Origin of the sequence: Mammaliicoccus fleurettii, from assembly GCF_002018435.1 — a bacterium.
Taxonomy (GTDB): domain Bacteria; phylum Bacillota; class Bacilli; order Staphylococcales; family Staphylococcaceae; genus Mammaliicoccus; species Mammaliicoccus fleurettii.
Window position 1 is genome coordinate 173,014 of record NZ_MWJM01000003.1, and the last position, 57,671, is coordinate 230,684.

The window sequence follows — 57,671 nt, forward strand, 5'->3', positions numbered from 1 at the left end:
AATATACAGTAGAAAAAATGAAAAAAGAAAAGTTATTAATTCCAATTGATCAAAAGAAATTACCAAATATGAAAAATTTAGATAAAGAATTTATGAATATGCCTTTTGATCGAGGAAATCAATATTCAATTCCATACTTTTGGGGAACAGTTGGTATATTGTATAATCCTGAAAAAACAAAAGGAATGAATTTCAATTCATGGAATAGTCTTTGGGATAAGCGACTGAAAGATGATGTATTAATTGTTGATGGATCTCGTGAAGGAATTGGATTTTCTCTAAATAGTATGCATGAAAGCTTAAATGAAACAAATGAACAAAAACTTAAAAAAGCTCAAGACAAATTAATTAAATTATCACCAAATGTAAGAGGGGTTGTTGGTGATGAAATTAATACAATGATGGTTCAGAATGAATCTGACGTTGCTGTGGTTTGGAGTGGTATGGCTGCAGATATAATGTCAGAAAATGATCAATTAGACTTCGTAGTACCAAAAGAAGGTTCAAATTTATGGTTTGATAATCTCGTAATACCAAAAACAGCACAAAATGTTGAAGGTGCACATAAATTTATTAATTTCTTATTAGAAGAAGAAAATGGTAAACAAAATGCAGAGTGGGTAGGATATGCTACACCAAATAAAGCTTCATATAATCTATTAGATAAAAATGTTAGAGAAGATGAACGATTTTATCCAGATTCAACAGTTAGAAGTAAACTTGAAGTATATGAAGATTTAGGTAAAGAAAACATTTCAAATTATAATGAAGCATTTTTAAAATTTAAGATGTCATTAAATTAATATTTAAAAGGGTCTTTGTGAGAAACGAAGCCCTTTTTTTGGTATAATTGAAACCAATTCATTATTAGGAGGTAAATATGATGAATTCATATGTAGAACATGTGAGGCAGCCAGTTAGCAGAGGCGTAGAAAAATTTTTAGGCTGGCTTTCTTGGATAATTTTATTAGGTGTTACAGCATTGTCTTTATTTGCAGCACTTGTAGTATTAAATAATCCTAACAATTTAAATAGACTGGAATCGTTAATTAATCGTTTAAATATTAATATCACTGCTAATGGACAGTTATTGTCTGCTAGTGACGTTGCACTAAATATTCAAAATGGAATATGGCTATTTATTATTTATTTGATAATTGTTTTAATCTTTTCATTTATAGGATTAGTGATGATGAGATGGAGAGTATTTGCAGCTATTGTATTTTTACTTTTAGCAATAATTACAATTCCATTATTTATTGTTTTAGTGCCACTCTTTTTCTTTATAGTGAGTATTTTATTATTTGTAAGAAAAGATAAAATATTGCCTATACAAGGTATGGAACAACAACAATCTTTTCAAGATAATCAAGGTAGGGTAAATAATCAGCCTAGACAATCAGAGTCTAGACAATCTCAACCAATGGAATCAAATTATCAACAAAAAAATGAGCAAAACAACGAAAAAGCATTTATTGCAAATCAACCAAATACAAAAGAAGAAGAGCATGTAGAATCACAACAACACGAAGTTCATAGTGAAACTACAAATAATGAAGAAGTTTTATCTCGAAGTAAAAAACATCAAAAACATCAAAAACAAAATGAACAAATGAATGAATTTAATAATGAGCAAGTTGAATTTGACCAAAATGAAGTGAATAATCAAGAAGATTTAGGTCAAAGAAACCAAGATCCTTATAATTATGAAACGACTCATTCAGATGAGTATCAAGTTCAACCTGGTAGACAAAAGAAAGAAAAGAAAGTTAAAAAAGAAAAGCCAAATGCAACATTTGAAAGAAGAAATAATTACGAAAAAAGAATGCAACAACAGAAAAATTATTTTGAAGAAAAAAATAATTCTGAGCAAGATGTTGAGAAAAAAGATAAATAAGGTTGAAAAATAAACTATAGATTGAGATAATTAGAATTGACAAAAATTAGGAGGATTTAAATGAAAAGAACGATTGAATATACATTATTAATTATTGGTGCAGTGTTTTCATTAATTGGAATTGTATTTGCATTTGTAATTAAATTTGTTTCAAAAACACCAGAATTTAAATCAGAATTTAAAACTTCTTTTAATGAAGAGATACAAGGAACGCAGGATATACCTAGTTCTCTATCTGCAGATCAAGTGTTGAATTCATTTGCTGGATTTACAAATTATGCACTTGTAATACTTGTAATCAGCATCTTATTAACAATAGTTGCTATTATATTTGTTAAAAAGCAAAGAATTTTATCAGGGGTATTAGCAATAGTAGCAGGTTTAGTATCAATATTGATTATGAACTTTATATCATTCTTACTATTAATTGTTGCGGGAATCATGTTATTGGTTAGAAAGAACAAAACAAACAATCAATTCGAAGATGTTAACTTTCAAAACGATTTAAACAATAATCAAAATAACTTTGAATCAAACGACAATAATCGAAATAACTTTGAATCAAATGAAAAACAAGTAAACAATTTAGATGAGACTGATAAAAAGAAAAAAGACGACGATCCATATATTTATTAATTTAACTAGAGTATGAAATATCATTTATACCCACAATAAAACTCTCTCAATCCGATTTATTTATGGATTGAGAGAGTTTTATATTTTTAAATATCAGAAATAAAAGTTGCCTAGTAAAATTTGTTTAATTATATTCGAATTAGGCAATGACTAACTATAGAATTTGATCAATTCATCAAATGTTTCATCTAAATATTCAGTAAAGGATTTATCTGTTTTTAACACTTCTGATTTTGGATCTAAAGTTCTAGCTATGAAAAACTCAGCCTTTTTAATATCTTTCAGCCTTTTAATATGATGTTTTAAGTCAGCTTTTGATAATGAGTCAATTGGCGACTTATCAATATTATAATGATCAAAGCATAATGAATAGTCACTTGGAAGTTCTTCTAATAGGTGTATATTTTTATTTAAGAAATCAGCCATGCTTCCTTTATTTTTATTTTCATGCATAACGCCAAACATAATAAATAATTGAGATTCAAATAATCCTATTTGAAAATGGGGTAACATTTTATAACCGCGTTGATTAGTAGCGAATGCTACCCATGTATCTTTCGGTGGGTTTACTGTTCTACGAGCGTGTTTTGCTACATGATAATAAAAAGTATCTCCAGTATTGTTTGTTAAATAATTTGTGTATTTTTCACCTAAAGCGTTCAATTGTGGTCTTACATGTTCATCTAGTGCTTGCATTCTATTTTCTAAACCGTCAACACTAAAGACTTTAAAATCTTTTTGTTTAAAAGTATACTTAGTCATAGTTGTCCTCCTTAAATCTATGGTACATATGTATATTTTATCATAATTTTTTTTGAATATATAAAGAACAATGCTAATATAAAAATAACATAGGAGGTTTTGTCATGGAAATATACAAGTTCGCATATCAAATTATTAATGACGCAGGCAAAGTTATTAGAGAATCAATAGATGAAGAAATTCAAATTGAAACTAAATCCAATCCAAATGATTTAGTAACAAATATAGATAAAGAAACAGAAGATAGATTATTTAATAATATTATGTCTGCATACCCAAATCATAGAATTTTAGGTGAAGAGGGACATGGCAAAGATATTAAAGATACTGATGGCGTATTATGGATAGTTGATCCAATTGATGGGACATTGAATTTTGTTCACCAACAAGAGAATTTTGCAATATCTATTGGTATATATATCGATGGAGAGAAATATGCAGGATTTGTATATGATGTAATGAATGATAAGATGTATCATGCTTTAGCTGGTAAAGGGGCATGGCTAAATGATGAACAACTAAAACCACTAGAAGATACTGAATTGAAAACGAGTTTGATATCAACAAATCCACTTTGGTTAACAAAAGAAAAACTTTCTGATATTTATGTGCCTATAGTAGACGATGCTAGAAGTACTAGAGCATATGGATCAGCAGCATTAGATTTTGCGAATGTAGCTAAAGGTATTACGAGTGCATATTTGACAATGAGATTACAACCATGGGACTTTGCAGGTGGATTAATAATCGCTGAAGAAGTAGGCGCTGTTGTCACGAATCAATTAGGAGAAAAGTTAAACATATTAGAAGCAAATTCTATATTAGTAGGTAATAAGTCTATACATCACGAATTATTCAATGAATACTTTTTACCACATAAAGCACTATTAGAACAAATTCATAATGATAGATTTAGAGGTAAATCATAGAGTTTAAAAAATAATTTATCTAAATCACAAATTGAAATAAAGCTTGGACATAAACGTCCTAGAAATTTAATAAGAGCAGAAATTCATTAGTAAGCCTGAATTTCTGCACTTATTTTTTGTATAAAATATTTTGGGGATGTCGTAGATTAACTTACGACTTAATCTACAACTTGGTCGGACTCTTCGATTAACTATTGGATTAATCTACAACTTGGTCGGACTCTTCGATTAACTTAGGACTTAATCTACGACTTGGTCGAACTCTTAGATTAACTTAGGACTTAATCTACGACTTGGTCGAACTCTTAGATTAACTTAGGACTTAATCTACAACTTGGTCGAACTCTTAGATTAACTTAGGACTTAATCTACAACTTAGTTGAACTCTTAGATTAACTAGTGACTTAATCTACAACTTGGTCGAACTCTTAGATTAACTTAGGACTTAATCTACAACTTGATCGAACTCTTAGATTAACTTAGGACTTAATCTACAACTTGATCGAACTCTTAGATTAACTTACGACTTAATCTAAGACTTGGCAGAACTCTTCGATTAACTAATGGATTAATCTACAACTTATCTCATTTTTCTATAAAAATAGCTATTAGCAACGATTTTGTGAAGTGCTGACGCCTGAGGGAATAGTATGTGAGAGAGACTACAGGCTCGAGCCATACCCCTAGGCAAGCATGCACGAACAAAATCGTAAGATTTTATAAAAATAGATATTGGTAACGATTTTGTGAAGTGCTGACGCCTGAGGGAATAGTATGTGTGAGAGACTACAGGCTCGAGCCATACCCCTAGGCAAGCATGCTCGAACAAAATCGTAAGATTTTATAAAAATAGATATTGGTAACGATTTTATGAAGTGCTGACGCCCGAGGGAATAGTATGCGTGAGAGACTACAGGCTCGAACTATACCCCTAGGCAAGTATGCACGTACAAAATCGTAAGATTATATAAAAAAATAAGCATATCACTATAAAACTGAAAAATTCAGTTAAGTGATATGCTTATTTATTTTGAGTTAGGATTTATGTCCCAAGCACATATTATGTCGTTTATGATTATAGCCAGCCGTTTTCACGGTATTTCTTTTTAAGTGTAAAACCAAATCCCATTGTTGCGACGATTAGCAAAACTGCTAATAGCATAAACAAAATAGAACCTTCAGCTAATGCAAAGCTAAACACTAAAAGGAAAAATGTTACAATTAAAGCAAGTAGTACAAAGATTGCTTTAGATTTTTTCATTTATATCCATCCTTTAACCGTTTTCATTACTTTATTATGCGTCACATGTTTATAAAAATCAACCGGTTGTTATAAAACTACTTAATTAAAAAAATGGGAATTTGAGTAAATATGTTCAATAATAGTTATTTTTCTAGCGTTTTATGTTATAATTATCAAGTTATAAATATAAGTCGAATAAAAAGTCGATTAATTTTAAATCGGAGAGGAAAATTTTTTGCATGACTAATTTAAGAGAGAATGTACGTAACATTGCAATTATTGCCCACGTTGACCACGGAAAAACAACACTAGTTGATGAATTATTAAAACAATCAGGTATTTTTCGTGAAAATGAACATATAGCAGAACGTGCGATGGATTCAAATGATATAGAAAAAGAACGAGGAATTACAATTTTAGCAAAGAATACGGCGATAGATTATAAAGAACACCGTATTAACATATTAGATACACCTGGACATGCTGACTTCGGAGGAGAAGTTGAGCGTATTATGAAAATGGTTGATGGTGTCGTTTTAGTTGTAGATGCATACGAAGGAACAATGCCACAAACACGTTTTGTACTTAAAAAAGCACTAGAACAAAATTTAAAACCAGTAGTAGTAGTGAACAAAATAGACAAACCTTCTGCTAGAGCAGAACAAGTTGTAGATGAAGTATTAGATTTATTTATCGAATTAGATGCTAATGACGAACAACTTGAATTCCCAGTTGTATATGCTTCTGCATTAAGTGGTACAGCAAGTTTAGATGCTGACAAACAAGATGAAAACATGCAATGTCTATATGAAACAATTTTAGATTACGTTCCTGCACCTATTGATAATAGAGATGAACCGTTACAATTCCAAGTTGCATTATTAGATTATAATGACTATGTTGGACGTATCGGAGTTGGACGTGTATTTAGAGGTACAATAAAAGTTGGACAACAAGTTTCACTAGTTAAAATTGATGGTACTGTTAAAAACTTCAGAGTATCTAAAATATTTGGTTTCTTTGGTTTAAACCGTGTTGAAATTGATGAAGCATACGCTGGCGACTTAATCGCAGTAAGTGGTATGGAAGATATCAACGTTGGTGAAACAGTTACACCTCATGATAATGTTGAAGCATTACCTGTTCTACGTATTGATGAACCAACATTAGAAATGACTTTCTCAGTAAATAATTCACCATTTGCTGGTAAAGAGGGTACTTTTGTTACTGCTCGTAAAATCGAAGAAAGATTAGAAACTCAATTAGAAACAGACGTATCTTTACGTGTAACACCAACTGAATCACCTGATTCATGGGTAGTTGCTGGACGTGGGGAATTACATTTATCTATTTTAATTGAAAATATGAGACGTGAAGGTTTTGAATTGCAAGTTTCTAAACCTCAAGTTATTGTTAAAGACGTTGATGGTGTTAAATCAGAGCCATACGAACGTGTTCAAATTGACGTACCAGATGAATATACTGGTGCAATTATTGAATCATTAGGTTCTCGTAAAGGTGAAATGTTAGATATGCAATCTAACGAAAATGGTCAAACTAAATTAATCTTTATGGTACCAGCTCGTGGATTAATTGGTTACTCAACTGAATTCATGTCAATGACTCGTGGTTATGGAATTATTAACCATACATTCGATTCATATCGTCCAAGAATTAAAGGACGTATTGGCGGAAGAAGAAATGGTGTTCTTGTTTCTATCGATAAAGGTGTAGCAAGTACTTATGCTATCATGAACTTAGAAGATAGAGGCGTAAACTTCATGGAACCTGGAACAGAAGTATATGAAGGAATGATCGTTGGGGAAAACACTCGTGAAAATGACCTAACTGTAAACATTACAAAAGTTAAAGCAGCTAACAATATTCGTTCAGCTACAAAAGAACAAACAACTACTATGAAAAAACCAAGAATTTTAACACTTGAAGAAGCATTAGAATACTTGAATGATGATGAATTAGTAGAAGTAACACCAGAATCTATTCGTTTAAGAAAAAAAATCTTAGATAAATCAGAAAGAGAAAGAGCTCAGAAGAGACAAAAAATGGCTGAACAAGAAGAGGAGTGATATAGATGCTCTTAGTTGCTAAAAATGTAAGTGTTAATCCAACAGACAGGCTTTCATTTTTTGGTAAGTTATTTAGAGTAGATGAGAACCCAGAGCTTGGTATGTGGCTTTTATTATTAACAATATTCGTATTAAGTGCGATAGTTTATAATTTAGGGTTTGCAAGAAAACTTAAGTTTTGGCAAAACATTATTATCTATATATTACTGTTTTTAGGTTGTTTATTATTAACATTTCTTGCAGTATTTTTACCTGTAGGAGAAAGTTTAATAATAGCAGCAATTGTTTTAGGTCTTTATCGCTACAGACTTCATAAAGAAAGACGTAGCCAAAAACAACAATAAAAAAAGGTAGCTCATTGTGAGCTGCCTTTTTTTATTTCTAAGATTTTGGTTTATCTAATTTACTTTTACAGTCATCACACATAAATGTACGAATAGGGTGATTTCTTAGTCGTTTTGCTTCTTTAGATTTAGAATCTAAATTAACGATAGAATCACAGATTATACATTTAGCTTTCATAATCATGGTTAAACAACCTCAATTTCAGCTACATAGCTGAATTTATTTTGATATCCATTTTCTTGATCATAAGTGAAAGCATCAATCTTACCATCTTTATAAATCATTTTTCCTTCTTTAGAAAAGTGGAAGAATAAGTATGGCCAGTTTTCAATCGGTATTTCTATTGAATCAGTATCATTTTTTAAAACAACTTTAGTCGCATTATCATTCGGTTCAGAATTCTTTATGAAAGGCATTGCATTAATTACGAAGCTTTCTTGTAGAAATGAACGTTTTTTGTAAGTTGTTTCGCTATTTAAAGTAGGTGGCATTGTAGCACCTTCTAAAATAGCACGGTTCCATGCTACATTGTTCTCAAATTCAATTGGTCTTTCTCCATTAAAGATTCCTTGTTCTAAATCTTCAATTTTTACTTTACGATCATCAAATATCCAAGTTGTTGCGTCTAGTGTAATAGTAAATTTTGAATTCCCTTTAATTTGTATCAATTTTTTCACTCCTATCAAATTCACAATTTAATTTTAACATACTTGTAATTAATAACCTTCTGTTTTCGCTTGCAATTTTCACATTTCTAGTCTAAAATTTTATAAGTATAGAAACATAAAAAATTAAGGGGGAGTATGTCATGCATAACGATTCAGAAATTTGTCAAAAGGCATATGACCAATTATATAACGATTCTGAAAAAATCCTTCAGTTAATAAAGGTACAAATGGACAACTTAACAATGCCTCAATGTCCTTTATACGAGGAAGTTTTAGATACGCAAATGTTTGGTCTTCAAAAGGAAGTAGATTTTGCAGTACAAATTGGACTTGTTGATAGAGAAAAGGGTCAGACACTTATGGCAAGTTTAGAAAAGGAACTATCTAAATTGCATGATGCTTTCACAAATGCTTAAATGATACAAAGTCTAGAGAGGAGAAATCTTTCTTTAGACTTATTTTTTTAGAATTGGAATGAGTAGATGGACTATATTAAAAGTTTTTTTCAGTACATTAAGAATTACTCAAAATACATAGATTTCACATTGTTAATAACGTATATTATTTTATCTTTGATAGGTTTAGTCATGGTATATAGTGCAAGTATGGTAGCTGCTACAAAAGGTACTTTAACTGGTGGTATACCTGTTGCAGGCACATACTTTTTCATTAGACAATTATTGTATTGTATAGTAGGATTTTCCATTGTCTTTTTCATGTCATACTTTATGCATATTAATATTTTGAAAAATAAGCGTGTTCAACAAATCGTGATATTCACTATTTTTGGATTACTTATACTAACATTATTAATTGGTACTGAAATTAATGGTGCGAAAAGTTGGATTAACCTCGGATTTATGAATTTACAAGCTTCAGAAATATTAAAAGTAGCTATGATTTTATATTTATCTTTTATTATTGATAAAAGACGAAATCGACTCAAACAGTTTAAACTTGCACTAATGATGCCATTGTTCCTAATTGGTACTTGTATAGGATTAGTTTTATTACAAAATGATACTGGACAAGCACTTATACTTTGTATGATTGTATTATGTATATTTGCTTATTCTGGAATAGGTATTAAGGCAATTTTAAAATGGTCTGGTCCTATCTTTGCAGGTGTAGTGTTATTAGTTATTTTTAGTATTGTATTTAAAGGTGGCATATTATCTCAGCACCAAGCTGACCGTTTCCATGTGCTTGAAAATCCATTCAACTATGAGAGTGGTATCGGTTATCACTTAGCTAACTCGTTATTAGCAATTGGTAATGGAGGTATTTTTGGTAAAGGATTAGGTAATGGTATTATGAAATTAGGTTATTTGCCTGAACCACATACCGATTTTATCTTTGCAGTTATTGCTGAAGAATTAGGGTTAGTAGGAGTGCTAATCATTCTTGGTTTACTACTATTTATTGTATATAAAGGATTTTTATATGCAGCATTAACAGATTCTTATTTCTTTAAACTTGTATGTGTAGGAATCTCAAGTTATATAGGTGTACAAACGTTTGTTAACTTAGCTGGTATTTCTGGAACTATACCATTGACGGGTGTCCCTTTACCATTTATGACATTTGGTGGTTCGTCTATGTTGAGTTTAAGTATAGCTACAGGAATCTTACTTTTAACTGCTAAACAAATTAGAATTGATCAATATCACAGAAAATAATATGTGCATATTTAATCAGTGAATTTAATAAATTATATGAAAAAAGCGGATTATAGTAGAATATAATCCGTTTTTTTTATATAATAGACTAATATATTGTTTTTAGAATATTCAAATACATTGAGGGGAGCCTCCAATTATGAGCAAAATAAACAAATTATTAGTAGCCAATCGAGGCGAAATTGCAATTAGAATTTTTAGGGCGGCAACAGAATTAGATATTGAAACAGTAGCAATTTATTCTAATGAGGATCTAGGAGCTTTACATAGATATAAAGCTGATGAATCATATTTAGTTGATGAAAATCTTGGACCAACAGAAAGTTATTTAGATATAGAAGCGATTATTAAAGTAGCTAAAAAAGCAGATGTCGATGCGATACATCCGGGGTATGGCTTTTTAAGTGAAAATGAAACTTTTGCAAAACGATGTGCTGAAGAAGGCATTAAATTTATTGGTCCAGAACTTAAACATTTAGATATGTTTGGCGATAAAGTTAAAGCGAGAGCAACAGCTATTGAAGCTGGAGTACCAGTTATCCCTGGGACAGAAGGTTCTGTACAATCTTTTGAAGAAGTTGAAGAATTTACAAAACAAAGTGGGTTTCCAGTAATTATTAAAGCTATCTCAGGTGGCGGCGGTAAAGGTATGCGTATCGTAAATGATGCAAGTGAATTAGAAGATGCCTATCAACGTGCTAAATCTGAAGCTGGCAAATCATTTGGAAATAGTGAAGTTTATGTCGAAAAATACATAGATCAACCTAAACATATCGAAGTACAAGTAATAGGGGACGAACACGGCAATCTCGTTCACTTATACGAAAGAGACTGCTCAGTTCAACGAAGACATCAAAAAGTTGTAGAGGTAGCACCATCTGTATCATTAGGTGATGAGCTTAGACATCGTATTTGTGATGTAGCCCTAGACTTAATGAATAAAATCGGTTACGTGAACGCAGGTACTGTAGAATTTTTAGTTTCAGGCGATGAGTTTTACTTTATTGAAGTAAATCCACGTGTACAAGTAGAACATACAATTACAGAAATGGTAACTGGTGTGGATATAGTTAAGACTCAAATATTAGTTGCTGAAGGTGAAAATTTATTTGGCGATAAAATTGAAATGCCTAAGCAAGAAGATATTAAAACTTTAGGTTTTGCAATTCAAAGTCGTATTACAACTGAAGATCCTTTAAATGACTTTATGCCTGATACAGGTAAAATTATTGCTTATCGTTCAAGTGGTGGCTTTGGAGTTAGACTAGATGCTGGTGATGGGTTTGAAGGTGCAGAAATTTCGCCTTATTATGATTCTCTATTAGTGAAAGTATCAACTCACGCAATGTCATTAAGACAAGCAACTGAAAAGATGTTACGTTCCCTTAAAGAAATGAGAATTAGAGGTATTAAAACTAACATTCCATTCCTTTATAACGTAGTAAACCATGAGAAATTTGCTAAAGGTACTTATACAACTAAATTCTTAGAAAACAATCCAGAATTATTTGAAATAACACCATCACGAGATAGAGGTACTAAGACACTACAATATATTGGTAATATATCTGTAAATGGTTTTCCAAGTGTTGAAAAAAGAGAAAAGCCTCATTTTGAAAAATTTAAAATAGAAGAAGTAACAAAAGAAGAACTATCAGCTTTATCAGGTACTAAACAAATTCTAGAACAACAAGGTCCAGAAGGCGTTAGTAAATGGTTAAAAGAACAAGAAGAAGTTCTTTTAACAGATACTACATTTAGGGATGCACATCAATCACTATTAGCAACTCGTATGAGAACTTATGATATGTTGCAAATTGCACCTGAAACTGCGAAATATTTAAATGATGCCTTCTCATTAGAAATGTGGGGCGGTGCAACATTTGATGTAGCTTATAATTTCTTAAAAGAAAATCCATGGGAACGTTTAACTAGATTACGTAAAAAAATACCTAATGTATTATTCCAAATGTTATTAAGAGCATCAAACGCAGTAGGTTATAAAAACTACCCAGATAATGTTATAGAAAAATTTGTTCAAGAAAGTGCAGATGCTGGTATAGACGTATTTAGAATATTTGATTCACTAAACTGGTTAGATCAAATGAAAGTTGCCAATGAAGCGGTACAAAAATCAGGAAAAATTTCTGAAGGTGCTATTTGTTATACGGGTGATATTCTAAATCCAGAAAGATCAAATGTATATACTTTAGATTATTACGTCAATTTAGCAAAAGAATTACAAAGTGAAGGTGTTCATATTCTTGGTATAAAAGATATGGCAGGTTTATTGAAACCTAAAGCTGCATATGAACTAATTAGTGAATTGAAAACACAAATTGACATACCTATTCACTTGCATACACACGATACAAGCGGAAATGGTTTATTAATATATCAAAGTGCTATTAGAGCAGGTGTAGATGTAATAGATACAGCAGTTGCAAGTATGAGTGGAACAACATCTCAACCTTCTGCAAACTCTTTATATTATGCTTTAAGTGGTAACGATAGAGATGTAAGAACAAATATAGATTGCCTAGAAAGATTATCTCAATATTGGGATACAGTAAGAAATTATTATTCTGACTTTGAAAGTGATATTCGTTCACCACATACTGAAATTTATCAACATGAAATGCCAGGTGGACAATATTCTAACTTGAGCCAACAAGCTAAAAGTTTAGGTTTAGGTGAAAGATTTAATGAAGTTAAAGATATGTATAAACGAGTTAACTTATTATTTGGAGATATCGTTAAAGTAACACCATCTTCAAAAGTAGTAGGTGATATGGCATTATACATGGTTCAAAATGATTTAGACGAACAAAGTGTTATTAAAAGAGGAAACTCATTAGACTTTCCTGAATCAGTAGTGTCATTCTTTAAAGGCGAAATCGGCCAACCAGTAAACGGATTTAATAAAGAATTACAAAAAGTAATTTTAAAAGGTCAAAAAGCAATTGAAAAACGACCTGGCGAATTATTAAAACCGGTTGATTTTGATGCTTTACGAGAAGAGTTACAAACTAAACAACAAGGTGAAGTTACAGAACAAGATTTAATAAGCTATGCAATTTATCCTAAAGTTTATGAACAATATATTAAGACTTATGAAAGTTTCGGTAATTTATCATTGTTAGATACACCAACATTCCTATTTGGTATGGCTAAGAATGAAACAGTAGAAATAACGATAGATAAAGGTAAAATTCTTATCGTTAAATTACTTTCAATTGGTCATGTATACGAAGATGGACATCGTTGGGTATATTACGAATTAAACGGACAACCAAGAAAAGTATATGTAAAAGATGAACACGTAAAAGTTTCTGAAGCTGTACTTCAAAAAGCGGATTTAAGTAATGAATCTCACATCGGAGCTCAAATGCCTGGAACTATATCAGAAGTTAAAGTTAAACAAGGCGATGAAGTCAAACAAGGTGATGCATTAATCATTACAGAAGCAATGAAGATGGAAACAACAATTCAAGCGCCATTTGATGGCACAATCAGTAATATTTATGTTTCAGCTGGTGACAGTATTCAAACACATGATTTAATTATTACGATAGACAAAGCAGAATAATAGATAAAAAAAGCCTCTTAATTCTTATTGTAAAAGAATTAAGAGGCTTTTTTAAATAATTATAATTTTCGTTTGGATCTTCTAATAAGCATAATGAAATAGCATAATAAGCCAAATAGTAATGTAATGAATAATGCATGAAGTAATGCAATAAATAAATTCACTCTAGTTATTACGGATAACGCACCAGTCGTAACTTGTAAACATACTAATATGAATGCTAATAGCCAGCCGTACTTAATGACACGATATTGTGTATAATTTTTAAATGCATGAATGAAAATGTATAAGATCCATATAAATATGAAAAATGCTAATGTTCTATGAGACATTTGAACCCATTCATAAAAGTTTTGTGGTAACCCAATATTTCCATTTTGGCAAAGTGGCCAACTTAAACATGCTAAACTCGCATCTGCATGTCTAACTAATGCGCCTGAATATATTACGAAGTAAATGTATGTTGTTACAGCGAAAGTGTGAAACTTTAAATGATTATTTATTATTAAACTAGTTGCTTCGAATTTCTTGTCAACTTCATAAATGATTAATGTAAGTAATAAAACTGAAGCAAAGCTAATAAGTGATATTCCAAAGTGTAAAGATAAAATAAAAGCATTTTGTTGCCAAATAACTGCGGCAGCACCAATAAGTGCTTGTGCAAAAATAAATGCAATACTTGTTATCGATAGAGGTTTAACTTCTCTAATGTGTCCTAATTTAACCCAGCTTATATAAGAAAGCATACAAACTAATATAAGTGCTAAACCAGACACACCTCTATGAGCTAATTCTATAATCGTTTCAATTGGCCAATCTGAAGGAATGAAAGATCCATGACATAATGGCCAAGAACTACCACAACCATCAGCAGAACCAGTTTTAGTTACGAGTGCTCCACCTAATTGTACAAATAACATTACGATTGTCGCTAGAGTTGCTAGCCATTTCAAAAATTTATCACTAAACAATACGAACACCTCAAGTAAAATTTAAATTCATATTTATAGTACATAAAATGGGCTATATTCTAAAATAAACCTTATTTATATTTAAAAATATGATAGAATTTAAGAGAACAACGTATTAACAATTGTTATTACTTTAATACGATTCTGATTTAAACACTAATATCTATAGTATAACAATGAATGAGCATTGTAAATGTTACACAATAATGACTTTTTATGCGTACTCAGAAGGAGTAATAAAATGTCAAAATTTTGTTTCAAAAATGTATAGATTATGTGACAATTTTCATATATCATTGAGTTATATGTGAAAGATAATGGAAGGAGGGACAAAATTGCAACAAAATCAATATAGTGTGACTTCTGAAAAAGACATAGGCACAGGACGTCTCACGTTATATGAAATTAAAGCCATCATTAAAATGGGTCTTGTTCAAGGGAATCTGATCCCAACATTTGCAGGTGCATGGCTTGCAATAGTATTTGGTGGATTTAACTTCTTCCAAAGTTTGCCGATTGTACTATTAATGATAGTAGGGTCAACACTTATTATGGGTGGAGCTTGTGCTATTAACAATTACTACGATCAAGATATTGATTCTATAATGCCATCAAAACAAAAAAGACCAACTGTTAATGGAAGAATCAGTGATCGCCACTTAATTCAATTGAGTTTTGGACTAATGATTTTGGGTGAAATTTTACTATTCATGATTAATATTCCAACAGGGATAATTGGATTGCTTGGAATATTTGGTTATGTCGTGTTGTACTCAATTTGGTCTAAGAGACATACCGTATGGAATACGGTAGTTGGTAGTTTTCCAGGTGCAATACCACCATTAATTGGTTGGGCGAGTATTGATCCATCATTAAGTCCGCTTGCATGGACACTATTTTTAGTGTTATTCGCATGGCAACCTGCTCACTTTTATGCTCTTGCTTATCGTCGTAAAGATGAATATGCTTTAGCTAATATACCAATGTTACCATCTGTAAAAAGCTTTAATAGAACGCGTTTGAGTATGTTACTTTGGGTAGTACTTTTATTACCTTTACCGTTCTTGATGACTCAATTAGGTACTGTATTTATAGTTATTGCTACATTACTTAATATAGCTTGGATGATATTAGCTTTAAATGGATTTAAAAAAGAAATAAACAAATCAAAATGGGCTACGAGTATGTTTGTATTTTCTTTAAACTATCTTGTTATTTTCTTTGTAATGACGGTTTTAGTTACTGTTGTACAATTAATATAATTAATATGAATGAATGCATGAAAGAGGGGTTAAACGAATGAAGACACGTTTAAAAAACACGAAAATGTTTGCTTTGCTTGCGACACTGCTATTTGTGTTAGCAGGTTGTGGCGAAAAACATTTATCAGTACTTCGACCAGCTGGTGAAGTAGCTGATAAACAATTCTTTTTATTAATGCTTTCTATAGGCATTATGTTGCTAGTTATTGTTGTAGTTGTTATTATTTTCTTAATTGCAATGATTAAATTCCGTCGAAAAAAATTAGGTGAAGATTTTGTACCTAAAGATGTTGAAGGTAATCATAAATTAGAATTAGTTTGGACAATCGTTCCAATTCTTTTACTTATTATTTTAGCTATCCCAACAGTAATACTTACGTTCTCATTAGGAGATACTAAAGCTATCGACAAAGTGGATGAAAAAGGTGAAAGTAAAGAGCTTGTAATAGATGTTACTGCTAACCTTTATTGGTGGGAGTTTAGTTATCCAAACGAAAAAATTGTTACAAGCCAAGAACTTGTAGTACCTACAGATAAAAAAGTTTACTTCAGATTACATTCTGCTGATGTTAAACACTCATTCTGGGTACCTGCAGCTGGTGGTAAAATGGATACTAACGTAGAAGGAATTAATAAATTCTACTTAGAATTCAATGATAAAAAAGCAAAAGATGTTAAAAATTTATTCTACGGTAAATGTGCTGAGCTTTGTGGACCTTCACATGCATTAATGGACTTTAAAGTAAAAGCCTTACCACAAGATGATTTTGACAAATGGGTTAAAGATATGAAATCTGTTGATAAACCTGTAGCTGCTACTTCTAGCCAAGCTAAAGAAGGTGAAAAGGTATTTAATAAATCATGTGCAGGATGTCACGCTGTTACACCAACAGGAGAAGGTGCTAAAGGACCTAACCTTACTAACTTTGGTGATCGTGATTTAATTGCAGGTTATTTAGAACATGATGAAGAAAACCTTAAAAAATGGATAAAAGACCCAGAAAGTATTAAACCAGGAAATAAAATGACTGATCAATACAAAGTTTCTGATGAAGACATTGATGCTTTATCTGCCTACTTAATGGAAAGAAAAGTCGATAAGTAAGAATTGAAAGGGAGGTTACTCTAGTGTCTACTCAAAGTAAAAAGGGGTTTGGATCAACTGTTTGGGACTTTTTAACAACTGTTGACCACAAAAAAATTGCTATTTTATATTTAATTGCTGGGGGATTATTCTTTGCTGTTGGTGGAATAGAAGCAATGTTAATCCGTATTCAGTTAATAGTTCCAGAAAATGACTTTGTGTCAGCTGGCCTGTTTAATGAAATTATAACTATGCATGGTACAACGATGATATTCTTAGCTGCAATGCCTTTGCTATTTGGCTATATGAATGCTGTTGTTCCATTACAAATTGGTGCACGAGATGTTGCATTTCCATTCTTAAATGCATTAGGTTTTTGGTTATTCTTCTTCGGTGGAGTATTCTTAAACTTATCATGGGTTTTAGGTGGAGCACCTGATGCAGGTTGGACATCTTATGCAAGTTTGGCACTTGAATCTGCCGGACATGGTATTAACTTCTATGCTCTAGGGCTGCAAATTTCTGGTGCTGGTACTTTAATTGCTGGTATTAACTTTGTAGCTACAATTGTTAATATGAGAGCACCGGGTATGACGTATATGCGTATGCCATTAATGACTTGGACAACATTTGTTGCTTCAACTTTAATCGTATTTGCGTTTCCACCATTAACTATCGGTATATTCTTGTTAATATTCGATAGAATGTTTGGTACATCATTCTTTGTTGCTTCTCAAGGTGGTAACACAATCATTTGGGAACATTTATTCTGGATCTTTGGACACCCAGAAGTTTATATTCTAGTTTTACCAGCGTTTGGTATTTTCTCTGAAATTATACCTGTATTCGCTAGAAAAAGATTATTTGGTTACTCAGCGATGGTATTCGCTACAGTATTAATTGGTTTCTTAGGATTTATGGTATGGGCTCACCATATGTTCACAGTAGGACTAGGTCCAGTAGCTAACGCTATTTTCGCTGTTGCAACTATGGCAATCGCTGTACCGACAGGTGTTAAAATATTTAACTGGTTGCTCACTGTATGGGGCGGTAGTGTTGAATTTACGACACCAATGTTATATGCATTATTCTTCATACCATCATTCGTTATGGGTGGCGTAACAGGTGTCATGCAAGCATCAGCTCCTGCTGACTATCAATTACATGACTCGTACTTTATCGTTGCTCACTTCCATTATGTAATCGTTGGTGGTGTAGTATTTGCGCTATTAGCAGGTTTACATTATTGGTTCCCATTAATTGCTGGAAAAATGTTAAGTGAAAAACTAGGTAAAATCACATTCTGGTTATTCTTCATTGGTTTCCATTTAACATTCTTAATCCAACATTTCTTAGGACTATGGGGTATGCCTCGTCGAGTATTTACATATCTACCAGGACAAGGATATGATATACCAAACTTAGTATCTTCAATTGGTGCTTTATTTATGGCTGTAGCTGTAATTATAGAAGTAACTAACGTTGTAATTACATTAATTAAAGGTGAAAAAGTTGGTAAAGATGCATGGGGAGATGGCCGTACTTTAGAATGGTCATTACCAATACCTACGCCACATTATAACTTTGCACAAACACCTTTAGTTCGTGGTCTAGATGCATTATGGGTTGAGAAAACTCATGGTGATGGAAAAATTCTTCCAGCAGAATCACTAGATGAAATACACATGCCTAACAATTCATTTGTTCCATTTATGCAAGCATTTGGACTATTTGTAGCATCATTCGGTGCAATGTATTTTGCAGATGGTAAAGAATGGGCTCTAGATGCTGTTAAAGACTTAAATGAAAAACCTTGGGCAGTATATGTACTTATTCTTGGATTAGCAATTACTGCAGGAAGTATGATTGTAAGATCACTTAAAGATGATCATGGTCATCATATTTCTAAAGAAGAATTATTAGAGTATGAAAGGGGTGAGCGTTAATGTCACATGAAGAAGTTAAATTTACAGCTGACAATTGGCCTGACCATCCTGAAACAGCATCTATGGAAGGTAAAAATAAACTCGTAGGTTTCTGGGTATTCCTTGGTGGAGAAGTTGCATTATTCGCTTCATTATTTGCAACATACTTAGCATTAAAAGATGCTGTACCAAGTGAAGATCATTTATTAGCTAAAGATTTATTCCACTTACCATTAGCGTTCGTAATGACGATGTTATTATTAACATCATCTTTAACAAGTGTTTATGCTTTATACCATTTACGTAACTTTAATGCTAAAGGCGTATTCATTTGGATAGGTGTTACAGTCTTGCTAGGTTTAGGTTTCTTAGGACTTGAAATTTATGAGTTCGTAGAGTATGTTCATCAAGGCCATACATTCCGTTCAAGTGCTTTTGGTAGTGCATTCTACTTCTTAGTAGGAACGCACGGTTTCCACGTTGTTATTGGACTAGTATGGTTAACATTACTTATATTCCGTAACAAAGCTAGAGGTTTAAGTATTTATAATGCACATAAATTTAATACTGCTGCTCTGTATTGGCACTTTATTGATGTTGTATGGGTGTTTATCTTTACAGTAGTATACTTGATGGGAGCGTTAGGATAATATGAGCCAACAAATAAATCATGACGCACAGGCACTTAAAGCATATAAGAAACGTAAAAGTACAAAAGAAATGCGCATGCAAGTTACTAACTTTGCAATTATGATTTTTGTTACATTTGTTGCTTTCGCACTTGTTGCTGCAGAGTTTCCTAAAGAATTTGTTATACCAGTAATTTTAGGTTTAGCTGTTTTACAAGTAGTATTACAATTTTACTATTTCATGCATATGAAAGCTGAAAAACATGGTGTATCTAAACTGTTTATGATAACAGGCATATTCTTTGGATTATCATTTGTTGTAACTTTCCTTTATATTGTATGGTTAGGCGATCCATTATTCGTTAAAACAAAATAATGATTTTAAGACTCAAAAACTTTGTTATATAAGTTTTTGAGTCTTTTTCTATATTTGGTCATATCATTGTCATAACTATTTATTTTGTTGGGTTGTTTAACTTTGAATTAAATTTTATAATAAGAGTAATGACTTTATGGGGAAGTGTTTAGATGGGTAACTTAACCTCAATATCAATATTTGGATTTTGGGCAAATTGGACTCCGTTCTTTTTTGTAGGGGTATTATGCGTAATTATTTTATATTTTTTAATCTGTGGAAAATGGTATAAAGATATTCCTGGAGGCAGACCTTTAAGAAAAGGTGAAGCAGTTTTATTTGTTATATTAATGCTATCAATATATTTATTAGAAGGTGGACCAATCGATCTACTTTCACATATTATTTTTAGTTTTCATATGTTACAAATGGCTTTGTTGTTTTTAATTATTGTGCCAATGCTGTTTTTTGCAATTCCAGAATACATTGTTAAATATGTAGAAGAATTACCTGTTATTAATAAAATAGTAAAATTGTTCACAAAACCAATTTTAGCTATATTTCTTTTCAACGGATTATTCTCTGTATACCACATACCACTAGTGTTAGATACGTTAAAACAAGATGTTGTATTACATGATTTGTACACAATTATATTATTCATTAGTGCATGGTTTATGTGGCATCCTATATTCAATAGACATATATCTGAAGAAAATCAAATGTCTAATATTAAAAAGATACTTTATATTTTCTTCATTGGTGTACTCTTAACACCGTCATGTGGTCTAATTATCTTTAGTGGAAATGCTATGTACGACACATACACGTCTGGAGAGGCGTGGTTAGGCGCTATGACTTTATGTGTACCTGCAGACACATTGAATGCTGTTGTCCAAGGTACAGGCTTATCTGGTCCAGAATACTTTACGAATTTTTCACCATTAGAAGATCAACAAACTGGTGGCGTCATAATGAAAGTAATGCAAGAAATCGTCTTTGGAGTATATCTATACATTATATTTATAAGATGGTTCCGTTATGAGAGAAAAAATGAAAAACAAATTACTGAAGATAGTTTGAGAAAATTACAAGAAAGAAAAGCTTTATATAATCAATTTAGATAGGATGTATAAAAATGAATTTACCTATATTACCGACAATTAGTACAACATTTATAGTATTAAGCGCAGTCTTAGTAGCTATTGGTTGGTACTTTATATCACAAAGAAAGATCGAAACACACAAAAAATTTATGTTATCAGCTGCAGTTGCTGCTGTAATATTCTTTACAATTTACGCTAGTAGAACAATATTTATAGGTAACACATCTTTTGGTGGACCTGATAGCATCAAGATTTATTATACTATATTTTTAATTTTCCATATTACACTTGCTACAGTTGGTGCTATTATGGGGATATATACGATTTATTTAGGCTTGAAGAATAAACTAGAGCGACATCGTAAGTTTGGACCTGTAACTTCAATTATATGGTTCTTTACAGCTATTACAGGCGTAGCAGTTTATTTATTACTATATGTTTTCTATCATGGCGGAGAAACAACTTCTATGATCAAAGCAATTTTAGGGCATTAATATAATGTTAGTGCTTGGGACATAAATCTCAACGCAAAATAAATAAGCATATCACTTACCTGATTTTTTAAAGGTTACAGTGATATGCTTATTTTTTCATCTTACGATTTTGTACGTGCATGCTTGCCTAGGGTATGGTTCGAGGCTGTAGTCTCTCACGCATACGGTTCCCTCAGCCTCTTAGTTATAGAGCAGCTATATTTGCACTAGTTGAGAGAAGTGTGAGTAAGGGTATCTATAATTACACAAGTTGAGAGAAGTGTGAGCAAGGGTATCTATAATTACACAAGTTGAGAGAAGTGTGAGTAAGGGTATCTATAATTACACAAGTTGAGAGAAGTGTGAGTAAGGGTATCTATAATTACACAAGTTGAGAGAAGTGTGAGTAAGGGTATCTATAATTACACAAGTTGAGAGAAGTGTGAGTAAGGGTATCTATAATTACACAAGTTGAGAGAAGTGTGAGTAAGGGTATCTATAATTACACAAGTTGAGAGAAGTGTGAGCAAGGGTATCTATACTTACACAAGTCTAAAGAAGTGTGAGTAAGGGTATCTATATTTACACAAGTCTAAAGAAGTGTAAGTAAGGGTATCTATATTTACACAAGTCGGAAGTAGCGTGAATGATTTTTAAAAAAATAAAAGCAGATATTCAATTTTAATAATGAATTTCTGCTCTTAATAGAATTCTAGGACAGTTATGTCCTAAGCTCATTTTTCTATATTTTAAAGTCTGTTTTGATAATACCTGATTCTAGAATCGTTTTGATTACAATTAAAACAAGTGGTCCTATAAAGAATCCTATGAAACCAAGTAATTTTAATCCAATAAACATTGAAATTAAAGTGGGCAATGGTGTTAAACCAACGCCTGTACCAAAGATTTTAGGTTCTAATATCTTTCTTTGTACTAATAAAACAATTGATAATATTATGAGTTGGATACCTAAAGTTGGGTCTCCAATAATATAAGCATAAATTGCCCATGGGATTGTTAATCCTGTTGCACCGATAATTGGTAATAGGTCAACAAACCAAATGAATAGGCTAATAATAAAGGCAGATTCTACGCCGATAATGAGAAGGCCTAAGTATGTAAATACCCATGTAATAAAGCTTAAGACAATTGTTGCTGTAAGCATTCCAATTATAGAATGTCCAATTTTGTTATATATTTTATACACTTCTCGGTATGTTGCAGGATATAAATGTTTTTTTATGAAACGATGAATATTAGGTATTTCTAACATAAATAAAAATAATGCTACTAGAAAAACAACAAGACTGATGATAAATCCAGGTAATGAAGAAACAACTTCTGTTATATTTTGTACACTAAAATAATGAGTGATGGAATCTCTCAATGTAGCTACAAAATTTTGCAGTTCTTTATTGATTGTTTCAGCCATTTCATCTGGCAACACTGCTTTCATTTTATCATTGTACTGTTCTATAACTTTTATTAATAAATTTATTCTATTAGGTAAGTCTTTTATAAATAAGACGATTTGATCAATTAATTTTGTTAAAAATAAATAAATTAAAAATCCTGTTACCGTAATCAGCAAAGTGTATATAATGGTTACACTCCATTTACGGCTATTGATTTTTTGCGATAATTTATTAACTAAAGGGTTAAATGCAAGTGCAATAATAAATGCCAAAATTAACGGTATAGAAATGGGTATAATAAAATAAATAAATAGAATTAATAAAATTATGATGATAAATATGCTAATGCTTCGTTTGTTTATCCATTTTTTCATAATTATTACCTCTTTACTGAACTTATGTATAAATTAAGAGACGTGAAAAATCACGTCTCCGTTTATATCTTTTTGGATTTGTTTAATTAATGAGCACCTAATGTATTTAATGCTTTAATATCTGACGTAATTCGTTCAATTAATAAATTACAATGTGCAACTAAATTATCTGGATAGACTTCATCATCACCGTATTCAACACCTGTTGGATAGTAATGCTTACCTAGATAAGGATCCATTAATTGAATTGTTGCGTTATTTGCACCAACGTCCCCTTTAAGTGCATAACCTGGAATTCTTAAGTAATAAATACCTTCACTGATTTCATATTTGAAATCATAAGTGATACGTTCGTAATCCCAATGTCCACCAGCTACAAAACCATGCTTATTCATAACATCTTTTAATAGTTCTTGTTCAATGATAACCTTTTCAAGACTTGTATTATCAAATACCATGTATTTTTCCTCCCTCTATGTACCTTTAAGTTTATTTTATGATAAAAGCTTCAATGTTGCAATGTACATTTAAATTTAATAAGATTATTAAGATTTCGATTGATTTAACTAAAAGTTTTACTGTAAAATGATATAATTATAATTAGGAATAAAAGAGGAGGTAAATAGTTGAAAAATATTATTATTAAAGTTGTAGCAATAACTATTTTAATCATTGTACTCTTTTATTTATTCTATTCACCTAAATTAGAATTTGATGTATTGAAGAATCCAAATTACTCTCATGATAAAGCAAATGAAAATTACTATGAACAACAAGCTGAAAAATCAACAGGCAACGCTAAGTTGAAAGAAGGCGTTGGTACATATGTTTATAAAGATATAGGCGAAGTCATAGATGATTTAGGGGAACCAGATAGGGTATATAAGACAGAGCACGATAGAAAGAATTATGTCTTTAAAAATAAAGAACATTATTATTTAGTTTCGGCTAAAAATAATAAAGTATCATCCATATATGCTACAGGTAATAAAGTTGATGTTTCACCAATAAAAATGAAACAAGAGGCTACGAAATTCTTTAATGGAACGAATATAGATATGGAACCTGTTATTGATAGTTCGTATGGTAAGTATAAACTTGAATTATCTGAAAGAGATATTAAGACTCAGTTGCTTATTAAATATGGTAATGTGTATGCTCAAGTATTAATCGATAGTGAAACAAATGAAGTCATGGGCGTGAAATTTATGGACTCAGATGTAGTTATCGAACATGCACCATTTTCAATGTCGAAAATCTCAAGTGATCATGATAAGAAACTTAAGCGATCTGATAAGCAAAACTTCCATTCACACATTAATAAAGATTTAACACTTCTTGAAATCGTTAATGAAATAAGAGAAATGAAGGGTGTTAAACCATTAGAGATGAATGATCAATTGACATATATCACTCAATTGGAAGCTGATTCTATTGAAGATGACGTTGATGAAGAAGAAGCTGTTAAATCATTGGAAGATGGTATAATGAAACATATCAACGATCAAAATATTGAATACGAAACAATAAATCAAAATTTAGCATATAATTTTTATGACGTACCAACTTTAGTAAACAGCTGGTTGAATAATAATTCATATAGAGAAAAGTTATTAGGTAGTCAATATGATGAATTTGGTGCTGGTAATTCACGCGAATACTATTCACTTGTTTTTAAAGAAAATAAAAAATAAGGAGGCATCATGTTATGTTTACTGTAGAAACAGTTAATATATTAGATCAATCTGATGAATTAAGTTCATGTATAAAAGAATCACTCATTTATCAAGAGTATCAAGAAGCAAAATATAAACTTGAGACAGATTTAGAAGTGAAAATATTAAGACAAAAGTTTGACCAAATTAAATCACATTACGATGATTGTCTGAGATTTGGAAGATATCATCCTGATTATAGTAGAGTTATGAAAGAAACGAGACAACAAAAAAGAGCATATGAAATGCATCCTGTTGTATCCAATTTTAAGACAAAAGAAACAGCTTTACAGGACTTGTTAGATGAAGTTATAAGCATAGTATCTTATTCAATTTCTAACAACGTTAAAGTTGATACAGGTAATCCATTTTTCAGTAGTGATAGTCAAGGTGGAGGCTGTGCTACAGGTGGATCTTGTGGATGTTCATCATAAAATATCTATTAATAAGAGCAGAAATTCATTAATAAAATGAATTTCTGCTCTTATTTTTTATAATAATGATTTTGGAAATATCGTAGATTAACTTCTGGATTAATCTACAACTTAGCTGAACTCTTCGATTAACTCCCGACTTAATCTACAACTTAGCTGAACTCTTCGATTAACTCCCGACTTAATCTACAACTTAGCTGAACTCTTCGATTAACTTCTGACTTAATCTACAACTTGGCAGTACTCTTAGATTAACTAAGGACTTAATCTACATCATATCTCATTTTTCTATAAAAATAGCTATTACCAACGATTTTGTAAAGTGCTGACGCCTGAGGGAATCGTATGTGTGAGAGACTACAGGCTCGAGACATACCCCTAGGCAAGCACGCACGTACAAAATCGTAAGATTGTATGTAAATAGATACTGAGGGCGATTTTGTAAGTACTAACGCCTGAGGGAACAGTATGCGTGAGAGACTACAGGCTCGAGCCATACCCTAGGCAAGCATGCAGGTACAAAATCGTAAGATATTATAAAAAAACAAGCATATCACTATAAAACTGAAGAATTCAGTTAAGTGATATGCTTATTTATTTTGAGTTAGGAAATATACTCCAAGCTTCATATTATTAATATTGTTTATTTATTAGAAAATGCGCTGTATCTGGACGATCAGTTACAATAGTATGTGCACCTTTTTGAATAAGATCATCTATTGTATCGATTTGATTTACTACCCAAAAAGCAACGGAAATATTAAGTGAAGTTAAAAATTGAATAAAACCTTCAGAGTCTAATGGAAGTCCTTTTGCTTGTGTAGGTATTTGGAATGTATCTGTTTTAGGTTGATAAGTGTGTCCGTAACCTGAGTAATAAGCTAAAAATGCTTTTGTTACTTCATTTTGACCAGTACCTAATGAAATAGTGTCTTGAGCATATAAATTAAATCTATCTATTTGTTCGTCATAAAAACTTGTGATATTAACACGATTCTCAGCCTTTAATTCAGTAATGATTCTATATAGATGAGAAGGTGCTAAACTACCTGTATATGACTCAGGATGATCTTTAATATCTATGTTAACTAAGATATCAGGATATTCAGTTAAAAGCTCTGTTAGAGTCACTATCTTTGCTTTGTCGTGACCTCTATATGGATGCTCGTTATTAATATCTTTAAAATGATAGCCAAAGTCTAATTGACGTAATTCTTCTAATGTATGTTCACCTACAAAGCCAGAGCCATTACTTGTTCTGTCTACAGTGTCATCGTGCATTACGACAAGTACTTCATCTTTTGTAAGACGTACATCAACTTCGAATCCAGTCACTTCATACTTTAATGCATGATCAAAAGCTAAACGTGTATGTTCCGGTCTTAATGCCATCCCACCACGGTGTGCAAATACATACGGAGCTGGTTGAGTAAAGAATGGTTTAATCTTACGTGGTTTGACGTTTGAAGTGGATTTTGTAACAATCCATGAACCAGCCGCGATGCCTCCGATAAGACCTGTTGTTTTTAATAAATTAATTTTTGACATTTTATCCAATCCTTTCGAAATGCAAATGAAGACGCATCTATATTCTATCAAATTGGTATACGATAGCAAAGTAAGTCACACAACCTATGAAGTTATCTTCTTTCATAGTACTCTAGAAAATGCTAATATAAACATAAAAAGATTAAGGAGATATCGTAATGGAGCTAGTTGAACGAATTAGTATAATTGTATATTTAAAAAATATGAAACATGAACGACAATTGCGTAAATTTGGCAATATATATCATTCTCATAAAAAAGAACAATATGTCATGTTATATACAAATGAAGATAAAATAGATGATACTATACAACATCTCATGAAATTAAAATATGTTAAAGATGTTAAAGTATCACCATTTAAATATGTTAAAAGAGATTATTCTAATATAAATACTGATAAAAAAGAATATTTGAATTTTTAAATTACTGCAATGGTGGTAAATAACGCTCAAGTCTTAATACACCTTTTAAGTAAGCGAAATAAAGTTCATCTTCTGCAAACTCTGAGCGAGACTTTACATCCAATCCTTTAATTTGGATATCGTATTCATTTGCCCATTCGTTAATTAAATCGAATTTTTTATTAGATTCTGGATAAGGATATTTAAATCCGTCTAAAATTGTATAAATAGCTTGGAAATGTTTATCTTTAGTTGGTTTCATAATGATGCAAGCAGAAGATAATTTTTCTCGTGATAATGGTGTGTGTAACATTAAAATGTCAGAAATACGGTCGTGATTGTATTCTATTAATGTTTGAAATTCGAATAAATCTGTTAAGCCGTGACCAATTACGATAAATGATTGTTTCATTTTTATAACCCTCGTTTTCGTTAATATACTACAATGATAAGTATAAATAATAATTAATAATAAAGAAAGTGATGATTAAAGTTGAGAGTAATAGGTGGAAAATATAAACGACTTCATATAAAAACAATAGATGGTCAATCTACTAGACCTACAACAGATAAAGTAAAAGAGAATATCTTTAATGGTCTTCAAGATATAGAAGGACTTGGATTAGACTTATTTGCAGGTAGTGGAGGATTGGGCATTGAAGGTTTATCAAGAGGATTAACTAAAGTCATTTTTGTAGACGGTAATTTTAAAGCTACAAAAATGATTAAAGAAAACTTAAATACATTACATATACCAAATACACAATTCGAAGTTTATAAAAATGATGCAATAAGAGCATTAAAAGCTTTAAATAAACGAGACATCAAATTTGATTATATATTTTTAGATCCACCATATAAAAAAGATTTAATAAATAAGGCTTTAGATAAAATTCAAGCGTTTGACTTATTAAATGTAAATGGTACAATAATTTGCGAATTTGATAAAAGTGAAAAGATAGAAACTGGTGAGTTTGAAGTTCTGAAGAAATACGAATATGGACTAACTCATGTAATGTTGCTAACAAAAGGAGAAAACAATGACTAAAAGAATAGCAGTTGTTCCAGGAAGCTTTGATCCAATTACATTAGGGCATATTGATATTATTAAACGAAGTGCAAAAATATTTGATGAGATCCATGTTTCTGTATTACAGAATGCTTCTAAAAAAGGTCTGTTCTCAACTGACGAACGTGTAGCTTTAATTGAAGAAGCGGTGCAAGATGTACCGAATATCGTAGTCCACTCTTTTCATGGCTTACTTGTTGATTTTTGTAAAGAAATAAATGCAAGAACAATCGTAAGAGGACTTAGAGCAGTTAGCGACTTTGAATATGAAATGCAACTTACATCTATGAATAAGAAACTAGATGATGACATTGAAACATTATATATGATGACAAATAATAATTATTCATTTATTAGCTCAAGCGTCGTAAAAGAAGTAGCACAATTTAACGGTGACATTTCAGAATTCGTACCTGAAAATGTGAACAAAGCATTAAAAGAAAAAATTAAGAATAAAGAATCATAATAAAAAAGCATGATATCTGTCATGCTTTTAGAAAGTTTGTTTGCATATTTAGCTAATCTTAAGCGAGTGGACCAGAAATCTAGTGAAATAAATTAGAATTCTGGTCTACTTGCTTTTTTTAATATGTACTGGTTGATTAAAGTCTGTTGCTGTATCACCGGAAATAAATTGGTATAGCTCTGTTGCTTTTATTTCATTCTCAAAATAAGATGCTGACTGTTTATTTACATTAGTAATTATAGGTAAAGGACATTTATCTTTGATTGTTTTCAAATATGCCTGTCCTTTTTGTGACATTGCTAATACACGTATTGCTGAAGGTTCGTAATTTAAGACATCTTCAGTTTTAATATTTAACAATATTGCTGTTAATAAGCGCTGTATTCTAGTCCAAGTATATCTTTTTGATTTTAAATGTTTTACAAATGTTTCAAAACTTGTACTTTCTTTTATATCTTTTTTTATTTTAAATTCTAATCCTTCAGTCATCATATATATTTCTCGTAACTCATCATGTGTTGCTCTTAATATTGTCCATTTTAAGAGTGGGAAAAAATGTTCCCAATTCAAACCTTTAGATTGACTTAAAATTTCATAACTTGTTTCAGGTAAACTGAATTTATAATTTTCTTCATCATTAAAATATGCATTACGAATAGAAGTTGCACTCGAAATATGTGTCGTTTTGTTTAATTCTGGATCTAAATACATATTATCTTTTCTTTGAATGGTGAGGGGATTGATAGATAAGTTATTTTGCATAATATGTTTAACGTATTCTATAGCAAGAAGGTTATTAGAGCCTTTTAGTAAGTTCGTGTCTTGAACTAATTCGGCTATAATTCTTGGATGAGATTTTCCTTCTTTAATCATACTTTGGTATCTTTCATCATTAGTCACTTGTTCAATTTGTTTAATCGCATTTTTAATATCATCTATATTTCCAGATTCACTTCCAAAAGATAAAGCATCACATTGAAGATGTTCTGCTATGTGAACACCACCTTTAGCAAATAAATCACCAGAAGAGATTGCATAAACAAGTGGTAATTCTATAACTAAATCTACGTATTGAATCGCCATTTCAGCACGTTTGAATTTATTTAAAATTGCAGGTTCTCCACGCATTGTAAATGAACCACTCATGATAGAAATCGCAACATCACTATCCGCTATTTCTCTAGAAGATTCTGCGTGATAAACATGCCCATTATGAAATGGATTGTATTCAGTAATTAAAGCAACACTTTTCATTTGCATTTCCTCCCATTTCAATTCATCATAAGTATTGTATCAGATAATGAATGTTAAGAAAAAATCTTGACAAACATTGTCGTTAAGGTTACAATAATTTTTGTGTTTGTAAGAGGTGAACCCAGATGAAGTGGTCAATAACACAACTTAAAAAATACCAAAACGAACCATTTACTTTTGATAAAGAAATCGATATGAAATACCTTACTGATAGGGTAGATGAACTTATCGATATTTCTCCAATAAAAGTAACAGGAGACGTTCAAGTGCGAATGCATGAGATAATTGTCAATCTTGACATTAATGGTGTATTGACGTTACCATGTGCCCGTACTTTAAAGCCAGTAGAGCTACCATTTGATACTACATCAGTAGAAATATTTGAACTAGATGAGTTGAGTGATAGTAATAATAATGATGACGAATTGAGACACAAACTCGAAGGTGGCATGATTAATTTATTACCAATCATTGAAGAACTTGTTATTTTAGAGAAACCATTACAAGTGTTCTCTGAAGGTAGTGAAGATGTTTCAATGGCAGGCAATGGTTGGGAAGTTATTGGCGAAGACCAATTTGAGTCAACCGAAGATTCAGAAGTAGAAACTGAAAAATCAGTTGATCCAAGACTTCAAAAATTACAACAATTCTTCGATGACGAAAAATAATCGGACAAGTGTTTATAAAATTTAAGGAGGAATAAGACATGGCAGTTCCAGCTAGAAGAACTTCAAAAACAGCTAAAAGAAAACGTCGTACGCATTTCAAAATCTCAGTACCAGGTATGGTTGAATGTTCAAACTGTGGAGAAATGAAATTATCTCACCGTGTATGTAAAGCATGTGGATCATACAAAGGTAAAGAAGTCGTTTCTAAATAATAAGTTACATGTAAATGTTCTTAACAGGATGTTTCAGACTGTCGACAGAGTCGACAGTCTTTTTTTATGCTTAAGAAGAATTTCTATTAAATTAGTTTTTTTTCATATATACTAGTTACATAAGTCTATTAGAATACGAGGAGTTTTTATGGAAGAGATTACTTCAGTACAAAATAATAAAATTAAAGAAATGAATAAATTGAAGAAGAAAAAAGAACGCGTTAAACAAGGGAGATTTTTAATCGAAGGTTTCCATTTGGTTGAAGAAGCTTATCATAGTAATTTGAAGATTATTTCATTATTAGCTGTAGATTATTCAAGAGTTGATGACAAGATTGTTGAATATGCTGACGATGCATATATTATAAACTTTAAAGTGGCTGAATCTTTATCAGATACGACTACGCCACAAGGAATTTTTGCTATAGTTGAACTTCCAACTTATGAGATGAGCCATTTTAAACAAGTTCTAGTATTAGATAGAGTGCAAGATCCTGGAAATATGGGCGCTTTAATTCGAAATGCAGATGCTGCTGGAATGGACGCAGTTGTCTATTCAAAAGGTAGTGCAGACCCATACCAAGATAAAGTACTACGTGCATCTCAAGGTAGTGTTTTCCATTTACCAGTAGTTGAAAATGATATTTATGAATTTATTGAAACATTTAAAGGTAATACTTATGGAACGAGTTTGCTCAATGCTGTTAATTATAAAGAAATTAATAGTCAAGAAAACTTCGCTTTAATTATGGGTAATGAAGGTGCTGGAGTTGAAGAAGAAATACTCAATCAAACGACAGAAAATCTTAATATTCCACTATACGGTAAAGCTGAAAGTTTAAATGTTGCTGTTTCATGTGGCATACTACTTTACCATTTGAAAGGTTGACCAAAGAAACAATATTTTATATAATTGTTTCATAATCAATATAAGCTTACAAAAGGACGTAAATTAATGATTGCGCATAATTAGGGAATGGATTCTAGACTGAAAAATCCTATGCAGTAACTTAATTTTTTTCATCCTTTTAGCTACTTAAAGAAATTTAAGTCGGAATGTAGATCCGTTATCAACATATAAGTGTATGCATAACTATGTATAAATTTGGGTGGTACCACGGAAGACTTCGTCCCTCTATTAGAGGGGGCGAAGTCTTTTTTTCGACTAAATAGGAGGATATATATGTCATTACAAGAGAAGTTAGCTGAATTAAGACAAGAAGCACTTGTAAGAATTAACGAAGCAAAAGCTGAAAGAGCTTTGCAAGATGTAAAAGTGAATTATTTAGGTAAAAAAGGTGTTATAACAGGTCTAATGAAAGAAATGAAAGAATTACCAAAAGAAGAAAGACCTGAATTTGGTCAATTAGTTAACGAAGTACGTAAAGCAATTGAACAAGAAATTGAAGCTAAAAAAGTACTTCTAGAAGAAGAAGCACTAAATGCCCAATTAGAAAATGAAACAATTGATGTGACACTACCTGGAAGAAAAGTAAGCCTAGGAGCTAAACATCCTCTTACTAAAATAAATGAAGATTTAGAAGATTTATTCATAGGTTTAGGCTATGAAATTGTCGAGGGTTATGAAGTCGAATCAGATTATTATAATTTTGAAGCTTTAAACTTACCAAAATCACATCCTGCACGTGATATGCAAGACACTTTTTATATTTCTGAAGAAATTTTAATGCGTACACATACTTCTCCTGTACAAGCTAGAACATTAGAAAAACGTAATGGCGTTGGCCCAGTTAAAATTATTTGTCCTGGGAAAGTATATCGTAGAGACTCTGATGATGCGACACATAGTCATCAATTTACACAAATTGAAGGATTAGTAGTTGCTGAAAACATCAAAATGAGTGACCTTAAAGGAACTTTGGAATTATTAGCACGTAAATTATTTGGTGCTGACCGTGAAATACGTTTAAGACCAAGTTTCTTCCCATTCACAGAACCTTCTGTAGAAGTGGACGTATCATGTTTTAAGTGTAAAGGTCATGGTTGTAATGTATGTAAACAAACTGGATGGATTGAAGTACTAGGTTCAGGTATGGTGCATCCAAATGTATTAGAAATGGCAGGATTTGACTCAAGTAAATATTCAGGCTTTGCGTTTGGTTTAGGCCCAGATAGAATGGCAATGTTGAAATACGGAATTGAAGACATTAGACATTTCTATACTAACCACGTAAGATTTTTAGAGCAATTTAAGCCTGTAGAAGATGGCGGTGAAGCATAATGTTAATAAGTAAAGAATGGTTAAGTGAATATATTAAAATAGATGCTGGTGTAGATGAATTAGCTGAGAAGATAACAAGAAGCGGTATTGAAGTAGACAGTATTAAAAAATACGGTGAAGATATTAAGAAACTAGTTGTAGGTCATGTTATATCTAAAGAAAAACATCCTGAAGCGGATAAACTTAATATTTGTAAAGTAGATGTCGGCGAAGAGGAGCCTGTACAAATCGTATGTGGTGCACCTAACGTTGATGTTGATCAATATGTAATTGTTGTTAGAGTCGGTGGACGTTTACCAGGTGGTGTTAAAATTAAGCGAGCAAAATTAAGGGGAGAAGTTTCAGAAGGTATGATTTGTTCTCTTCAAGAAATTGGTTTAGATGCAAATGTTATGCCTAAAAAATATGCAGATGGTATTTATGTATTTTCAAATGAACAAACTCCTGGTAGTGATGCATTAGAAGCTTTATTACTTAATGATGAAGTTATGGACTTTGATCTTACACCAAATAGAGCAGATTGCTTAAGCATGCTAGGTGCGGCTCATGAAGTAAGTGCATTATATGGTAATGAAGTACAATATCCAAATACAGAATTAAAAGAGTCTACAGAAAAATCAACTCAAGCGTTATCTGTAACTATTAAAGATGAAGAAGCAATACCATATTATGCTGCAAGAGTAATTAAAAACGTTACGATTGCACCATCTCCAACTTGGATGCAATCTAGATTGATGAAAGCGGGAATTCGTCCAATAAATAACGTAGTTGATATTTCAAATTATATCTTACTAGAATACGGTCAACCTCTTCATATGTTTGACCAAGATCAAATTGGTTCAGAACAAATTGTAGCAAGATATGCGCACGAAAACGAAAAAATTACGACGCTTGATGATATTGAAAGAGAATTAATTACTTCTGATGTTGTAATTACAAACGGATCAGAACCAATTGCGATAGCTGGTGTCATGGGTGGAGATTTTTCAGAAGTAACAGAAAAAACACAAAATGTTGTAATTGAAAGCGCAATTTTCAATGCTACAAATGTAAGACAAACTTCAAGAAGATTAGGTTTAAGAAGTGAAGCATCAAGTAGATTTGAAAAGGGTATTGCAAGCGAAAGAGTAGTGGACGCTTTAAATAGAGCTGCTTTACTTTTACAAGAAATAGCAGGTGGAACAGTATTAAGTGAAGTTGTATCAGATGGCACATTGCCTGAAACTTCTAAAGTAATTGAAATTACTACAAATGATGTGAACCAATTAATTGGATTCAATCTTTCAACTGAAGAAATTAATGTTATTTTTAATCGTTTAGGCTTTGGAACAAATGTAACTGGAGAGGCATTTGAAGTTAATGTACCTTCAAGAAGAAGTGATATATCAATTAAAGCAGACTTAATTGAAGAAGTAGCGAGAATTTATGGTTATGACCAATTACCATCAACATTACCAAACTTCGAAAATGCTACTGCTGGATATTTAACAGATAATCAACTCAAAAAGCGTAAAGTAAAAGAAATACTTGAAGGAGCTGGTTTAGATCAAGCTATTACGTATTCATTAGTCCATAAAGATGTCGCTAAAAATTACACACTTGAAGATAAAGAAGTTGTAGAACTTATGATGCCTATGAGTGAAGATCAAGCGGTATTACGTCAAAGCATATTACCAAGACTAATAGACGCTACACGTTATAATGTTGCAAGAAAAAATAAAAACGTTGCATTGTATGAACAAGGTAAAGTTTTCTATAGTAACGGTAAAGACCAATTACCAACTGAAGTAGAATTTCTAAGTGGTATTTTAACAGGTCAATATTCAGGTAATAAATGGCAACAAAAAGATGAACCAGTAGATTTCTTCTTAGTTAAAGGTATTGTAGAACGTATTGCAGAACAATTAAATGTGTCGTTTACATTTGAAGCGACAAAACTAGATTTATTACACCCAGGTAGAACTGCATTTGTGAAAATGAATGAAGAAGTGGTAGGTATAATAGCAGAATTACATCCTACTGTAGAAAAAGAGAATGATTTAGACCGTACTTATGTGTTTGAGTTAAACTTTACAAAAGTATTAGCACAACCAGTCGGTAAAATAGAATATGAAGCTATTCCAAGATTTCCAGGAGTATCAAGAGATATAGCATTAGTAGTTAATACAGATGTAACTGCATCAACATTAATCAACACAATTAATGACAATGGCGCTGATATCGTGAACCATACAGAAGTGTTCGATGTTTATGAAGGTGAACATATGGAAGAAGGTAAAAAATCAGTAGCAATACGAATTGATTATTTAGACGTTAATGAAACTTTAACAGAAGACAAAGTTTCAGCAGTTCATAATCAAATATTATCAGCATTAGAACAACAAGGTGCTACTTTAAGAGCGTAAGCGCATTTTAATTATCTATAATATTAAAGGAGCTAACATTTCATTAAAAAATGTTAGCTCCTTTGTTGATAATTATTATTAAAACGTGAATTACTTTTTATTCTTCGTTGTTAGCTTTGTAAGTTGTTTGCCTATAAACCAGATTAAATAGCAAATAATAATAACGGCTAATATTATTTGCCAACTAAATGATATTAATATCATATTAATTTCTCCTTTTGCGTTTTATTAAATCTAATACTTTATCTCTATTTTTGAAATGTTTTTTTGTTATTTCATCAAGTTGTTGAATATCATATTTTTGAACGATTTTTGCTGCTTCTAGGTCAACTTTGTTACTGGCACCTTTTGGTATTAATACTTTTAAATCTTTAGCTAGTCTATCCATATGTTTAACGAATGCATATCTTGCTATGATACTTGCTGCAGCGATTGCAATAGATTTTGATTCTCCTTTAGTTTCAAAAAAAGTTATGTCTTTCCTTGGCATTTTGCCGATAACATACTTCTCATAAGTACTCGCTTGTACAAATTGATCAATGACAATTTGTTCTAATTCAGATTCTTCAATTCTAGAAATAACATTTTTGATAGCTTGATTATGTAATACGGCTTTCATTTTAACTTGACTCCAACCTTCTAATTGCTTTGTATTGTAGTTGGGATTATCCAATACAATAAGTGAATGTGGACATATTTGAATAATTTGTTCTGCTAATTCTACTATTTTTATGTCTGTTAAAGTTTTAGAGTCCATTACACCTAGTTCTTTTAATAATTTTGCATTCTTTTTAGATACGTATGTTGCACATACCGTTAATGGCCCAAAATAATCTCCACTTCCTGCTTCATCACTCCCAATTGTATTATGTAAATCAAAGGTATGTGTTTTCTTTGGGCTAGGTGAACTAGATGAGGTAGGTGCTATTTTTTGTCCTAACAATTCACTAGCTACTTGTTCAGCATCTTTACCTTGAAACATGATTTTTTTTGAGCGATAAATTTGTACTTGTGTACTCTTTATTTTTTTACGAGCTACAGTACCAGTAGGTAAATTTTCTGTATCCATTTTATATTGTTTAATTATATTATTGATTGTTTGAGAATCTATTGTTTTTACGATGTTTGCCACGTTTATGTCCTGCCTTTAATATATTTTCTATAAATAGAGTAGCATAAATTTATTATATAAACGAATATTCTCAAATGAAGTTAGTGGATATTCATACACAAATGAACATATGTCATGTATAATATAGTATGATTAAATATATAGAAATTCCATATATAATTTGAACAGGGGTAGTATAATGAGTGAAAATAAAAATAGAGTGACAGTAGTTATAAATGATCAACATTATACAATAATTGGTGAAGACGATCCTTCGCATATTCGTTATGTAGCCGGAAGAGTCGATGAGAAGATACAAGCGTTAGGTCAGCTAAATGCTGGTTTAGATACAACACGTAAATCTGTGCTCACGGCTGTTAATGTTATGCATGAATATGTTAAATTAGAAGAGGAAAATGATAAATTAAGAGAAGAAATCAAACAATTAAAACATAAAGGAAATTTAGAATGATTACATTAATTATAATTATATGTTTAATATTAGGTGTCATTATTGGATATAGACGTAGTTTAGTACTACAATCGCTACATTCTATTGGTACTATTTTCTCATTGGTGATTGCCGCGATATGCTTTGCACCATTTAGTAAACAATTGCATTTGATATTACCTTATCCAAGTGCTTCTACAGAAGGAAAAAACACAATATTTAATAGTATTAATAATGAGGATGCATTCTATAATATTATGGCAATACTCATTTTATTTATTTTTACTAAAGTAATTTTACAAATTGTAGCAACAGTTTTTGATTTTTATCATCAAATGGACTTTGGAGGCAAATATGCAAGATACTTTGGGATGGCATTAGGATTTATAGAGGCATACTTAGTCGTTATAATTACATTAGCTGCTATTGCAGTTATTCCAATTCCATTATTTATAGATACATTGCACCAATCATTTATTGGAAATGCTATCTTATCGAAGACACCATTCTTATCTGAGCAATTAGTAAAATGGCTTTCAAATTAAATGAATTCATATTGTAAAAAGTCATGGGCGAACCTATGACTTTTTTTACGGAGGAATAGATATGTTAACTAAAAAAGATATTGTAAAAATGTTAGAAACAATCGCTATTTATATGGAAATTAAAGGAGAAAATCCTTTCAAAGTATCAGCATATAGAAAAGCAAGTCAGTCTTTGGAAACGGATGAAAGAACACTAAATGAAATAGATGACGTTACATCTTTAAAAGGTATTGGTAAAGGTGTAGGTGATGTAATTAATGAGTATATTGATAACGGGACTCAAAGTTATTTAGATGAATTAAAAGAAGAAATTCCAGAAGGCTTAATACCATTACTTAAAATACCAGGTCTTGGCAGCAAAAAGATTGCTAAATTATATAAAGAATTAAATATAACAAATAAAGATGATTTAATTGCAGCTTGTGAAAAAAATGAAGTTTCAGCTTTACCTGGCTTTGCTAAAAAGACAGAACAAAAGCTTTTAGAAGAAGCGAAAGTTTTAGGACAAAGACCTGAAAGATATCCAATTAATAGCATGATTAAAGCACACGAAAAAGTTAATCAATATTTGGATGAAATAGAGGGTATTATTCAATATCAAGTTGCAGGCAGTTTTAGAAGAATGAGAGAAACAAGTAAAGATTTAGATTATATCATTTCTACTGAAGATGAGCTGAAGGTTCAGCAGTTATTATTAGAAATTCCAGAGATAAAAGAACAGATTGCTGTTGGGACAACAAAAGTGTCATTAGATTTGTTAATAGAAGATGATGTAATTGGTGTAGATTTTAGATTGATTAAACCAGAAGCTTTCTATCATACTTTACAACACTTCACAGGTTCAAAAGACCATAACATTAAAATTAGACAGCTTGCTAAACAAAGAAATGAGAAAGTTAGTGAATATGGTATAGAAGAAAAGAATGGTAACATCATTACTTATCAAAGTGAAAAAGAGATATATGATCATTACAATGTACCTTATATACCTCCAACTATGAGAGAAGATGGTACAGAATTTGATAAAAACATTCAAAACATTATTCAATTAGAAGATATCAATGGTGATATTCATATGCATACTACTTATAGTGATGGTGCATTTAAAATAGAAGAAATGATTGAAGCGGCTATCGAGCGTGGCTATAAATTTATTTGCATTACAGATCATTCTAGAAATTTAGCAGTAGCTAATGGTTTATCAATTGAACGATTACTTGAACAAAACAAAAAGATTAAAGCATTAAACGAAAAATATAAAGAGATAGATATTTATAGTGGAACAGAAATGGATATTAAACCAGATGGTTCATTAGATTATCCTGATGAAGTGTTAAAAGAACTAGATTATGTTATTGCAGCTATTCATCAAAGCTTTAATCAGACTGAAGAAGAAATTATGAATAGACTAAAAACAGCATGTGAAAATAAATATGTTAGACATATTGCACACCCAACTGGTCGTATTATAGGTAGACGTGAAGGGTACAAAGTCAATATGGAACAACTTATTAAAATGGCGAAAGAAACAAACACTGTTTTAGAATTAAATGCTAATCCTCAAAGATTAGATTTAAACGCTGAAGTGTTAAAAAACAATCCTGATTTAATGATCACAATCAACACAGATGCACATCATATTGATCATTTTGATTTTATGAAATATGGTGTTGGCACAGCTCAAAAAGGATGGATAGATAAATCTCAAGTCATTAATGCTAAATCACGTGAAGAATTTAAAGAATGGATTAAATCAGAGAAATAAAGTATTAAAGAAGAGGGAAGATAATATGAATGAAAAAACATTAAAAGTTCTTGAATATCCCTTAATTATTCAACAATTATCTGCACATGCTACTAGTGATATAGCAGAGAGACTTATTAGTGAACTTAAACCAAGTGATGAACTGGAAACAGTTCAAAAGAGTTTGAATGAAACAGACGAAATGACTCAAATATATAATAAGCATAGAGTTCCTGGTTATTCAGGATTAAAAGATATAAAATCTTATGTCAGAAGAGCTGAAATAGGCAGCTTACTAAATGTTGAAGAATTAAACCAAATTAAACGTAATATTCAAGTTCAAAATAGATTCAAAACGTTTTATGCAAGTATAGTTGATGAAGACGAAGAAATTCTTTATCCAATTATTGATGGATATGTAGCACAATTACCAGTATTAAGTGATTTACTCAATCAAATTAGCGAGCAATGTGATGAGCATGACTTATTTGATACAGCTAGTCCGAAATTGGCAGAACTGCGTCATCAAATAAAAAAGACAAACGATCGTATTAAATCGAGACTAGAGCAAATGGTGAGATCATCAGCGAATCAGAAGAAACTATCTGATTCTATTGTGACAGTAAGAAACGATAGACATGTACTACCAGTTAAAGCAGAATATCGACAAGATTTTAATGGTATCGTTCATGATCAATCAGCATCTGGCCAAACGTTATATATTGAACCAAGTGCAATTGTAGAGATGCATAATCAAATTTCTCAAGTTAAAGCTAAAGAAAAAGAAGAAAAAGATAGATTACTATATATATTAACTGAAATTGTCAGTGAAGTAGGATATGAACTATTATCGAGTACAGAAGTTATGGGCCATTTAGATTTTATTACCGCTAAAGCAAAGTTTGGCGCAACAATTAAAGCAACTAAACCTGTATTATCTGACGATAGAGCGATTTATTTACCAAAAGCAAGACACCCATTAATTAATCAGGCTGAGGTTATTAGTAATACTATAGAATTTAAACAAGATATAAATGCAGTTATTATTACGGGACCGAATACAGGTGGTAAAACGGTCACCTTAAAAACAGTAGGTCTCATTACATTGATGGCGCAGTCAGGTTTATTGATTCCTACATTAGATGGTGCAATTATAACTATTTTCAAAAAAGTATTTTGCGATATTGGTGATGAACAATCTATTGAACAGTCGCTTTCAACGTTTTCATCACATATGAAAAATATCGTTAATATTATTGATCAAGCTGATAAAGATTCATTAATTCTATTTGATGAACTCGGAGCGGGTACAGATCCTAGTGAAGGTGCCGCTTTAGCGATGAGCATACTTGATTATACAATTGAAAAAGATGCGCTAATTATGGCAACTACACATTATCCAGAACTTAAAGCATATAGTTATAATCGTGATAAAGTTATGAATGCAAGTGTCGAATTTGATGTTGAAACATTAAGACCTACCTATAAACTATTAATGGGTATACCAGGAAGATCAAATGCATTTGAAATATCTAAAAAATTAGGACTAAAAAATGAACTCATCAATCACGCTAAATCATTAATTGGTCAAGATGAGAAAGAAATTAATGTAATGATTGAATCTCTAGAAAAGAATGCGAAATCTGTAGAAAATGACAGAATTGAAGTTGAAAAATTGAAACAAGAATCAGCTGAATTACATCAATCACTATCTCAAGAATTACAGCGATTCGAAAAATTCAAAACACAATTAATGGATGATGCAAGAAATAAAGCAAACCAAGAAGTGAAACAAAAAACAAAAGAAGCTGAATCCATACTACAAGAACTTAGAGATATGCGAGATAATTCAGTAGCAAATGTAAAAGAACACGAGCTCATTGAAAGAAAGAAACGACTAGATAATCAATATACAGAAGCATCAATCAAACAAAATGTAAAAAAAGAGCGTCACGATAAAATTGAAAAAGGCGATGACGTTAAAGTTTTATCTTATGGTCAAAAAGGTGAAGTTATAGATGTTGTTAATGATAAAGAAGTAGTCGTTCAAATGGGTATACTTAAAATGAAAATTGAAGTAAAAGATTTAGAAAAGCTTGATAAAAAGAAACAACAACCAAGCAAAGTTGTTCCTAGAACTAATCGTACGACGATTAAAATGGATTTAGACTTACGCGGTTATCGTTATGAAGAGGCTATGATTGAATTAGATCAATATATTGATCAAGCAGTTCTTTCAAATTATGGTACAGTTAATATTATCCATGGTAAAGGTACTGGTGCGTTACAAAAAGGTGTAACAGATCATTTGAAACGACATCGTTCAGTAGATAGCTTTAGAACAGGAATGCCATCAGAAGGTGGATTTGGTGTTACTGTAGTAACATTGAAATAAGGAGGAAACATATTGGATAATTTTGATATGTATAAACTAGCAAAAGTGTTGCTCGTTATTTCTGCTTTAACATTTATTGCAGGTATTGTTTATTTATTATTCTTATAAGGAGGTAATTTGAATGATTGAGACTAACGTTGAGAAGCAAGTTCTATTTATTCATTTAAATCATGGTCCAGTTAACGCATTAAATGAAGAAGTTTTAGCGGCTATCATCAAAGCCATTGAGACTCAAGGATTTGATGATAATGTGAAAGTAATCGTAATTAAAGGTAATGAAAAATGTTTTTCTGCAGGTGCAGACATTAAATCATTTCCAAATTTAACAAAGCATGAAAGATTAGACTTAGCTTCAACTAGCGCAAAATTATTTAGACTAATCAAAACTTGTCATAAACCAGTGATAAGTTCTATTCATGGAGTATGTTTAGGTGGAGGATTTGAATTAGCTTTAGCATGTGATATGAGATTAATTACGAAAGATACGAAAGTAGGATTACCTGAAATTAATTTAGGAATATTTCCTGGATTTGGTGGCGTAAGAAGATTATCTTATATGATAGGGCAACATAAAGCATTACAAATCGCTTTAACAGGTGAAAATATTAACTTAGATGATATAAAGTATTTGTTTAATGAAATTGTTAAAGATAAAGCAGAATTAGAAAAAGCAACTGAAGAATTAGCTTATAATATAGCATCGAAGTCATTAGACTCAATAAAAGTTATTAAACAAATGTCCAATTTAGATTTATCATTAGAAAGTGACCAAATTGAAGAAAGACATTTCGTAGATATTATAGAAAGTGAAAATGCTCAAGAAGGTATTGATGCATTTATCTCAAAAAGAAAACCAGAATTTAAGTGATTGCTTCCAAGTCCAACATCAAGTACAATACAGTTTGAGCAAACAACATGCATTGCAAAATAAAGCGTGCTATACTCTCATTATCATAAGTTAACAAGGAGGATTTTTCCAATGGCATTAGTAAAAGCAACAGATGCAAATTTCGATGAACAAATTAAAGAAGGCGTAAGTTTAGTGGACTTCTGGGCACCATGGTGTGGACCTTGTAAAATGATCGCGCCAGTATTAGAAGATTTAGCTAAAGACGTTGAAGGTAAAGCAGATATCGTTAAATTAGATGTAGATGAAAACCAAGCAACAGCAGCTAAATACGAAGTAATGAGTATTCCAACATTAATCGTATTCAAAGATGGCGAAGCTGTAGATAAAGTAGTAGGTTTCCAACCTAAAGAACAATTAGAACAAGTATTATCTAAACACTATTAATAAGATTGAGTAATGGTGATAAGAGGCTGAGACAATTAAATTGTCCAGCTTCTTTTTTGTTCCCTTATATTTCTTGAGCACCTAAATATACATTTCTAATTTTTATGTTAAATAGAACGTATGTTTTGGTTAAATGAAATATTGTTGATATAATTATTAAAAAAAGGTAGGTGAATAAGGTGGAAGACTACCAAAAAAGAATAAAACAAAAATTAGATGTATTACCTACATATCCTGGTTGTTACATTATGAAAGACAGACATGACTCTGTTATATATGTTGGTAAAGCAAAACGTCTTAGAAATAGAGTTCGAAGTTATTTTACAGGTGCACATGATGAAAAAACAACTCGTCTAGTTGGAGAGATTCGAGATTTTGAATTTATCGTTACATCTAGTGAAATTGAATCATTATTATTAGAGTTAAACCTTATAAAAAAACATCAACCTAGATATAACATCTTATTAAAAGATGATAAAAGTTACCCCTTTATCAAAATTACGAAAGAAAAGCACCCACGTTTAATCGTTACAAGAACTGTGAAAAAAGATTCAGGAAAATATTTTGGTCCTTATCCAAATGCTTATGCAGCACATGAAACGAAAAAATTGCTAGATAGAATCTATCCTTTAAGAAAATGTGTAACAATGCCTAACAAAGTTTGCTTATATTACCATATAGGACAATGTTTAGGACCATGTGTCTATCCTGTTGAACAAGCACAATATCAAGCTATGATTAAAGAAATTACAGACTTTTTAAATGGTGATGATAAATCAATTGTGAATGATTTAAAAGAAAAAATGAATGCAGCTAGTGAAGCTTTAAAATTTGAAGAAGCTAAAGAATATAGGGACTTAATTCAGCATATTGAAATGTTGAATTATAAACAAAATATGATGTCATCAGATATGACGATGAGAGATATATTCGGTTATTCTGTCGATAAAGGTTGGATGTGTATTCAAGTGTTCTTCATAAGACAAGGGAAATTGATAGAAAGACAGGCATCTATGATTCCAATAATACAAACTGCGGAAGAAGAATTTTATACATTTATAGGTCAGTTTTATACATTGAATCAACATTTAACACCTAAAGAAATACACATTCCAAAAGACATAGACATTAAAACAGTTGAGTCAGTTGTTGATTCAAAAGTTGTACAACCTAAAAGAGGTAAGAAAAAAGAAATGGTAGATTTAGCAATTAAAAACGCTAGTATTTCATTGAAAAACAAATTTGAACTCATCGCGAAAGATGAATCACGAACAATAAAAGCAATAGACAATTTAGGTGAAGCAATGGGAATTCAAACACCAATTAGAATTGAAGCATTCGATAATTCTAATATTCAAGGTGTTGATCCTGTATCAGTCATGATTGCTTTTGTAGATGGCAAACCAAGTAAAAAAGATTATCGTAAATACAAAATTAAATCAGTCAAAGGACCTGATGATTATAAATCTATGCAAGAAGCTGTTAGAAGAAGATATACAAGAGTTTTAAAAGAAGGCTTGCCAATACCAGATTTAATAATTGTTGATGGTGGTAAAGGTCATATGACTTCTGTTAGAGAAGTATTAGAAAATGAATTAGGACTTGATATTCCAATTGCAGGATTAAGTAAAAATGATAAACACCAAACTTCAGAATTACTTTATGGTGCTCAAGCAGAAATTATACCACTAAAGAAAAACTCTCAAGAATTTTATTTACTTCAACGAATACAAGATGAAGTGCATAGATTTGCAATTAGTTTTCATAGATCAACGCGACAAAAGACAACCTTGAAATCTGCTTTAGATGAAATAGAAGGCATAGGGCCGAAAAGAAAGCAAACATTGCTAAAACATTTTGGTTCTATTAAGAAAATGAGAGAGTCTAGTTTGAAAGATTTTACTGAAATTGGGTTACCAGAAAAAGTTGCTCAAAATTTAGTAAAAAAGCTTAGTAATTAAAGAGTAAAATTACAATAAAAAATCAATATATTTGGGCATGAGAATTATTCTCATGCCCAAATTCATACTTAATGATGTTACAATATACATGTAATGCTCATCGAATTTTTTTTAGCATATATGTAATCGTTTTCAGTTTTGCATATATAATAATATATCGATAGAGCCATAGATTAAAGTTAGGGGGGACTTCTTTTGGCGTCAAGCGAAAAACAGTTTATATTACGTCGTATTCATTCATTATTAGGTGTAATTCCTATAGGAATATTCTTGATTCAACACTTATTAATTAACCACTTTGCAACAATTAGCCCGGAGGCTTTCAATAAAGCATCTGATTTTATGTGGAATTTACCATTTAAAATAGTGTTAGAGGTTGTAGTAATTTATATTCCTATACTATTCCACGCTATTTATGGATTATACATAGCTTTTACAGCTAAAGAAAATGTAGGAAGACAATCTTTATTCAGAAACTGGATGTTTTTACTACAACGCATAACTGGTATAGTTTCATTTATTTTTATAGCTGTACACGTATACCAAACACGTATTCAAGCTGCATTAGGTCATCATGTTGATTTTGATATGGTATCAGATATTTTATCTAATCCTATTTCTGTAACGCTTTATGTTATTGGTGTGCTAAGTGTTATATTCCATTTTTCAAATGGATTATGGTCATTCTGCATTACTTGGGGAATTACACAATCACCTAAATCTCAACGCTTTATGACATATGTAACATTATTAGTATTTATAGTAATTAGTATTATTGGCTTAAGAGCTATTTTTGCATTCGTATAAGATTTATACTTTTTAGGGGAGTGACAATTTTTATGGCAAACAACAAAATTATTGTTGTCGGTGGCGGTTTAGCAGGATTGATGGCAACAATTAAAGCTGCAGAAAAAGGTGCACATGTTGATTTATTCTCATTAGTACCTGTTAAACGTTCACACTCTGTATGTGCGCAAGGTGGTATTAACGGAGCTGTTAATACAAAAGGTGAAGGTGACTCTACTTTCATTCACTTTGATGACACAGTATATGGTGGAGATTTCTTAGCTAACCAAACACCAGTGAAAAATATGACTGCAGCAGCACCAAGTATCATACATTTATTAGACAGAATGGGCGTAATGTTTAACCGTACACCTGAAGGTCTTTTAGATTTCCGTAGATTTGGTGGTACTTTATATCATAGAACTGCTTTTGCAGGTGCAACGACTGGGCAACAACTATTATATGCATTAGATGAACAAGTGAGAAGCTTTGAAGTAAAAGGTTTAGTTACAAAATATGAAGGCTGGGAATTTTTAGGTATTATAAAAGATGATGAAAATTCAGCCCGTGGTATCGTAGCGCAAAACTTAACAGATTCTAAAATAGAATCATTTGGTTCAGATGCTGTAATTATGGCAACAGGTGGTCCTGGTATTATCTTTGGTAAGTCTACTAACTCAATGATTAATACAGGTTCTGCTGCATCAGTTGTTTATCAACAAGGTGCTAAGTATGCTAACGGTGAATTTATTCAAATTCACCCAACTGCAATTCCAGGTGATGATAAACTAAGATTAATGAGTGAATCAGCTCGTGGTGAAGGTGGACGTATCTGGACTTATAAAGATGGTAAACCATGGTATTTCTTAGAAGAAAAATACCCAGATTACGGTAACTTAGTACCACGTGATATCGCAACGCGTGAAATATTTGATGTGTGTGTTAACCAAAAACTTGGTATTAACGGTGAGAACATGGTATATCTTGACTTATCACATAAAGACGCACATGAATTAGATGTTAAGCTTGGCGGTATAATAGAAATATATGAAAAATTCACTGGTGACGACCCTCGTAAAGTCCCAATGAAAATATTCCCAGCTGTTCATTATTCAATGGGTGGAATTTGGGTAGACTTTGATCAAATGACTAATATTAAAGGTCTATTTGCAGCAGGTGAATGTGATTATTCACAACATGGCGGTAATAGATTAGGAGCTAACTCTTTATTATCAGCTATTTATGGTGGTATGGTTGCAGGACCAAATGCAATGGAATATGTTAAAAATATTAAAACATCATACACTGAATTAGATGAAGAAATATTCCAAAAACGTATTGATGAAGAACAAGAAAAATTCGACCACTTATTACAACTTAAAGGTACTGAAAATGCTTATAAGTTACACAAAGAATTAGGTGAAATTATGACTGCAAACGTTACTGTTGTTCGTCATAATGATAAACTTCTTGAAACAGATAAGAAAATTGTTGAATTAATGGAAAGATATCAAAATATTGATATGGAAGATACTTCAACATGGAGTAACCAAGCTGTATTCTTTACACGTCAATTATGGAATATGTTAGTTTTAGCAAGAGTTATTACGATTGGTGCATATAATCGTAATGAATCTCGAGGGGCACACTATAAACCAGAGTTTCCTGAACGTAATGATGAAGAATGGTTAAAAACAACTATTGCTCAGTTCAGAGGACCAGAAGAAGCACCTGAATTCTCATATGAAGAAGTGGATGTTAGTCACATTAAACCTCGTAAACGAGATTACTCTAAGAAATCCGAAGGGAGTAAATAATAATGGCAGACACTCAAACAGTTGAACAAAATTCACAAGATCAAAATCAAGAAAATAAAACAATTTCGATTATCATAAAGCGACAAGAAAATGATCAGTCACAACCATACGAAGAAAAATTTGAGATTCCTTATAGACCAAATATGAACGTAATCGCAGCTTTGATGGAAATACAAAGAAATCCGTTCACTTCAAATGGTGAAAAGACAACGCCAGTTACATGGGATATGAACTGTCTGGAAGAAGTTTGTGGCGCTTGTTCTATGGTTATTAATGGTAAAGCACGTCAATCATGTTCTGCTATCATTGACCAATTAGAACAACCAATCAAACTTGAACCTATGAAAACTTTCCCAGTGATTCGTGACTTACAAGTTGATCGTTCTCGTATGTTCGATAACTTGAAAAAAGTTCAAGCATGGGTTCCAATTGATGGTACTTATGATTTAGGTCCTGGCCCACGTATGCCTGAGAAAAAACGTCAAACAGCATATGAGTTATCTAAATGTATGACATGTGGTGTATGTTTAGAAGTATGTCCTAATGTAAACGTAGATAATAATTTTATGGGTGCACAAGCAATTTCTCAAGTTCGTCTTTTCAACTTACATCCAACAGGTAGTATGACTAAAGATGAGAGAATTAAAGCGTTGATGTCTGATGGTGGCATTCAAGAATGTGGTAGTTCACAAAACTGTGTTAATGCTTGTCCAAAAGGTATTCCTTTAACAACATCAATCGCAGCAATGAATAGAGAAACTACATTCCAAATGTTTAAATCATTCTTCGGATCAGATCACGAAGTTAATTAAAACGATTTAAAATAAATTAACCTTTAAAGCCAATTATAAAATTGGTTTTAAAGGTTTTTTTCTATTATTCGTGATGAAAAAGGACCAATTGATTAACCGCAAATAAATGTATGTGTTATTATAATTAGTATAAGTTTTAAGTGAAAAGAGGTTCAAAAGCAATGGAAGAAATTACTAAACAGATTGAATATTCGCTTCGACATATCGTTGATAGAACTAAGTTGAGATCGAGAGGACAGTTAAAAGTATACGATATTTCACCTCCACAATTTATTGCGTTACAATGGTTAAATGAACATCAACAATTAACAATAGGTGAGTTATCTAAACGATTATATTTAGCTTATTCTACGACTACAGACATAATTGATAAACTTGAACAAAAAGAATTAGTCTTAAGAATTCAATCTGAAGAAGATAAAAGAGTATTCCATGTCAAGTTATTAGAAAAAGGTACAGCTCTAATCGATGAAGTAGTTTATGCAAGACAATCATATACTGAAGATCTTTTATCAGTGATGAACGAAGAAGACAAAATTAAATTTAATGAAGCTCTAGAGATTATGCTGAAAAGAATGAGAAGTGAAGATAAATGAATAAACCAATAGGCGTAATTGATTCAGGTATCGGTGGGTTAACAGTTGCTAAAGAAATAATGAGGCAATTGCCTAACGAGACGATTTATTACTTAGGTGATATAGGTAGATGTCCTTACGGGCCAAGAAGTAAAGAAGAGGTAAAAACATTTACTATACAACTGGCTAACTTTTTAGTAGAAAAAGATATTAAAATGCTTGTAATTGCTTGTAACACAGCAACTGCTGTAGCATTAAAACCATTACAAGAATTATTATCAATTCCTGTTATAGGTGTAATTGACCCAGGTTCTAGAACAGCTATAATGACGACTAATAATAATCGTGTGCTCGTATTAGGAACAGAAGGCACAATTAAATCTGAAGCGTATAGAAGAAGTATAAAGTCTATAAACCCACAAGTAGAAGTTAAGGGTATTGCATGCCCAGGCTTCGTACCTTTAGTGGAACAAATGAGGTATAAAGATCCAACTATTACAAGCATTGTCATACATCAAACACTTAAACAATGGCGTTATGATGATTCCGATACGGTGATATTAGGATGTACTCATTACCCATTATTATATGATGCTATCCATCAATATTTTGATGATGGAAAGACCATTATCTCTTCAGGTTTGGAAACTGCTAGAGAGGTCAGTGCCTTATTAACATTTAGTAATGAGCACTCATATTACACACCTAAACCTAAGCATAAATTTTTTGCAAATGGTGATGTAGAGCATATTACACGAACTATAAAAGAATGGCTGCATATAGAAGACGCTAAAGTTGAAAGAATAACATTGTAAGGAGAGATAATTATGAACGATATCATTATCGCATCAAACAACAAAGGTAAAATAAATGACTTTAAAGCAATTTTTCCTAAAGCGAATGTTATAGGTATTTCTGAAATTGCTCCTGATTTTGATGTAGAAGAAACAGGTATGACATTTGAAGAAAATGCTATATTAAAAGCAGAAACAGCATCAAAAAAATTAAATAAAATAGTTATAGCAGATGACAGTGGTTTATCTGTAAAAGCTTTAAATGGTGAACCAGGTATATACTCAGCTAGATATGCTGGAGAACAAAAAAATGATCAAGATAATATAGATAAATTATTAAGTAACTTGCAAGGTATAGAGAATAGAGAGGCAGAGTTCGTATGTGCAATAGCTGTCAGTGAACCAGGTAAAGAAACACTTACTTATGTAGGTAAAGCACAAGGTGAAATAATAGATGAACAGAGAGGAGAAAATGGATTTGGATATGATCCGATTTTCTTCGTTCCTTCATTAGACAGAACGATGGCAGAATTAACAGTAGCAGAAAAAAGTGCAATTAGCCATCGTGGTAATGCTATTAAACTAATGAATGAAGATGTAGGGGAGAGATTCCAATGAGATGGATAATTGTCAGTGATAATCACGGAGAACAAGGAATACTACATGAAATATATGATAAATATAAAGAAGCGGATTTATTCTTACATCTAGGAGATTCAGAGTTTGATTATGAGGATACTGAATTAACCTTATATAATAGAGTAAAAGGTAATTGTGATTTTGATCCACGTTTTCCAATAGAAGAGCAAGGAGAAGTTCAAGGAATCGGATATTTCTATACACATGGACATCGATATGAAGTTAAAGGTGCTAGAGATGTATTAAGTGCACATGCTAAGAAAGCAAATGCTAATTTTGCTTTCTATGGACATAGCCATGTTGCTTTATGTGAATCAATTGATGGCGTATATTGTATAAATCCAGGTAGCATCTCTCAAACTCGAGGGAAATGGGAAGAAACCTATGCTGTAATAGATTTTGATAGTGAGCTTAACAATGCTAGTTTAACTTTCTTAAATAGAAATCATGAAGAAATTGAAAAACAATCTTTAGCTTTATAATAAAGTTTCACACAACCAAAACTTTTAATAGCTTTTATTAATTGAGATATTCATATGAATATCTCAATTTTATTAAATAATTAGAATAAACTTTCAATTAAAGTGAAAATGTTTTATAATTATTAATGTCGTAAATTTAATGTAAAGAAGTAAGAACTGTAATGTAATCAGGAGGGTGTTAAAATGAGTAGAACACACGTAACATCAGTTATTAATCAAGACAAATTTTGTATTAATAAAACTGAAGAACATGAATTACATAAAAACGAAAACATATATGTATTAACTTCAAATGGGCTAGTACATGCAAGTGTATTAGAAATATTTGAAGAAAAATCAGTATGTAAAGCAGAAAAAGCCAATATAGTTAAAGTGAATGACATCGTAATCGCTGAATAAAGTATAAATAATTTAAATAAACGTGTAATAATACTTCGAAAGCGATTTAATAAACCTTTTTCTTTTTAAAAAGTATTGATAAATCAGGTTCTATTCGATATAATTATTCTTGTGTTGAAAATGTCCTGGTAGCTCAGCTGGATAGAGCAACGGCCTTCTAAGCCGTCGGTCGGGGGTTCGAATCCCTCCCAGGACGTAAATTACCAATATCCCGTTGTATCTCGTTATTTGTAACGATGATATAACGGGATTTTTTTGTATATAGATATTCATCTACTCAAAATGTAGTTGATAAAGATGAATGAAGAAAAGTCTCTAGAATATTGGATGGATCGAGCGCATAATACAATAAATCAAGAAATACAAGAAGATGCTAAGGAAAATAATAACAGTAATGAAGTAGTTTATATTTCAGGACAAAATTATTTTGCGAAGGAGTATGGTAGCAAAAAAGAATTGTTAATTTCATCAGGTGGTGATACCTATGATTATAGTTGTTACTCCTAGAAAAGATTAGCATGGCAGACTATGAAATCTTAATGATAGTATTTACTGTCATTGGATTAGTCATGATTAAAGAAAGCCATAAAAAATAACCATCACTAACTTTGGCGAGTAAGATGGTTATTTAATCATTTTTTAACATGGCCACCGTCTTTTTAACGGGCTAACTAGGGTGATACACAATAAGTGTGTCACTCTTTTTCTATATATAAATTAACACAATATATAAATGTTGTCTAATTAGAATGATGCGAGGTGTTAAGGTGGAATAAGAGGTGAGTAAATGTCACTACCATCAAATGGTATACCCACAGCCTCACAAGTAGCAGATTGGGCTGTTAATCAAATTGGTAAACGTGTTGATTTACCTGGTTCAGGATATGGTGCGCAGTGTTGGGATTTACCTAACTATATTTTTAATAGGTTTTGGGGGTTTTAGAACACCTCGTAATGCTGTTTATGGTGTGAAAAATCAAATTATTTATTATTGATTATTTACATATTTTGGATAATTGCTATATAATGCAAAAAAAGGAGGTTGCTACAATAATGCTTAAAACAATTTATACAGTAAATATAATTAACTATTTAGTCTTTATAGTTGGTGTATTTTATATTTACTTAAACAAAAATGACTTTGCAGATCTCTTAATATTTTTTGGAATCACTTCTGTAATAGCTGGTGTGATATCTCTAGTATTTGTTTTTTCAAAAATAGAAAAAGTTAGATATACAGGTTTAATATGGTTTGTGGTAAATATTGCAAACATTTTGTTTTTAATACCCTTTATAATATTTCTTTTATTTTTTGTAATTTAATCGATAAGGGGAATGCATATGAAAATACTTAATAAAATATTGGCTATTACTTTAGCAGTTTTAATATCCATTTCACATACTATTGAAAGTGTTCATGCTGAAGAAACAGACGTAAGTAATGATAAAATACTCAAAGACCAAAATCTTTATAATGAAGAGATAGAAGATATAAATGAAATGGGTAAATATGAAAAATACATAAATCAAAATTATTTTGGTCATAAATATCCAAATGATTCGTTAATGTTGAAAGATAATTTGACTGCTGATGAAAAATTATTAGTTAAAGAAATATCATTAAGTTATAATGCTTTTGATAACCAAGAGAAATACACGCCAAAAACATTTCCTATGTATCATGGTAGATATTGTGGTAAAGGAAATCTAGGTGGAAAACCTAAAGATAGGTTAGACGCTGCGTGCAAGAAACATGATGAATGCTATGCGAAACATGGATGGGGAAAATGCAAATGTGATTATCCATTTGTTTTATCTGCATTAAGTATTGCTAAAAATAAAAAATACAGAAAAGCTTATAGACTTAGAGCTAAAGGAGCAGCATATGTATTTGGTGTGAAGTCTACTTCTTGTATAGCTGTTAAAAAACTTTATAAGAAAGGTTAATCTATTTTTGCTAAAAGTGAAATAAATAATACTGATTCTAGTAAATCTAATATTACTGTTTATATTTTATCTTTTATTTGTATTCCTTGCGTATAAAGAGAATAAATTATTATCATTAATGTTATTAGTTGGTGCAATAATTAATTTGATTTCATATTTTCTACAGTAAACCTTTATTACTTAACTTGTCACTTTGTATAAAGGGATTATTTTTACTAATTATTAGCATCTGATATGAGTAAATGATGCTAGTAGAGGATACAATATATGATAAAATTCAGATAATTAACTAATCACACTAATTAAGATTGGTTTAATTGTTTAGAGGATTAAATAATTATGGTTGAAATATAAATTTTCTTTGAAAAAGAGGAGTATAAATAATGCTCAATATAATATTAGAACTATGTATATTTTTAACATCACTAATCATTTCTATATATGTAGCGAAAACTAAAAATATATTTATCATCGCTTCAATAGAACATGACAAAGTAAAACCAGAAAATGTAAATAAAATTTCATATATGTTTTCTGTTTGTTTATTTATGGGGACTACTTTTATCGTTGCCGCGGATGTGGTTTATAATTTTAGTCCTGTTCTATCGATTGCGTTGTTTATTTTAGGTATGTTAGTTTTAGTACTGTTTTATGTATTATTTGTAATTATAGAAAAAAGTTAGTTTTTTATAATAAGTTTTAAAGAAAATTGGTAGTGTTGTAATAAGAAAAAGAGTTTTTCAGGTATCATGTGCAATTAGTGCTGATAAAAAGTATTTTACGAGGTAGGTAATTATTATGAAGTATATATTGTCATACATATCCTTTTCAGTAATAATGCTAATATTATTAACAATATTCAATTTAATTTTTAGTGATGGTATAGAATGGACAAAAAATGTAATTCTATGTGTGATAACTTATCCAATTTATTTATTCTTTGATTGGGCATTAGAAGGTAATAACAAAAAGTAGTGGTTAATATGATAACCTGGTTAAAAATAAAAGAAAAAATAACCCACTTTAATGTGTTTGCCCAATAAGTTCAACTTTAGGTAGTACTTCTAAAAATAGGTAGGGTTATTTTTAAAACTACAAAAATTCAGGGAATATTTGTAAATTTCATAGCTTTTTTGCTTCAGAAATATTTTATTTTTGAGGCAGTGTTTAATATGTAACAGCAGCAGGACCTGGAACTATATCTAGTGGGGTAGGAGGTTTTATGCTTGGAAGATAAAAGGTTTTTAGATTTTTATATAGATTGGTACTGTATGTTTTATGACTTGTATGATTATGATGTAGGTTTTGGAGCTCAGTTATATGGTGAGTTTAGGAAAGAATTGTCACCTTATTTTCGTTTTATAAGGAAGCATGGAGAGCATACTTCTTTTTTTGGTGCTAATAGAGATAGAGCGGAAGCAAGAGTTGGTGAAATAAAAAATAATAAAAATCATTGCTTATATGACTTGTACTATACATTAAAGAGCAAAGAGCTATCAGATATATTATTTGATCCTAAAGAAAAATGGATTGAACTTAAAAATGATCAGTTTACTTATGGTAATAGTGTGTTATATGAATTGGTAAATGATTATTATAATAGAGCACCATATTTCCCTTATAATGAATTACTATTTGTCCCCGTAGTAGATGCTGAATCGAAAATAATAGAATCATTTAGGAAAGTTTTTGCGGGTATAGATGTAAAGATTTATCTGGTTATAGATGAAAAAACGAATAAGACATATCATTTACACATAACCTTAGACAAGGAAGAAGGAAGTTATCAGAAGATGAAAGCTTATGAAAAGGAACATAACGTAATATTATAAATATATGATTTATTTATCTAATAGATTAAAATATCAATTACTTATATTGTTACGTATGAAGTGCACGCAAAAAGTTCAACTTTTTGCGTGCACTACAATTAAGAATGGAGTAGACTAATGATATTACTCTTAGTTGTATAAAAAACACTCAGGCGCTTTAGTCGGTTGGCACTGAGTGTAAAAATTAAGGCTATAGTCTATGAACTATATCACTTTATGGCTTTTTGAGTTCTAGTCGGTTGTGATCTAACACAATCGGCTATTTTTCTTTATCTTTTTAAAGCAATTCAGAACTATATCAAGTGATAAATAATATAATAATATGACAGTTTTGTCATTTTTATTATCGTGTTTTAAAAAATCATAATTTTGTATATTTTAAATTAAATTTTTATAGGAAATTTAAGAAAATATATATTGAAATTAACTTTAAATTTTGGTATATTCTGTAAAGGAATGGAGGGTTGCTAATGACATATATGAATTTTTGGAAGCAAACTTTTGATTATAAGAGTAAATCTAGTTTTAAAGATCTTATAACATGTTTGTTCATAAATATTGTAATATTAATTTTAATAATGGCTCTTGGAGTTCTTGTGCCATTCAAATGGGAAAATACTATTGTTGATTTATATTATATCGTTTTATTATTAATGATTTTCCCTATGATTGCTATGATAGTAAGAGTTATTAGAAACTATAGATAGTTAAATATTATTAAAGATGGAACTACATAATAGTTCTTTATGCAAAAAACCTCTCCCAATCTATTAAATTTAATAGGTTGGGAGAGGTTTTTCTTTTTGGCAAAATTTAGATAGAATAAAACGCACGAAGACTCCAAAGATATCGTGCGATTCAGCTCAAATTCGATCAGAACTTTAAATTATATTTTAACGGCTTCTTCTATTGAATAGTTCCAATTATGTTTGTCTGGAAGTGTTCTATTTTGGATAGAGGTATAAGTATTAAATAAATCTTGTGTTATGCTTCCTGCACTATGATTGTTTATTGTTAATATATCTTCATTATATTTTATTTCACTAACGGGCGTTATGGTATGCAATGTATTTGTACAGAATATTTCTGTTAATTTTCCTTCTTTATAACTTTCAAATACTTCTTTTATACTAATTTGGCGTTCTGTTACTTGATAACCTAAATCTGCTGCAAGTTCGATTACGGATTGTCGTGTAATTCCTGGGACAATGCTACCGTTTAAGCTTGGTGTAATGATTTGATTGTTTATGACAAGAAATACATTCATATTGCCTATTTCTTGAATATAGTTTCTATTTATACCGTCTAACCATAATACTTGATCGTATCGCAGTTGTGACGCATTTAAAGTTGCTAAGTATGAAGAAGCATAATTACCACCAAATTGTGTATAGCCGGCACCACCTGGTACTGATTTAACATAGTTATCTTCAACATAAACTTTAAGAGGGCTAGGTAGATTGTAATTTGAATTAGTAGGTAATGAAGATATAAATGTTATAAGCTCATAAGTTTCGGATTTACTAACACCTAATTTACTTTCAGAAGCAAACATGACAGTTCTAATATAAATTGAACTATTATTATCATTTTGGAAAAATTCTTGCTCATCATTAATAAGTTGATTGATTCCTGAGATTAAACTTTCAATTTCCACTTCAGGCATTTCTATTCTTTTTAAAGACGTATTAAATTTTTCTAAGTGTGCATGTAGTTTGAATATATGTGTTGAATGGTTAATATTGAAGGCAATCATATCTTCAAAAACTGTTTGACCGTAATGAAGACATTGTGCACTTGGAGATATTGTGATTGGAGCGTAAGGTTTAATTTGAGGTGATGACCAACCGGTTGTTGATTCATATGATAAACACAACATTTTATTACCAAATTGGGACTCACTTTCATCTGATCTTTCTACTGAAGTTGATTTGTTTAAAGTTTTGTTATTCATTATAAATTGCCTCCTGATTATAAATTACTAATGTGAAATATTATATCAGCTAGATTGACCTAATTCAATATATATTTCGAAAATTCTGAAAATTAATAAAAGTGTTTATTATTTACGATGATGATATACTTTTATTGTTAAAATTTTATTTGGAGGTGACAATCATGTTTATTACTTTGGGTTTGTTAATTTTGTTTGTTATTAGTTATATAGTAGATTTTAGACAATATAAGAATGTGTTTTTGTTAGGTATGTTTCTTATTAGCCTATTTAGTAGTATCGTTGTG

At 31.0% G+C, this 57,671-nt stretch carries 59 protein-coding genes, 1 tRNA gene and 1 pseudogene (2 of these 61 only partly in view); 49 read left to right on the plus strand and 12 right to left on the minus strand.

The window, feature by feature from the left end:
* The 3 genes from B2G86_RS03765 to B2G86_RS03775 form a co-directional block, all read left to right on the plus strand.
* Window positions 1-803 carry the 3' portion of an ABC transporter substrate-binding protein gene (locus tag B2G86_RS03765; RefSeq protein WP_078356803.1) on the plus strand. The gene continues 271 nt to the left of window position 1, outside the view, so only the last 803 of its 1,074 coding nucleotides appear in the window; the start codon falls outside the window, past its left edge; its stop codon occupies window positions 801-803.
* 80 nt (window positions 804-883) lie between these two features.
* A complete protein-coding gene (locus B2G86_RS03770; protein ID WP_158079021.1) occupies window positions 884-1,897 on the plus strand; it encodes a DUF4064 domain-containing protein in 1,014 nt (337 codons plus the stop codon).
* Between the two features lie 60 nt (window positions 1,898-1,957).
* Window positions 1,958-2,533: a DUF4064 domain-containing protein gene (locus B2G86_RS03775; RefSeq protein ID WP_078356805.1), complete on the plus strand. Its 576-nt coding sequence runs from the start codon at window positions 1,958-1,960 to the stop codon at window positions 2,531-2,533.
* Between the two features lie 150 nt (window positions 2,534-2,683).
* Here the strand turns inward: B2G86_RS03775 and B2G86_RS03780 are convergent, their stop codons facing one another.
* A complete protein-coding gene (locus tag B2G86_RS03780) occupies window positions 2,684-3,295 on the minus strand; it encodes a YktB family protein (RefSeq protein ID WP_078356806.1) in 612 nt (203 codons plus the stop codon).
* A 104-nt stretch (window positions 3,296-3,399) separates the two neighbouring features.
* Between B2G86_RS03780 and B2G86_RS03785 the strand changes: the two genes are divergently transcribed.
* Window positions 3,400-4,224: an inositol monophosphatase family protein gene (locus B2G86_RS03785; protein WP_078356807.1), complete on the plus strand. Its 825-nt coding sequence runs from the start codon at window positions 3,400-3,402 to the stop codon at window positions 4,222-4,224.
* 1,075 nt (window positions 4,225-5,299) lie between these two features.
* Here B2G86_RS03785 and B2G86_RS03795 read toward each other — a convergent pair.
* On the minus strand, window positions 5,300-5,485 hold the full coding sequence (locus tag B2G86_RS03795; RefSeq protein WP_016911319.1) for a DUF5325 family protein: 186 nt from the start codon (window positions 5,483-5,485) through the stop codon (window positions 5,300-5,302).
* A gap of 221 nt (window positions 5,486-5,706) precedes the next feature.
* Here B2G86_RS03795 and typA point away from each other — a divergent pair, with 221 nt between their 5' ends.
* Both typA and B2G86_RS03805 read left to right on the plus strand, forming a co-directional pair.
* On the plus strand, window positions 5,707-7,554 hold the full coding sequence (gene typA, locus B2G86_RS03800; RefSeq protein WP_078356809.1) for a translational GTPase TypA: 1,848 nt from the start codon (window positions 5,707-5,709) through the stop codon (window positions 7,552-7,554).
* A gap of 5 nt (window positions 7,555-7,559) precedes the next feature.
* Window positions 7,560-7,898 (plus strand): YlaH-like family protein, encoded by a 339-nt coding sequence (locus tag B2G86_RS03805; RefSeq protein WP_078356810.1) that lies wholly within the window; start codon window positions 7,560-7,562, stop codon window positions 7,896-7,898.
* A gap of 37 nt (window positions 7,899-7,935) precedes the next feature.
* Here B2G86_RS03805 and B2G86_RS03810 read toward each other — a convergent pair whose 3' ends face one another.
* Window positions 7,936-8,079, minus strand: a complete 144-nt coding sequence (locus tag B2G86_RS03810) for a DUF2197 domain-containing protein (RefSeq protein WP_078356889.1) — start codon at window positions 8,077-8,079, stop codon at window positions 7,936-7,938.
* Between the two features lie 5 nt (window positions 8,080-8,084).
* Complete coding sequence (locus B2G86_RS03815) at window positions 8,085-8,567, minus strand: hypothetical protein (RefSeq protein WP_078356811.1); 483 nt, start codon at window positions 8,565-8,567, stop codon at window positions 8,085-8,087.
* Window positions 8,568-8,707: 140 nt separating this feature from the next.
* Between B2G86_RS03815 and B2G86_RS03820 the strand changes: the two genes are divergently transcribed.
* The 3 genes from B2G86_RS03820 (at window position 8,708) to B2G86_RS03830 (ending at window position 13,835) form a co-directional block, all read left to right on the plus strand.
* Complete coding sequence (locus tag B2G86_RS03820) at window positions 8,708-8,983, plus strand: Fpa/YlaN family protein (RefSeq protein ID WP_016911324.1); 276 nt, start codon at window positions 8,708-8,710, stop codon at window positions 8,981-8,983.
* A 66-nt stretch (window positions 8,984-9,049) separates the two neighbouring features.
* The gene (locus tag B2G86_RS03825) at window positions 9,050-10,246 is read left to right on the plus strand and encodes an FtsW/RodA/SpoVE family cell cycle protein (RefSeq protein WP_078356812.1); all 1,197 of its coding nucleotides are present in this window, start codon (window positions 9,050-9,052) and stop codon (window positions 10,244-10,246) included.
* A gap of 139 nt (window positions 10,247-10,385) precedes the next feature.
* Window positions 10,386-13,835 carry a pyruvate carboxylase gene (locus B2G86_RS03830; RefSeq protein WP_078356813.1) on the plus strand — a complete coding sequence of 1,150 codons (3,450 nt, stop codon included), beginning with the start codon at window positions 10,386-10,388 and terminating at the stop codon, window positions 13,833-13,835.
* Window positions 13,836-13,894: 59 nt separating this feature from the next.
* On the opposite strand, the gene B2G86_RS03835 is transcribed toward B2G86_RS03830, so the two are convergent.
* Window positions 13,895-14,806, minus strand: coding sequence for a COX15/CtaA family protein (locus B2G86_RS03835; RefSeq protein WP_078356814.1), 912 nt, complete (start codon window positions 14,804-14,806; stop codon window positions 13,895-13,897).
* A 356-nt stretch (window positions 14,807-15,162) separates the two neighbouring features.
* Here B2G86_RS03835 and cyoE point away from each other — a divergent pair, with 356 nt between their 5' ends.
* The 7 genes from cyoE (at window position 15,163) to B2G86_RS03870 (ending at window position 21,661) form a co-directional block, all read left to right on the plus strand.
* Window positions 15,163-16,068: a heme o synthase gene (gene cyoE, locus B2G86_RS03840; RefSeq protein ID WP_170167678.1), complete on the plus strand. Its 906-nt coding sequence runs from the start codon at window positions 15,163-15,165 to the stop codon at window positions 16,066-16,068.
* A gap of 37 nt (window positions 16,069-16,105) precedes the next feature.
* A complete protein-coding gene (gene coxB / locus B2G86_RS03845; protein WP_078356816.1) occupies window positions 16,106-17,173 on the plus strand; it encodes a cytochrome c oxidase subunit II in 1,068 nt (355 codons plus the stop codon).
* A gap of 23 nt (window positions 17,174-17,196) precedes the next feature.
* Window positions 17,197-19,098, plus strand: a complete 1,902-nt coding sequence (gene ctaD / locus B2G86_RS03850; protein WP_078356817.1) for a cytochrome c oxidase subunit I — start codon at window positions 17,197-17,199, stop codon at window positions 19,096-19,098.
* Window positions 19,098-19,727, plus strand: coding sequence for a cytochrome c oxidase subunit 3 (locus B2G86_RS03855; RefSeq protein WP_078356818.1), 630 nt, complete (start codon window positions 19,098-19,100; stop codon window positions 19,725-19,727). Before ctaD ends, B2G86_RS03855 begins: the two co-directional genes overlap by 1 nt.
* Before the next feature lies 1 nt (window position 19,728).
* Complete coding sequence (locus B2G86_RS03860; protein WP_078356819.1) at window positions 19,729-20,082, plus strand: cytochrome C oxidase subunit IV family protein; 354 nt, start codon at window positions 19,729-19,731, stop codon at window positions 20,080-20,082.
* A 152-nt stretch (window positions 20,083-20,234) separates the two neighbouring features.
* The gene (ctaG, locus tag B2G86_RS03865) at window positions 20,235-21,188 is read left to right on the plus strand and encodes a cytochrome c oxidase assembly factor CtaG (protein WP_078356820.1); all 954 of its coding nucleotides are present in this window, start codon (window positions 20,235-20,237) and stop codon (window positions 21,186-21,188) included.
* A gap of 11 nt (window positions 21,189-21,199) precedes the next feature.
* The gene (locus tag B2G86_RS03870) at window positions 21,200-21,661 is read left to right on the plus strand and encodes a DUF420 domain-containing protein (RefSeq protein ID WP_174221869.1); all 462 of its coding nucleotides are present in this window, start codon (window positions 21,200-21,202) and stop codon (window positions 21,659-21,661) included.
* Between the two features lie 721 nt (window positions 21,662-22,382).
* On the opposite strand, the gene ytvI is transcribed toward B2G86_RS03870, so the two are convergent.
* Together ytvI and B2G86_RS03880 are read right to left on the minus strand one after the other, a co-directional pair.
* Complete coding sequence (gene ytvI, locus B2G86_RS03875) at window positions 22,383-23,429, minus strand: sporulation integral membrane protein YtvI (protein WP_078356822.1); 1,047 nt, start codon at window positions 23,427-23,429, stop codon at window positions 22,383-22,385.
* Between the two features lie 86 nt (window positions 23,430-23,515).
* Window positions 23,516-23,887 (minus strand): YugN family protein, encoded by a 372-nt coding sequence (locus B2G86_RS03880; RefSeq protein ID WP_078356823.1) that lies wholly within the window; start codon window positions 23,885-23,887, stop codon window positions 23,516-23,518.
* 168 nt (window positions 23,888-24,055) lie between these two features.
* Between B2G86_RS03880 and B2G86_RS03885 the strand changes: the two genes are divergently transcribed.
* Both B2G86_RS03885 and B2G86_RS03890 read left to right on the plus strand, forming a co-directional pair.
* Entirely contained in the window at window positions 24,056-25,123 is a 1,068-nt protein-coding gene (locus B2G86_RS03885; RefSeq protein WP_078356824.1) for a CAP domain-containing protein, read from the plus strand.
* A 14-nt stretch (window positions 25,124-25,137) separates the two neighbouring features.
* Entirely contained in the window at window positions 25,138-25,578 is a 441-nt protein-coding gene (locus B2G86_RS03890) for a YlbF/YmcA family competence regulator (protein WP_078356825.1), read from the plus strand.
* Window positions 25,579-26,211: 633 nt separating this feature from the next.
* Here the strand turns inward: B2G86_RS03890 and B2G86_RS03895 are convergent.
* The gene (locus tag B2G86_RS03895; RefSeq protein ID WP_078356826.1) at window positions 26,212-27,126 is read right to left on the minus strand and encodes a glycerophosphodiester phosphodiesterase family protein; all 915 of its coding nucleotides are present in this window, start codon (window positions 27,124-27,126) and stop codon (window positions 26,212-26,214) included.
* Between the two features lie 158 nt (window positions 27,127-27,284).
* On the opposite strand from B2G86_RS03895, the gene B2G86_RS03900 reads away from it, so the two are divergent.
* Complete coding sequence (locus tag B2G86_RS03900) at window positions 27,285-27,551, plus strand: DUF2129 domain-containing protein (RefSeq protein WP_078356827.1); 267 nt, start codon at window positions 27,285-27,287, stop codon at window positions 27,549-27,551.
* 1 nt (window position 27,552) lies between these two features.
* Here the strand turns inward: B2G86_RS03900 and B2G86_RS03905 are convergent, their stop codons facing one another.
* A complete protein-coding gene (locus B2G86_RS03905; RefSeq protein WP_078356828.1) occupies window positions 27,553-27,942 on the minus strand; it encodes a DUF7147 family protein in 390 nt (129 codons plus the stop codon).
* An 81-nt stretch (window positions 27,943-28,023) separates the two neighbouring features.
* Here B2G86_RS03905 and rsmD point away from each other — a divergent pair, with 81 nt between their 5' ends.
* Together rsmD and coaD are read left to right on the plus strand one after the other, a co-directional pair.
* Window positions 28,024-28,578, plus strand: a complete 555-nt coding sequence (gene rsmD, locus B2G86_RS03910; RefSeq protein WP_078356829.1) for a 16S rRNA (guanine(966)-N(2))-methyltransferase RsmD — start codon at window positions 28,024-28,026, stop codon at window positions 28,576-28,578.
* Complete coding sequence (gene coaD / locus B2G86_RS03915) at window positions 28,571-29,065, plus strand: pantetheine-phosphate adenylyltransferase (RefSeq protein ID WP_078356830.1); 495 nt, start codon at window positions 28,571-28,573, stop codon at window positions 29,063-29,065. The genes rsmD and coaD overlap by 8 nt, the downstream gene beginning before the upstream one ends.
* A gap of 105 nt (window positions 29,066-29,170) precedes the next feature.
* Here coaD and B2G86_RS03920 read toward each other — a convergent pair whose 3' ends face one another.
* A complete protein-coding gene (locus B2G86_RS03920; RefSeq protein ID WP_078356831.1) occupies window positions 29,171-30,319 on the minus strand; it encodes a nucleotidyltransferase in 1,149 nt (382 codons plus the stop codon).
* Window positions 30,320-30,444: 125 nt separating this feature from the next.
* Between B2G86_RS03920 and B2G86_RS03925 the strand changes: the two genes are divergently transcribed.
* From B2G86_RS03925 to pheT, 5 genes are all read left to right on the plus strand, one after another.
* Window positions 30,445-30,987, plus strand: a complete 543-nt coding sequence (locus tag B2G86_RS03925; RefSeq protein ID WP_078356832.1) for a YceD family protein — start codon at window positions 30,445-30,447, stop codon at window positions 30,985-30,987.
* A 38-nt stretch (window positions 30,988-31,025) separates the two neighbouring features.
* Window positions 31,026-31,199 carry a 50S ribosomal protein L32 gene (gene rpmF, locus B2G86_RS03930; RefSeq protein WP_025904638.1) on the plus strand — a complete coding sequence of 58 codons (174 nt, stop codon included), beginning with the start codon at window positions 31,026-31,028 and terminating at the stop codon, window positions 31,197-31,199.
* A 148-nt stretch (window positions 31,200-31,347) separates the two neighbouring features.
* Window positions 31,348-32,088, plus strand: a complete 741-nt coding sequence (locus B2G86_RS03935) for a TrmH family RNA methyltransferase (RefSeq protein WP_078356833.1) — start codon at window positions 31,348-31,350, stop codon at window positions 32,086-32,088.
* 294 nt (window positions 32,089-32,382) lie between these two features.
* Window positions 32,383-33,441: a phenylalanine--tRNA ligase subunit alpha gene (gene pheS / locus B2G86_RS03940; RefSeq protein WP_078356834.1), complete on the plus strand. Its 1,059-nt coding sequence runs from the start codon at window positions 32,383-32,385 to the stop codon at window positions 33,439-33,441.
* A complete protein-coding gene (pheT, locus tag B2G86_RS03945) occupies window positions 33,441-35,846 on the plus strand; it encodes a phenylalanine--tRNA ligase subunit beta (protein WP_078356835.1) in 2,406 nt (801 codons plus the stop codon). The genes pheS and pheT overlap by 1 nt, the downstream gene beginning before the upstream one ends.
* 205 nt (window positions 35,847-36,051) lie before the next feature.
* Here the strand turns inward: pheT and rnhC are convergent, their stop codons facing one another.
* Window positions 36,052-36,978 (minus strand): ribonuclease HIII, encoded by a 927-nt coding sequence (gene rnhC, locus B2G86_RS03950; RefSeq protein WP_078356836.1) that lies wholly within the window; start codon window positions 36,976-36,978, stop codon window positions 36,052-36,054.
* 178 nt (window positions 36,979-37,156) lie between these two features.
* On the opposite strand from rnhC, the gene zapA reads away from it, so the two are divergent.
* The 22 genes and pseudogenes from zapA to B2G86_RS04055 all read left to right on the plus strand — a co-directional run bounded on the left by zapA (window position 37,157) and on the right by B2G86_RS04055 (window position 55,430).
* Window positions 37,157-37,429, plus strand: a complete 273-nt coding sequence (gene zapA / locus B2G86_RS03955; protein WP_078356837.1) for a cell division protein ZapA — start codon at window positions 37,157-37,159, stop codon at window positions 37,427-37,429.
* Entirely contained in the window at window positions 37,426-37,953 is a 528-nt protein-coding gene (locus B2G86_RS03960; protein WP_078356838.1) for a CvpA family protein, read from the plus strand. The genes zapA and B2G86_RS03960 overlap by 4 nt, the downstream gene beginning before the upstream one ends.
* Before the next feature lie 61 nt (window positions 37,954-38,014).
* A complete protein-coding gene (gene polX, locus B2G86_RS03965; RefSeq protein ID WP_078356839.1) occupies window positions 38,015-39,718 on the plus strand; it encodes a DNA polymerase/3'-5' exonuclease PolX in 1,704 nt (567 codons plus the stop codon).
* Between the two features lie 25 nt (window positions 39,719-39,743).
* Window positions 39,744-42,092 (plus strand): endonuclease MutS2, encoded by a 2,349-nt coding sequence (locus B2G86_RS03970; RefSeq protein WP_078356840.1) that lies wholly within the window; start codon window positions 39,744-39,746, stop codon window positions 42,090-42,092.
* Window positions 42,093-42,213: 121 nt separating this feature from the next.
* The gene (locus B2G86_RS03975) at window positions 42,214-42,960 is read left to right on the plus strand and encodes an enoyl-CoA hydratase/isomerase family protein (RefSeq protein WP_078356841.1); all 747 of its coding nucleotides are present in this window, start codon (window positions 42,214-42,216) and stop codon (window positions 42,958-42,960) included.
* A gap of 111 nt (window positions 42,961-43,071) precedes the next feature.
* Window positions 43,072-43,386, plus strand: a complete 315-nt coding sequence (gene trxA / locus B2G86_RS03980; RefSeq protein ID WP_078356842.1) for a thioredoxin — start codon at window positions 43,072-43,074, stop codon at window positions 43,384-43,386.
* Between the two features lie 179 nt (window positions 43,387-43,565).
* Window positions 43,566-45,347: an excinuclease ABC subunit UvrC gene (gene uvrC, locus B2G86_RS03985; protein WP_078356843.1), complete on the plus strand. Its 1,782-nt coding sequence runs from the start codon at window positions 43,566-43,568 to the stop codon at window positions 45,345-45,347.
* Between the two features lie 195 nt (window positions 45,348-45,542).
* Window positions 45,543-46,154: a succinate dehydrogenase cytochrome b558 subunit gene (locus B2G86_RS03990; RefSeq protein WP_078356844.1), complete on the plus strand. Its 612-nt coding sequence runs from the start codon at window positions 45,543-45,545 to the stop codon at window positions 46,152-46,154.
* Between the two features lie 32 nt (window positions 46,155-46,186).
* Entirely contained in the window at window positions 46,187-47,950 is a 1,764-nt protein-coding gene (gene sdhA / locus B2G86_RS03995) for a succinate dehydrogenase flavoprotein subunit (protein WP_078356845.1), read from the plus strand.
* 2 nt (window positions 47,951-47,952) lie between these two features.
* On the plus strand, window positions 47,953-48,762 hold the full coding sequence (gene sdhB / locus B2G86_RS04000) for a succinate dehydrogenase iron-sulfur subunit (protein WP_078356846.1): 810 nt from the start codon (window positions 47,953-47,955) through the stop codon (window positions 48,760-48,762).
* A gap of 161 nt (window positions 48,763-48,923) precedes the next feature.
* Window positions 48,924-49,358, plus strand: a complete 435-nt coding sequence (locus tag B2G86_RS04005; protein WP_078356847.1) for a MarR family winged helix-turn-helix transcriptional regulator — start codon at window positions 48,924-48,926, stop codon at window positions 49,356-49,358.
* On the plus strand, window positions 49,355-50,152 hold the full coding sequence (racE, locus tag B2G86_RS04010) for a glutamate racemase (protein WP_078356848.1): 798 nt from the start codon (window positions 49,355-49,357) through the stop codon (window positions 50,150-50,152). The genes B2G86_RS04005 and racE overlap by 4 nt, the downstream gene beginning before the upstream one ends.
* A 12-nt stretch (window positions 50,153-50,164) precedes the next feature.
* Window positions 50,165-50,749: an XTP/dITP diphosphatase gene (locus B2G86_RS04015; RefSeq protein ID WP_078356849.1), complete on the plus strand. Its 585-nt coding sequence runs from the start codon at window positions 50,165-50,167 to the stop codon at window positions 50,747-50,749.
* Complete coding sequence (locus tag B2G86_RS04020) at window positions 50,746-51,252, plus strand: YfcE family phosphodiesterase (protein WP_078356850.1); 507 nt, start codon at window positions 50,746-50,748, stop codon at window positions 51,250-51,252. Before B2G86_RS04015 ends, B2G86_RS04020 begins: the two co-directional genes overlap by 4 nt.
* A gap of 183 nt (window positions 51,253-51,435) precedes the next feature.
* A complete protein-coding gene (locus tag B2G86_RS04025) occupies window positions 51,436-51,651 on the plus strand; it encodes a hypothetical protein (RefSeq protein ID WP_078356851.1) in 216 nt (71 codons plus the stop codon).
* A 122-nt stretch (window positions 51,652-51,773) separates the two neighbouring features.
* Window positions 51,774-51,847 (plus strand) — tRNA-Arg (locus B2G86_RS04030).
* A gap of 101 nt (window positions 51,848-51,948) precedes the next feature.
* Window positions 51,949-52,158 carry a hypothetical protein gene (locus B2G86_RS04035; RefSeq protein ID WP_078356852.1) on the plus strand — a complete coding sequence of 70 codons (210 nt, stop codon included), beginning with the start codon at window positions 51,949-51,951 and terminating at the stop codon, window positions 52,156-52,158.
* Between the two features lie 280 nt (window positions 52,159-52,438).
* Window positions 52,439-52,591, plus strand: a pseudogene (locus tag B2G86_RS13030) (hypothetical protein); the annotation flags it as partial.
* 113 nt (window positions 52,592-52,704) lie between these two features.
* Window positions 52,705-52,974 (plus strand): hypothetical protein, encoded by a 270-nt coding sequence (locus tag B2G86_RS04040; RefSeq protein WP_078356853.1) that lies wholly within the window; start codon window positions 52,705-52,707, stop codon window positions 52,972-52,974.
* Window positions 52,975-52,992: 18 nt separating this feature from the next.
* On the plus strand, window positions 52,993-53,598 hold the full coding sequence (locus tag B2G86_RS04045; protein ID WP_078356854.1) for a phospholipase A2 family protein: 606 nt from the start codon (window positions 52,993-52,995) through the stop codon (window positions 53,596-53,598).
* A 383-nt stretch (window positions 53,599-53,981) separates the two neighbouring features.
* Window positions 53,982-54,281 carry a hypothetical protein gene (locus B2G86_RS04050; protein WP_078356855.1) on the plus strand — a complete coding sequence of 100 codons (300 nt, stop codon included), beginning with the start codon at window positions 53,982-53,984 and terminating at the stop codon, window positions 54,279-54,281.
* 543 nt (window positions 54,282-54,824) lie between these two features.
* The gene (locus B2G86_RS04055; protein WP_078356856.1) at window positions 54,825-55,430 is read left to right on the plus strand and encodes a hypothetical protein; all 606 of its coding nucleotides are present in this window, start codon (window positions 54,825-54,827) and stop codon (window positions 55,428-55,430) included.
* 886 nt (window positions 55,431-56,316) lie between these two features.
* On the opposite strand, the gene B2G86_RS04065 is transcribed toward B2G86_RS04055, so the two are convergent.
* Entirely contained in the window at window positions 56,317-57,384 is a 1,068-nt protein-coding gene (locus B2G86_RS04065) for a branched-chain amino acid aminotransferase (RefSeq protein WP_078356858.1), read from the minus strand.
* Window positions 57,385-57,548: 164 nt separating this feature from the next.
* Between B2G86_RS04065 and B2G86_RS04070 the strand changes: the two genes are divergently transcribed.
* A protein-coding gene (locus B2G86_RS04070) for a YdcF family protein (protein ID WP_078356859.1) crosses the window boundary here: on the plus strand, window positions 57,549-57,671 show its 5' end (the start). Its footprint extends 870 nt past the window's final position; 123 of the gene's 993 nt are visible here — the first part of the coding sequence; the start codon lies at window positions 57,549-57,551; its stop codon lies beyond the right edge, outside the window.

What these genes read in the sequence shown, in the direction of transcription:
- B2G86_RS03770 (WP_158079021.1), top strand. Translation starts at nt 884, where the DNA reads ATGAATTCATATGTAGAACATGTGAGGCAGCCAGTTAGCAGAGGCGTA.
- B2G86_RS03775 (WP_078356805.1), top strand. Translation starts at nt 1,958, where the DNA reads ATGAAAAGAACGATTGAATATACATTATTAATTATTGGTGCAGTGTTT.
- B2G86_RS03780 (WP_078356806.1), bottom strand. Translation starts at nt 3,295, where the DNA reads ATGACTAAGTATACTTTTAAACAAAAAGATTTTAAAGTCTTTAGTGTT.
- B2G86_RS03785 (WP_078356807.1), top strand. Translation starts at nt 3,400, where the DNA reads ATGGAAATATACAAGTTCGCATATCAAATTATTAATGACGCAGGCAAA.
- B2G86_RS03795 (WP_016911319.1), bottom strand. Translation starts at nt 5,485, where the DNA reads ATGAAAAAATCTAAAGCAATCTTTGTACTACTTGCTTTAATTGTAACA.
- typA (WP_078356809.1), top strand. Translation starts at nt 5,707, where the DNA reads ATGACTAATTTAAGAGAGAATGTACGTAACATTGCAATTATTGCCCAC.
- B2G86_RS03805 (WP_078356810.1), top strand. Translation starts at nt 7,560, where the DNA reads ATGCTCTTAGTTGCTAAAAATGTAAGTGTTAATCCAACAGACAGGCTT.
- B2G86_RS03820 (WP_016911324.1), top strand. Translation starts at nt 8,708, where the DNA reads ATGCATAACGATTCAGAAATTTGTCAAAAGGCATATGACCAATTATAT.
- B2G86_RS03825 (WP_078356812.1), top strand. Translation starts at nt 9,050, where the DNA reads ATGGACTATATTAAAAGTTTTTTTCAGTACATTAAGAATTACTCAAAA.
- B2G86_RS03830 (WP_078356813.1), top strand. Translation starts at nt 10,386, where the DNA reads ATGAGCAAAATAAACAAATTATTAGTAGCCAATCGAGGCGAAATTGCA.
- coxB (WP_078356816.1), top strand. Translation starts at nt 16,106, where the DNA reads ATGAAGACACGTTTAAAAAACACGAAAATGTTTGCTTTGCTTGCGACA.
- B2G86_RS03855 (WP_078356818.1), top strand. Translation starts at nt 19,098, where the DNA reads ATGTCACATGAAGAAGTTAAATTTACAGCTGACAATTGGCCTGACCAT.
- B2G86_RS03860 (WP_078356819.1), top strand. Translation starts at nt 19,729, where the DNA reads ATGAGCCAACAAATAAATCATGACGCACAGGCACTTAAAGCATATAAG.
- ctaG (WP_078356820.1), top strand. Translation starts at nt 20,235, where the DNA reads ATGGGTAACTTAACCTCAATATCAATATTTGGATTTTGGGCAAATTGG.
- B2G86_RS03870 (WP_174221869.1), top strand. Translation starts at nt 21,200, where the DNA reads ATGAATTTACCTATATTACCGACAATTAGTACAACATTTATAGTATTA.
- ytvI (WP_078356822.1), bottom strand. Translation starts at nt 23,429, where the DNA reads ATGAAAAAATGGATAAACAAACGAAGCATTAGCATATTTATCATCATA.
- B2G86_RS03880 (WP_078356823.1), bottom strand. Translation starts at nt 23,887, where the DNA reads ATGGTATTTGATAATACAAGTCTTGAAAAGGTTATCATTGAACAAGAA.
- B2G86_RS03890 (WP_078356825.1), top strand. Translation starts at nt 25,138, where the DNA reads ATGTTTACTGTAGAAACAGTTAATATATTAGATCAATCTGATGAATTA.
- B2G86_RS03895 (WP_078356826.1), bottom strand. Translation starts at nt 27,126, where the DNA reads ATGTCAAAAATTAATTTATTAAAAACAACAGGTCTTATCGGAGGCATC.
- B2G86_RS03900 (WP_078356827.1), top strand. Translation starts at nt 27,285, where the DNA reads ATGGAGCTAGTTGAACGAATTAGTATAATTGTATATTTAAAAAATATG.
- B2G86_RS03905 (WP_078356828.1), bottom strand. Translation starts at nt 27,942, where the DNA reads ATGAAACAATCATTTATCGTAATTGGTCACGGCTTAACAGATTTATTC.
- coaD (WP_078356830.1), top strand. Translation starts at nt 28,571, where the DNA reads ATGACTAAAAGAATAGCAGTTGTTCCAGGAAGCTTTGATCCAATTACA.
- B2G86_RS03920 (WP_078356831.1), bottom strand. Translation starts at nt 30,319, where the DNA reads ATGAAAAGTGTTGCTTTAATTACTGAATACAATCCATTTCATAATGGG.
- B2G86_RS03925 (WP_078356832.1), top strand. Translation starts at nt 30,445, where the DNA reads ATGAAGTGGTCAATAACACAACTTAAAAAATACCAAAACGAACCATTT.
- rpmF (WP_025904638.1), top strand. Translation starts at nt 31,026, where the DNA reads ATGGCAGTTCCAGCTAGAAGAACTTCAAAAACAGCTAAAAGAAAACGT.
- B2G86_RS03935 (WP_078356833.1), top strand. Translation starts at nt 31,348, where the DNA reads ATGGAAGAGATTACTTCAGTACAAAATAATAAAATTAAAGAAATGAAT.
- pheS (WP_078356834.1), top strand. Translation starts at nt 32,383, where the DNA reads ATGTCATTACAAGAGAAGTTAGCTGAATTAAGACAAGAAGCACTTGTA.
- pheT (WP_078356835.1), top strand. Translation starts at nt 33,441, where the DNA reads ATGTTAATAAGTAAAGAATGGTTAAGTGAATATATTAAAATAGATGCT.
- zapA (WP_078356837.1), top strand. Translation starts at nt 37,157, where the DNA reads ATGAGTGAAAATAAAAATAGAGTGACAGTAGTTATAAATGATCAACAT.
- B2G86_RS03960 (WP_078356838.1), top strand. Translation starts at nt 37,426, where the DNA reads ATGATTACATTAATTATAATTATATGTTTAATATTAGGTGTCATTATT.
- polX (WP_078356839.1), top strand. Translation starts at nt 38,015, where the DNA reads ATGTTAACTAAAAAAGATATTGTAAAAATGTTAGAAACAATCGCTATT.
- B2G86_RS03970 (WP_078356840.1), top strand. Translation starts at nt 39,744, where the DNA reads ATGAATGAAAAAACATTAAAAGTTCTTGAATATCCCTTAATTATTCAA.
- B2G86_RS03975 (WP_078356841.1), top strand. Translation starts at nt 42,214, where the DNA reads ATGATTGAGACTAACGTTGAGAAGCAAGTTCTATTTATTCATTTAAAT.
- trxA (WP_078356842.1), top strand. Translation starts at nt 43,072, where the DNA reads ATGGCATTAGTAAAAGCAACAGATGCAAATTTCGATGAACAAATTAAA.
- sdhA (WP_078356845.1), top strand. Translation starts at nt 46,187, where the DNA reads ATGGCAAACAACAAAATTATTGTTGTCGGTGGCGGTTTAGCAGGATTG.
- sdhB (WP_078356846.1), top strand. Translation starts at nt 47,953, where the DNA reads ATGGCAGACACTCAAACAGTTGAACAAAATTCACAAGATCAAAATCAA.
- B2G86_RS04005 (WP_078356847.1), top strand. Translation starts at nt 48,924, where the DNA reads ATGGAAGAAATTACTAAACAGATTGAATATTCGCTTCGACATATCGTT.
- racE (WP_078356848.1), top strand. Translation starts at nt 49,355, where the DNA reads ATGAATAAACCAATAGGCGTAATTGATTCAGGTATCGGTGGGTTAACA.
- B2G86_RS04015 (WP_078356849.1), top strand. Translation starts at nt 50,165, where the DNA reads ATGAACGATATCATTATCGCATCAAACAACAAAGGTAAAATAAATGAC.
- B2G86_RS04020 (WP_078356850.1), top strand. Translation starts at nt 50,746, where the DNA reads ATGAGATGGATAATTGTCAGTGATAATCACGGAGAACAAGGAATACTA.
- B2G86_RS04025 (WP_078356851.1), top strand. Translation starts at nt 51,436, where the DNA reads ATGAGTAGAACACACGTAACATCAGTTATTAATCAAGACAAATTTTGT.
- B2G86_RS04035 (WP_078356852.1), top strand. Translation starts at nt 51,949, where the DNA reads ATGAATGAAGAAAAGTCTCTAGAATATTGGATGGATCGAGCGCATAAT.
- B2G86_RS04040 (WP_078356853.1), top strand. Translation starts at nt 52,705, where the DNA reads ATGCTTAAAACAATTTATACAGTAAATATAATTAACTATTTAGTCTTT.
- B2G86_RS04045 (WP_078356854.1), top strand. Translation starts at nt 52,993, where the DNA reads ATGAAAATACTTAATAAAATATTGGCTATTACTTTAGCAGTTTTAATA.
- B2G86_RS04050 (WP_078356855.1), top strand. Translation starts at nt 53,982, where the DNA reads ATGCTCAATATAATATTAGAACTATGTATATTTTTAACATCACTAATC.
- B2G86_RS04065 (WP_078356858.1), bottom strand. Translation starts at nt 57,384, where the DNA reads ATGAATAACAAAACTTTAAACAAATCAACTTCAGTAGAAAGATCAGAT.